Annotated in this window: 49 protein-coding genes, 1 tRNA gene and 1 rRNA gene (1 of these 51 running past the window's edge); 31 read left to right on the top strand and 20 right to left on the bottom strand. The window is 72.5% G+C overall.

From position 1 onward, the window contains the following. A protein-coding gene (locus QM595_RS00910; RefSeq protein ID WP_415169632.1) for an FAD-binding oxidoreductase crosses the window boundary here: on the bottom strand, positions 1 to 265 show its 5' portion. The gene continues 1,079 nt to the left of window position 1, outside the view; only the first 265 of its 1,344 coding nucleotides appear in the window; the start codon lies at positions 263 to 265; its stop codon lies beyond the left edge, outside the window. Then, on the bottom strand, positions 262 to 996 hold the full coding sequence (locus QM595_RS00905; RefSeq protein ID WP_415169631.1) for an alpha/beta hydrolase: 735 nt from the start codon (positions 994 to 996) through the stop codon (positions 262 to 264). Before QM595_RS00905 ends, QM595_RS00910 begins: the two co-directional genes overlap by 4 nt. Positions 997 to 1,109: 113 nt before the next feature. Here QM595_RS00905 and QM595_RS00900 point away from each other — a divergent pair, with 113 nt between their 5' ends. From QM595_RS00900 to QM595_RS00840, 13 genes are all read left to right on the top strand, one after another. Next, entirely contained in the window at positions 1,110 to 1,991 is an 882-nt protein-coding gene (locus tag QM595_RS00900; RefSeq protein WP_415169630.1) for a LysR family transcriptional regulator, read from the top strand. 11 nt (positions 1,992 to 2,002) lie between these two features. Next, positions 2,003 to 2,851 carry a sulfurtransferase gene (locus QM595_RS00895; RefSeq protein ID WP_415169629.1) on the top strand — a complete coding sequence of 283 codons (849 nt, stop codon included), beginning with the start codon at positions 2,003 to 2,005 and terminating at the stop codon, positions 2,849 to 2,851. 94 nt (positions 2,852 to 2,945) lie between these two features. Further along, positions 2,946 to 3,929, top strand: coding sequence for an ABC transporter permease (locus QM595_RS00890; RefSeq protein ID WP_415169628.1), 984 nt, complete (start codon positions 2,946 to 2,948; stop codon positions 3,927 to 3,929). Further along, the gene (locus QM595_RS00885; protein ID WP_415169627.1) at positions 3,926 to 4,804 is read left to right on the top strand and encodes an ABC transporter permease; all 879 of its coding nucleotides are present in this window, start codon (positions 3,926 to 3,928) and stop codon (positions 4,802 to 4,804) included. Before QM595_RS00890 ends, QM595_RS00885 begins: the two co-directional genes overlap by 4 nt. A 1-nt stretch (position 4,805) precedes the next feature. Then, positions 4,806 to 6,485: a dipeptide ABC transporter ATP-binding protein gene (locus QM595_RS00880; protein WP_415169626.1), complete on the top strand. Its 1,680-nt coding sequence runs from the start codon at positions 4,806 to 4,808 to the stop codon at positions 6,483 to 6,485. Continuing rightward, positions 6,482 to 8,029 (top strand): ABC transporter substrate-binding protein, encoded by a 1,548-nt coding sequence (locus QM595_RS00875; RefSeq protein WP_415169625.1) that lies wholly within the window; start codon positions 6,482 to 6,484, stop codon positions 8,027 to 8,029. The genes QM595_RS00880 and QM595_RS00875 overlap by 4 nt, the downstream gene beginning before the upstream one ends. A 10-nt stretch (positions 8,030 to 8,039) precedes the next feature. After that, positions 8,040 to 9,401: an LLM class flavin-dependent oxidoreductase gene (locus QM595_RS00870; RefSeq protein ID WP_415169624.1), complete on the top strand. Its 1,362-nt coding sequence runs from the start codon at positions 8,040 to 8,042 to the stop codon at positions 9,399 to 9,401. Positions 9,402 to 9,432: 31 nt separating this feature from the next. After that, the gene (locus tag QM595_RS00865) at positions 9,433 to 10,176 is read left to right on the top strand and encodes a class II aldolase/adducin family protein (RefSeq protein ID WP_415169623.1); all 744 of its coding nucleotides are present in this window, start codon (positions 9,433 to 9,435) and stop codon (positions 10,174 to 10,176) included. Continuing rightward, positions 10,173 to 11,186, top strand: coding sequence for a ketopantoate reductase family protein (locus QM595_RS00860; protein WP_415169622.1), 1,014 nt, complete (start codon positions 10,173 to 10,175; stop codon positions 11,184 to 11,186). The genes QM595_RS00865 and QM595_RS00860 overlap by 4 nt, the downstream gene beginning before the upstream one ends. Before the next feature lie 97 nt (positions 11,187 to 11,283). Beyond that, positions 11,284 to 12,504 (top strand): LLM class flavin-dependent oxidoreductase, encoded by a 1,221-nt coding sequence (locus QM595_RS00855; RefSeq protein WP_415169621.1) that lies wholly within the window; start codon positions 11,284 to 11,286, stop codon positions 12,502 to 12,504. Between the two features lies 1 nt (position 12,505). Next, complete coding sequence (locus QM595_RS00850; RefSeq protein WP_415169620.1) at positions 12,506 to 13,702, top strand: LLM class flavin-dependent oxidoreductase; 1,197 nt, start codon at positions 12,506 to 12,508, stop codon at positions 13,700 to 13,702. Positions 13,703 to 13,724: 22 nt separating this feature from the next. Further along, positions 13,725 to 14,954, top strand: a complete 1,230-nt coding sequence (locus QM595_RS00845) for an LLM class flavin-dependent oxidoreductase (RefSeq protein WP_415169619.1) — start codon at positions 13,725 to 13,727, stop codon at positions 14,952 to 14,954. After that, positions 14,951 to 16,138: an acyl-CoA dehydrogenase family protein gene (locus tag QM595_RS00840; protein ID WP_415169618.1), complete on the top strand. Its 1,188-nt coding sequence runs from the start codon at positions 14,951 to 14,953 to the stop codon at positions 16,136 to 16,138. The genes QM595_RS00845 and QM595_RS00840 overlap by 4 nt, the downstream gene beginning before the upstream one ends. Here the strand turns inward: QM595_RS00840 and QM595_RS00835 are convergent. Next, complete coding sequence (locus tag QM595_RS00835) at positions 16,135 to 18,441, bottom strand: molybdopterin-dependent oxidoreductase (protein ID WP_415169617.1); 2,307 nt, start codon at positions 18,439 to 18,441, stop codon at positions 16,135 to 16,137. The genes QM595_RS00840 and QM595_RS00835 overlap by 4 nt on opposite strands. Before the next feature lie 164 nt (positions 18,442 to 18,605). On the opposite strand from QM595_RS00835, the gene QM595_RS00830 reads away from it, so the two are divergent. The 8 genes from QM595_RS00830 (at position 18,606) to QM595_RS00795 (ending at position 29,339) form a co-directional block, all read left to right on the top strand. Then, a complete protein-coding gene (locus tag QM595_RS00830; protein ID WP_415169616.1) occupies positions 18,606 to 20,270 on the top strand; it encodes an ABC transporter substrate-binding protein in 1,665 nt (554 codons plus the stop codon). A 10-nt stretch (positions 20,271 to 20,280) separates the two neighbouring features. Then, entirely contained in the window at positions 20,281 to 21,306 is a 1,026-nt protein-coding gene (locus tag QM595_RS00825) for an ABC transporter permease (RefSeq protein WP_415169615.1), read from the top strand. Between the two features lies 1 nt (position 21,307). Next, complete coding sequence (locus QM595_RS00820; protein WP_415169614.1) at positions 21,308 to 22,156, top strand: ABC transporter permease; 849 nt, start codon at positions 21,308 to 21,310, stop codon at positions 22,154 to 22,156. Positions 22,157 to 22,187: 31 nt separating this feature from the next. Beyond that, entirely contained in the window at positions 22,188 to 23,849 is a 1,662-nt protein-coding gene (locus tag QM595_RS00815; RefSeq protein WP_415169613.1) for a dipeptide ABC transporter ATP-binding protein, read from the top strand. A gap of 150 nt (positions 23,850 to 23,999) precedes the next feature. Further along, a complete protein-coding gene (locus tag QM595_RS00810; protein ID WP_415169612.1) occupies positions 24,000 to 25,775 on the top strand; it encodes an ABC transporter ATP-binding protein in 1,776 nt (591 codons plus the stop codon). Next, a complete protein-coding gene (locus tag QM595_RS00805) occupies positions 25,759 to 27,594 on the top strand; it encodes an ABC transporter ATP-binding protein (RefSeq protein WP_415169611.1) in 1,836 nt (611 codons plus the stop codon). Before QM595_RS00810 ends, QM595_RS00805 begins: the two co-directional genes overlap by 17 nt. Continuing rightward, complete coding sequence (locus QM595_RS00800; protein ID WP_415169610.1) at positions 27,591 to 28,697, top strand: LLM class flavin-dependent oxidoreductase; 1,107 nt, start codon at positions 27,591 to 27,593, stop codon at positions 28,695 to 28,697. Before QM595_RS00805 ends, QM595_RS00800 begins: the two co-directional genes overlap by 4 nt. Before the next feature lie 126 nt (positions 28,698 to 28,823). After that, on the top strand, positions 28,824 to 29,339 hold the full coding sequence (locus QM595_RS00795; RefSeq protein WP_415169646.1) for a Uma2 family endonuclease: 516 nt from the start codon (positions 28,824 to 28,826) through the stop codon (positions 29,337 to 29,339). 4 nt (positions 29,340 to 29,343) lie between these two features. Here the strand turns inward: QM595_RS00795 and QM595_RS00790 are convergent, their stop codons facing one another. After that, on the bottom strand, positions 29,344 to 31,758 hold the full coding sequence (locus tag QM595_RS00790) for a copper resistance protein CopC (RefSeq protein ID WP_415169609.1): 2,415 nt from the start codon (positions 31,756 to 31,758) through the stop codon (positions 29,344 to 29,346). Between the two features lie 96 nt (positions 31,759 to 31,854). On the opposite strand from QM595_RS00790, the gene QM595_RS00785 reads away from it, so the two are divergent. Beyond that, positions 31,855 to 32,484 carry a YcnI family protein gene (locus QM595_RS00785; protein WP_415169608.1) on the top strand — a complete coding sequence of 210 codons (630 nt, stop codon included), beginning with the start codon at positions 31,855 to 31,857 and terminating at the stop codon, positions 32,482 to 32,484. 2 nt (positions 32,485 to 32,486) lie between these two features. On the opposite strand, the gene QM595_RS00780 is transcribed toward QM595_RS00785, so the two are convergent. Then, positions 32,487 to 33,032: a sigma-70 family RNA polymerase sigma factor gene (locus QM595_RS00780; RefSeq protein ID WP_415169607.1), complete on the bottom strand. Its 546-nt coding sequence runs from the start codon at positions 33,030 to 33,032 to the stop codon at positions 32,487 to 32,489. Positions 33,033 to 33,085: 53 nt separating this feature from the next. Then, the gene (locus tag QM595_RS00775) at positions 33,086 to 34,543 is read right to left on the bottom strand and encodes an RNB domain-containing ribonuclease (protein ID WP_415169606.1); all 1,458 of its coding nucleotides are present in this window, start codon (positions 34,541 to 34,543) and stop codon (positions 33,086 to 33,088) included. Positions 34,544 to 34,683: 140 nt separating this feature from the next. On the opposite strand from QM595_RS00775, the gene yaaA reads away from it, so the two are divergent. Further along, complete coding sequence (gene yaaA / locus QM595_RS00770) at positions 34,684 to 35,499, top strand: peroxide stress protein YaaA (protein ID WP_415169605.1); 816 nt, start codon at positions 34,684 to 34,686, stop codon at positions 35,497 to 35,499. Positions 35,500 to 35,567: 68 nt separating this feature from the next. Here the strand turns inward: yaaA and QM595_RS00765 are convergent, their stop codons facing one another. The 3 genes from QM595_RS00765 to QM595_RS00755 are packed head-to-tail and all read right to left on the bottom strand — an operon-like array spanning position 35,568 to position 38,224. Then, positions 35,568 to 36,350 carry a histidine phosphatase family protein gene (locus tag QM595_RS00765; protein WP_415169604.1) on the bottom strand — a complete coding sequence of 261 codons (783 nt, stop codon included), beginning with the start codon at positions 36,348 to 36,350 and terminating at the stop codon, positions 35,568 to 35,570. Continuing rightward, positions 36,347 to 37,090 (bottom strand): zinc ribbon domain-containing protein, encoded by a 744-nt coding sequence (locus QM595_RS00760; RefSeq protein ID WP_415169603.1) that lies wholly within the window; start codon positions 37,088 to 37,090, stop codon positions 36,347 to 36,349. The genes QM595_RS00765 and QM595_RS00760 overlap by 4 nt, the downstream gene beginning before the upstream one ends. Before the next feature lie 9 nt (positions 37,091 to 37,099). Further along, positions 37,100 to 38,224 (bottom strand): Nif3-like dinuclear metal center hexameric protein, encoded by a 1,125-nt coding sequence (locus QM595_RS00755; RefSeq protein WP_415169602.1) that lies wholly within the window; start codon positions 38,222 to 38,224, stop codon positions 37,100 to 37,102. A 207-nt stretch (positions 38,225 to 38,431) separates the two neighbouring features. On the opposite strand from QM595_RS00755, the gene QM595_RS00750 reads away from it, so the two are divergent. After that, a complete protein-coding gene (locus tag QM595_RS00750; RefSeq protein WP_415169601.1) occupies positions 38,432 to 39,031 on the top strand; it encodes a LysE/ArgO family amino acid transporter in 600 nt (199 codons plus the stop codon). Positions 39,032 to 39,139: 108 nt separating this feature from the next. On the opposite strand, the gene QM595_RS00745 is transcribed toward QM595_RS00750, so the two are convergent. The 7 genes from QM595_RS00745 to QM595_RS00715 form a co-directional block, all read right to left on the bottom strand. After that, entirely contained in the window at positions 39,140 to 40,672 is a 1,533-nt protein-coding gene (locus QM595_RS00745) for an AMP-binding protein (RefSeq protein ID WP_415169600.1), read from the bottom strand. A 177-nt stretch (positions 40,673 to 40,849) separates the two neighbouring features. After that, positions 40,850 to 42,214 (bottom strand): LLM class flavin-dependent oxidoreductase, encoded by a 1,365-nt coding sequence (locus tag QM595_RS00740; protein WP_415169599.1) that lies wholly within the window; start codon positions 42,212 to 42,214, stop codon positions 40,850 to 40,852. A gap of 237 nt (positions 42,215 to 42,451) precedes the next feature. Next, positions 42,452 to 43,339, bottom strand: a complete 888-nt coding sequence (locus QM595_RS00735) for a hypothetical protein (protein WP_415169598.1) — start codon at positions 43,337 to 43,339, stop codon at positions 42,452 to 42,454. A gap of 138 nt (positions 43,340 to 43,477) precedes the next feature. Continuing rightward, positions 43,478 to 43,549 (bottom strand) — tRNA-Val (locus QM595_RS00730). 69 nt (positions 43,550 to 43,618) lie between these two features. Continuing rightward, entirely contained in the window at positions 43,619 to 44,086 is a 468-nt protein-coding gene (locus QM595_RS00725; protein ID WP_415169597.1) for a peroxiredoxin, read from the bottom strand. Further along, entirely contained in the window at positions 44,083 to 45,684 is a 1,602-nt protein-coding gene (locus tag QM595_RS00720; protein ID WP_415169596.1) for an AMP-binding protein, read from the bottom strand. The genes QM595_RS00725 and QM595_RS00720 overlap by 4 nt, the downstream gene beginning before the upstream one ends. An 11-nt stretch (positions 45,685 to 45,695) precedes the next feature. Further along, the gene (locus QM595_RS00715; protein ID WP_415169645.1) at positions 45,696 to 46,106 is read right to left on the bottom strand and encodes a DUF3052 domain-containing protein; all 411 of its coding nucleotides are present in this window, start codon (positions 46,104 to 46,106) and stop codon (positions 45,696 to 45,698) included. A 244-nt stretch (positions 46,107 to 46,350) separates the two neighbouring features. On the opposite strand from QM595_RS00715, the gene aceE reads away from it, so the two are divergent. Beyond that, positions 46,351 to 49,128, top strand: coding sequence for a pyruvate dehydrogenase (acetyl-transferring), homodimeric type (gene aceE, locus QM595_RS00710; protein WP_415169595.1), 2,778 nt, complete (start codon positions 46,351 to 46,353; stop codon positions 49,126 to 49,128). Between the two features lie 238 nt (positions 49,129 to 49,366). Here aceE and QM595_RS00705 read toward each other — a convergent pair whose 3' ends face one another. Continuing rightward, complete coding sequence (locus QM595_RS00705) at positions 49,367 to 50,323, bottom strand: alpha/beta fold hydrolase (RefSeq protein ID WP_415169594.1); 957 nt, start codon at positions 50,321 to 50,323, stop codon at positions 49,367 to 49,369. A gap of 145 nt (positions 50,324 to 50,468) precedes the next feature. Here QM595_RS00705 and QM595_RS00700 point away from each other — a divergent pair, with 145 nt between their 5' ends. From QM595_RS00700 to QM595_RS00675, 6 genes are all read left to right on the top strand, one after another. After that, the gene (locus QM595_RS00700) at positions 50,469 to 51,626 is read left to right on the top strand and encodes a PucR family transcriptional regulator (RefSeq protein ID WP_415169593.1); all 1,158 of its coding nucleotides are present in this window, start codon (positions 50,469 to 50,471) and stop codon (positions 51,624 to 51,626) included. A gap of 78 nt (positions 51,627 to 51,704) precedes the next feature. Continuing rightward, complete coding sequence (locus tag QM595_RS00695; RefSeq protein ID WP_415169592.1) at positions 51,705 to 52,661, top strand: ACP S-malonyltransferase; 957 nt, start codon at positions 51,705 to 51,707, stop codon at positions 52,659 to 52,661. After that, the gene (locus QM595_RS00690) at positions 52,658 to 53,653 is read left to right on the top strand and encodes a beta-ketoacyl-ACP synthase III (protein WP_415169591.1); all 996 of its coding nucleotides are present in this window, start codon (positions 52,658 to 52,660) and stop codon (positions 53,651 to 53,653) included. Before QM595_RS00695 ends, QM595_RS00690 begins: the two co-directional genes overlap by 4 nt. 35 nt (positions 53,654 to 53,688) lie before the next feature. Further along, positions 53,689 to 53,940, top strand: a complete 252-nt coding sequence (locus QM595_RS00685) for an acyl carrier protein (protein ID WP_415169590.1) — start codon at positions 53,689 to 53,691, stop codon at positions 53,938 to 53,940. Positions 53,941 to 53,963: 23 nt separating this feature from the next. Beyond that, positions 53,964 to 55,226, top strand: coding sequence for a beta-ketoacyl-[acyl-carrier-protein] synthase family protein (locus tag QM595_RS00680; protein WP_415169589.1), 1,263 nt, complete (start codon positions 53,964 to 53,966; stop codon positions 55,224 to 55,226). A 108-nt stretch (positions 55,227 to 55,334) separates the two neighbouring features. Beyond that, positions 55,335 to 55,856: a hypothetical protein gene (locus tag QM595_RS00675; protein WP_415169588.1), complete on the top strand. Its 522-nt coding sequence runs from the start codon at positions 55,335 to 55,337 to the stop codon at positions 55,854 to 55,856. A gap of 6 nt (positions 55,857 to 55,862) precedes the next feature. Here the strand turns inward: QM595_RS00675 and QM595_RS00670 are convergent, their stop codons facing one another. From QM595_RS00670 to rrf, 3 genes are all read right to left on the bottom strand, one after another. Beyond that, entirely contained in the window at positions 55,863 to 56,390 is a 528-nt protein-coding gene (locus QM595_RS00670) for a DUF3145 domain-containing protein (protein WP_415169587.1), read from the bottom strand. 142 nt (positions 56,391 to 56,532) lie between these two features. Continuing rightward, complete coding sequence (locus tag QM595_RS00665) at positions 56,533 to 57,240, bottom strand: tetratricopeptide repeat protein (protein WP_415169586.1); 708 nt, start codon at positions 57,238 to 57,240, stop codon at positions 56,533 to 56,535. A gap of 308 nt (positions 57,241 to 57,548) precedes the next feature. Next, positions 57,549 to 57,666 (bottom strand): 5S ribosomal RNA (rrf, locus tag QM595_RS00660). Between the last annotated feature and the right edge of the window lie 5 nt (positions 57,667 to 57,671).

Raw genomic sequence — 57,671 nt, 5'->3', positions numbered from 1 at the left:
TCGCGCTGACGTCGAGCACCACCGCCCCGGTGCCGGCCAGCGCGCCGCCGGCCAGGCCGGTGCCGGCGCCGCGCGGGACGACCGGCACGTGATGAGCGTGCGCGAGCCGGAGGGTCTCGCGGACGCCGTCGATGTCCTCGGCCCGGACCACCGCCAGTGGCAGCCCGTCGGGGTCGGCGCCGGAGCGGTCGCGCGCCGCCGCAGCCAGGGCCGCCGGGTCGCTCGACGCGCCGGGGATGCCGAGGAGGTCGCGGAGGAACGTCACTGGACCTCGCCGACGATGACCGGCAGCTCCGGGCCGAGCTTGAGGCTCTCCAGGAAGAGCACCACGGTGGCGGCGACCGAGCGGTGGCTGAGGTCGTTGAGGACGTCGTGGCGACCGCCGACCACGAGCCGGAGCCGGGCGCCCTTGACGTCGCGGAAGGGCTCGAAGGCATCGGCCGAGGCGGTCACCGCGTCGGCGGAGCCGTGGAGCACCAGCACCGGCTTGCCGGGCGCTGTGACGTTCCAGTCCGCGGGGACCGGGGTGCTCAGCGCGCCCCGCTCGAAGGAGTCGTCCTCGGTGATGATCCGGCGGTGGGTCGGGCAGCCGGTGCGCGCCTCCAGCTCGTCGTCCCAGCCGGTGGCGGTCACGACGCTCTCGGGCAGCGCCAGCCCGGCGAGCACCGCGGCGTCGACCGCGGCCAGCTCGCCGGCCAGCCGGGCGGCGTAGGTGGCGCCGGTGTCGGAGCCGACCAGCACCTTCGGCGCCGGCAGCTCGGCGTCGTCGAGCAGCGCCTCGACCTGCTTGCGGGCCGTGTCGAGGTCGTCGAGGGAGACCTCGACGACCCGGACCCGGTAGGCGTCGGCCGAGAGCCGCCGACCGAGGCGGCCATAGGAGGCAGCCGTCTCACCGCGGCCGGTGAGCACGATCAGGGTGCCGCGCGCGGGCACGCCGGCGGGCTCGTCCCAGGCCCCGGTGGCCGGGGCGGCGGAGGGGATAACGGTGCTGGTCACGCTGCCACCTTCGGCCGGCAATGGTCGCTGCGTCCAAGTCCGTTTCTCGATCACTTCCGATAAGGACGTCTCACCTGACGGGCAGGGCTGGGCGAGTGTGGTTGAATCGAAACATGACTAACTCACTAGACCTTGAGCATTTGCGCACCCTGATCGCGATCGCCGAGTGCGGTGGGTTCAGCAAGGCGGCCGCCGTCCGCCACATCAGCCAGCCCGCGCTGAGCCAGCACGTCCGGCTGCTGGAGCGCGACCTGAAGCGCAAGCTCTTCGAGCGCGACGGCCGCAAGATGCGCTTCACCCCGGCCGGGGAGCAGGTGCTTGCCGAGGCTCGCCAGATCATCGAGGTCCACGACGCCTCGCTGCGCCGGCTGGCCGCCCAGCGCGGGCCCTCGATCGTGGTCGGCTCCACCGAGCACGCGGCCGAGCAGGTGCTGCCCGAGATGCTGCACGCGCTGCGCGACGCCTTCCCCGACTGCACCACCCGTTTCGAGATCGGCCGGTCGACCCAGCTCGCCGCCTCGGTCGACAAGGGCAGCGTCGACCTCGCCTTCGTGCTGGACCCGAGCGGCCAGGGTGCCGGCACGCTGGTCGCCGAGCTGCCGCTGGTGTGGTACTCCGCACCGGGGCTGCCCGCCGACGGGGACACCTGGCCGCTGGTCGCCTTCGAAGAGCCCTGCGGGCTGCGCGAGCGGGCGCTCTCCCTGCTGGCCGCCGAGGGCCACCGCGTCGAGGTGACCGCGCAGTCCACCACCCTCGACGGCGTGCTCGCCGGCGTCCGGGCCGGCCTGGGCACGGCACTGCTGCCCAGCACCGGCGGCCGGCCCGCCGGCATGGTCGTCCGCGACGATCTGCCGGCCGCCGGCACCACCGCGCTGCGGCTGCTCGCCCGGCGCGGCCTCGACGCCACCCTGGAGGAGACCGCCGTCCGCACCGGCGCGCAGTTCTTCCTCACCCGACCCCAGCTGCGCCTGGTGCGCGCGGCCTCGACCCACTAGGAACAGATGCCATGTCACACGTGCTGATCACCGCGGCCGAGCTCGCCGAGGCCCTCGCCTCCCCGTCCGACGCTCCGCCCAACTCTGGCAAGCCCCCTGTCGTGCTCGACGTGCGCTGGCGACTGGCCGGCCCGCCCGGGCACGGGGAGTACCTCACCGGCCACATCCCCGGCGCCGTCTATGTCGACCTCGACGACGAGCTCGCCCGGCACGGCGACCCGACCGACGGCCGCCACCCGCTGCCCGACCTCGACGCGCTGCAGGCCAGCGCCCGCCGCTGGGGCATCGACCCCGGCGACACCGTCGTCGTCTACGACGGCGAGGGCAACCTGGCCGCCGCGCGCGCCTGGTGGCTGCTGCGCTGGGCCGGGCTCTCCGACGTACGCCTCCTCGACGGCGCCCTCCCCGCCTGGACCGCGGCCGGGCTCGAGCTCGCCACCGACGACGTCGTGCCGGCACCCGGCTCGGTCACCCTCCTCGCGGGAGCGCTGCCGACGTTGAGCGTCGACGACGTCCAGCGGTACGACGGCGTGCTGCTCGACGCCCGCGCCCCCGAGCGCTACCGCGGCGAGACCGAGCCGATCGACCCGTTGGCCGGACACATCCCGGGCGCGGTCAACCTGCCCACCGGCGGCAACCTCGCCGCCGACGGCACCTTCCTGCCCGCCGAGACGCTGCGCGCCCGCTTCGCCGACGCCGGTGCCGACGGCAGCGCCCCGATCGCCGTCTACTGCGGCTCCGGCGTGACCGCCGCGCACCAGATCGCCGCGCTCGCCGTCGCCGGGCTCGACGCCGCCCTCTACCCCGGCTCGTGGTCCCAGTGGAGCAACCTCGGCCTGCCGGTGGCGACGGACGGATAACCGAGCCCTATCGGATTGGTTCCCGGATTCCTGTTGGACCGGCTGCCCTCAAATATGAGTAACTTGATCTAGTTAATTTACGAAGGAGGGTTTCGTGACCCTGGCAGCAACCGTGGCCACCACCGGCATCGACGCCCCCCGGCGCCGGATCCGCTGGCCGCTCTCCCGGCGCTACCTGCTCGGCCGGCTGCTCAACGCGGCGATCGCGGTCTGGGCCGTGCTCACCATCGTCTTCTTCGCGCTGCACCTGACCGGCAACCCGGCCGTGCTGCTGATCTCGCCCGACGCCTCGAAGGGCGAGATCGAGCGGATCACCGCGCAGCTGGGGCTCGACAAGCCACTGCTGCAGCAGTACGCCGTCTTCCTGCGCGAGATCGCCGGCGGGCACTTCCCCGAGTCGATCCGCTACGGCACCGACCCGGTCGGCCTGGTGCTCGGCCGGCTGCCCGCGACCCTCCGGCTCGGCGTCACCGGGCTGATCGGCGGGGTCGCGCTGGGCCTCGCCGCCGGTTGGTACGCCGCCGGCCGGGGCGGCCGGCTGCGGCGGGTCCCGGTCACCGTCCTCACCGCGTTCGAGGCGGTGCCCAGCTTCTTCCTCAGTGTCGTGCTGATCGCCGTCTTCGCGATCACCTGGCCGGTCCTGCCCATCGCCGGCGACCAGACCGCCTCCTCGCTGGTGCTGCCGGCCGCGGTGATCGCGCTGGCTCTCGCGGCACCGATCGCGCGGGTCTTCCGGACCTCGCTCCAGGACACGCTCGACGCCGACCATGTCCGGCTCGCCGAGGCCAAGGGACTCTCCCGCCGTGCCGTCACCCTGCGGCACGTGGTGGTCAACTCGCTGGCGCCGGTCGTCAACGTGATCGGCGTCCAGGCCGGCGTCGTGCTCGGCGGCGCCGTCGTGACCGAGTCGGTCTTCGGCTGGCCCGGTGTCGGCCAGCTCGCCACCTCCGCCATCTCCTCCCGGGACTACCCCGTCGTACTCGCCTCGGTGACGCTCATCGCGATCGGCTTCGTCCTGGTCAACCTGCTGGTCGACATCGTCGCCGCCCTGCTCGACCCGCGGGGAGGCCGACGATGAGCACGGTGACCGAGACCCTGGCGCCGGCCCCGGCCGACGCGCCGCGCCGGCGGCGGCTGCTGACGCCCGGCGCCGTCGTGGCCACGCTCCTCCTCGTCGGCATCGTCGGCGCGGTGGCGCTCGCGCCGGTGCTCGCCCCGGGCGGCTACGACGCGCAGGACGTGGCGTCGCGCTACACCGCGCCGACGTGGTTCGGCGCGCACCCGCTCGGCACCGACGAGCTCGGTCGCGACATCCTCGTCCGGGTCCTGTACGGCGGCCGGCCCGCGCTCGGCATCAGCGTGGTCGCGGCGCTGCTGTCCACCGCTCTCGGTCTCACCCTGGCGCTGCTCGCCGCGCTGGGCGGCGGGCTCTGGGACGGCCTGCTCGGCCGGGTCGCGGACATCCAGCTCGCCATCCCGTCGATCCTGCTCGCGCTGGTGGTGCTGGCCTTCGCCGGCACCGGGTTCGTGCCGCTGGTGACGGTGCTGAGCATCGGCGCCTGGGTGCTGACCTTCCGGATCCTGCGAGTCCACGCCGGCACCGTCGCGGCGCTGCCCTATATCGAGGCGGCGCGACTCGGCGGCGCGCGCACCTGGAGCGTGCTGTGGCGCCACGTGCTCCCGGCCTCGGCGCCGCTGCTCATCGTCGCGCTGACCCTCAACTTCTCCTCGGTGCTGATCCTCGAGTCGAGCCTGGGCTATCTCGGCCTCGGCGTGCAGCCGCCCCGGCCCGACTGGGGCCAGCTGGTCGCCTCCGGCCAGGCACAGCTGGCCGGCGCGTGGTGGATCTCGCTGATCCCGGGCGCGTTGATCGTCCTCACCGTGGTGAGCCTCCAGGTGATCGGCGACCGGCTCGCCGACCACTTCTCGCTGGCGACGCGCAAGGAGCACTGAGGTGACCGAGGTGACCGAGGTGACCGAGCTGACCCCGGCGAGCCCGGCCGCCCTGCTCGACGTGCGTGACCTGCGGGTCGGCACCACGGCCGGCGTCGAGCTGGTGCACGGCGTCGACCTGAGGCTGACCCCCGGTCGCTCGCTGGGCATCGTGGGCGAGTCGGGCTCCGGCAAGACCCTGACCGCGATGGCCGTGGCCGGCCTGCTGCCGCGCTCGGTGCGGGTCACCGGCGGCACCATCCGGATCGACGGCGAGGACCTCACCGACCGAACCGAGGCGCGCCGTCGCGACCACCTGCTGGGCACCTTCGGGGTGGTCTTCCAGAACCCCACCGTCTCGCTCAACCCGCGACTGACCATCGGCACCCAGCTGCGCGAGGCGCTGCCGCCACCGATCCGCCGTGACCGCGGCGCCGCCACCCGACGCACCCTCGAGCTGCTCGACCAGGTCGGCGTCTCCCGCCCACTGGACCGGGTCAACGCCTTCCCCCACGAGCTCTCCGGCGGGCTCAACCAGCGCGTCGTGATCGCGATGGCCATCGCCCGCTCCCCACGGGTCCTGATCGCCGACGAGGCCACCACCGCCCTCGACGTCAGCGTGCAGAAGCAGGTCCTCGACCTCATCGACCGGCTGCGTGCCGAGCTCGACCTCGGCGTGGTCATCGTCAGCCACGACATCGGCGTAGTCGCCGACCGGGCCGACGACGTCCTGGTCCTCAAGGACGGCCACGTGGTGGAGGCCGACGAGGCGCCGAGGCTGCTCGGCGCGCCCCGACATGCCTACACCCGGGAGCTGCTCGCCGCGGTCCCCCGGATCGACGGCCCCTCGCCGCGCCACGACGGCGAGGCGAGACCCGTCCTCGTCGAGGCGCGTGACCTGACGCGCACCTTCGCCGCCCACGGCCACGACCGGCACCGGATCCGCGCCGTCGACCATGTCGACCTGACGGTCCACGCCGGCCAGGCCGTCGGGGTGGTCGGCGAGTCGGGCTCCGGCAAGACCACGCTCGCCCGGATCCTGGTCGGGCTGGACCGTCCCGACACCGGCCGGCTCGCCGTGTTCGGCGACGAGGTGGCGGGCCGCACGATCGCCCGGCGACGCCAGCAGCTGCGCGACGTGCAGTATGTCTTCCAGGACCCCTACTCGGCCCTGGACCCGCGGCAGAGCATCGCCGACATCGTGGCCGAGCCGATCCTCCTCAGCGGCACCGCCGAGCAGCGCCGCCGGCGACGGCACACCGTCGCCGAACTGCTCGACGACGTCGGCCTGCCGGCGACGTACGCGCACCGCCGGCCGCACCAGCTCTCCGGCGGCCAGCGGCAGCGGGTCGTCATCGCCCGGGCGCTGGCACTCGGCCCGCGCGTCCTGGTGGCCGACGAGCCGGTCTCGGCGCTCGATCTCTCGGTCCAGGCACGGGTGCTCGGCCTGCTCGCCCGGCTGCGCGAGCAGCGCGACCTCAGCTATGTGGTCATCTCCCACGACCTCGCCGTGGTCAAGCAGCTGTGCACCGACGTCGTCGTCATGCGCGACGGCAAGGTCGTCGAGCAGGGCACCACCGAGCGGATCTTCGCCGACCCCCACGACCCGTACACCCGTCTCCTCCTCGACGCCATCCCCGGTGGCCACTGGCGGGGAGACCCAGCCAAGAGCCACCCCTCTCGAAAGCGAGCAATCCTGTGACACGCCCCTTCCTCACGCGCGCCCTGGCCGCCGGACTGACGATCGCCAGCCTGACGCCGCTCGCCGCGTGCGGCGGCTCCGACTCCGGCGGTGACGCCGGCGGGACGGCCGACGACACCCTGGTCATCGGCATCTCCCGCAAGCTCACCTCCCTCGACCCGGGCACCGGCGGCTCCATCGACGGCGACAGCAGTCTGCAGCGAGCCATCTACGAAGGCCTGACCTACTACGACGCCGAGCTCGAGCTGCGTCCGCAGCTGGCCGAGTCGTGGACCCAGGACGACGACACCACCTGGACCTTCAAGCTCCGCTCCGGCGTCACCTTCAGCGACGGCAGCCCGTTCACGGCCGCCGACGTCAAGTTCACCTTCGACCGCTACCTCGCCCCCGACTCCGAGCTCAGCTCGGCGGCGGCGGTCCAGGCGTTCGCCTCCTCGGTCGACGCACCCGACGACACCACCGTGGTCATCCACACCAACGGCCCCTATATCGACCTGCCCGACCGGCTGGCGACCTTCTTCATCCAGGACGAGGACTTCGTGGAGGCCCATCCCGGCGAGGTCGACGTCGCGCTCGGCACCGGCCCCTACGTCCTCGACAGCGTCGACCTCGAGAACGGCGCCACGCTCCACCGCAACGACGACTACTGGGGCGAACAGCCCGCCTGGAAGGACGTGGAGTACAAGGTGCTCGAGACCGAGGCGGCCCGAGTCCAGGCAGCACAGGCGGGCACCGTCGACGTCGCGATCCAGTACGAGCCGGCAAGCCTGGAGCTGTTCGAGAACAGCGACTACACCACCGGCACGCAGTGGTCGTCGTGGAACAACACGATCCGCTTCAACGAACACGTCGAGCCACTCGGCGACATCCGGGTGCGTCAGGCCCTCAACTACGCCATCGACAAGGAGAGCCTGATCAAGGACGTGCTGGGCGCCGACGTCGAGCCGCTGGCGGGCCAGACCATCTCGGCGCCGTACGACGAGGTCAACCCGGACCTCCAGGCCTATCCCTACGACCCGGACAAGGCCCGGCAGCTGCTGGCCGAGGCCGGCTATCCGGACGGCTTCGAGCTCGAGCTCGGGCTGACCACCGGCACCTACGTGGCCCAGGACCCGGTCTCCCAGGTGATCGCCAAGCAGCTCGCCGACGTGGGCGTCACCCTGAAGATCACCCAGCAGGCGTTCCCCAACTGGGTGCAGCGGACCTACTCCGACCAGGACGCGCCGGCGCTCTACTACATCGGCTACGCCTCGGGCTACAAGGCGATCGCCGAGCGGCTGCGGACCTATGCCGACTCCAACGTGCAGAGCCACTACGCCCAGCCCGACACGACCTACGACGACCTGGTCACCAAGGTGACGCAGGCCAAGGACGCCGCCGAGCAGGCGCAGTACGTCAACGAGGCGACCGCCTGGTTCCGCGAGCAGGCGCACCTGATCTTCCTGTGGCCGCAACCGCTCACCTACGTCGTGCGCAAGGACCTCCAGTGGACTCCCCGGCCGGAGCACTGGCTGGTGCCACAGGAGTTCTCCCCCCAAGCCTGAGAGGACCATCATGACCACCACCCCCGCACCACCCGGACGGCGCGTCGCCAGCGGCGAGCAGCTGGTGCTCGCCACCCTCATCGGTGGCGTCGGCAACCATGCCGGCGCCTGGCGCCGCGAGAACAGCCGCGTCGAGGAGAAGTACGGCCTGTCGCTGTTCAAGGACGTCGTCGGCTGGGCCGAGCGCGCCAAGCTGCACGCCGTCTTCCTGGCCGACGGGCTACGCCTCGACCTCGACTCGGTGCGCAGCCAGCCCTTCGCCGGCCTCGAGCCGGTGACGCTGCTCAGTGCGCTCGCCGCGGTGAGCGAGCACATCGGCCTCATCGGCAGCATCTCGACGACCTTCTCCGAGCCGTTCAACGTCGCCCGGCAGCTCGCCTCGCTCGACCACCTCTCCGGCGGTCGGGCGGGCTGGAACCTGGTCACCTCCGCCTACGGCGAGGAGAACTACGGCCGGCAGCTGCCCTCCCACGAGGAGCGCTACCAGCGGGGCGCGGAGTTCGCCGAGGTGCTCTTCGAGCTCTTCGACAGCTGGGAGTCCGACGCCATCGTGATCGACCGCGCCAGCGGCGTCTACGCCGATCCGTCGAAGGTGCACCCGATCGACCACCTCGGCAAGCACTTCGACGTGCGCGGCCCGCTCAACGTGGCCCGACCGCCCCAAGGCCGGCCGATCGTCGCCCAGGCGGGCTCCTCGGGCACCGGGCAGGACGTAGCCGCCCGCTACGCCGACCTGGTCTTCACCACCGGCCGCACCACCGACGAGGACAGCCTGGCGTTCTACCGCTCCCTCAAGGAGCGGGTGGTCCGCGAGGGGCGCGCCGCCGACTCGCTCAAGATCCTGCCGGGCGTCTCCCCGATCATCGGCCGGACCGAGACCGAGGCCCGGGCCGTCGAGAGGGAGCTCAACGGCTTCATCGACGTCGACTCCGGCCGCGCCAAGCTCGCCCGCCAGCTGGCCGGCACCTTCCTCGACGACCTCGACCTCGACGAGCCGATCCCGGTGGAGCGGCTGCCCGAGGAGAGCGCCGTCGAGGGCCGCCGCTCCCGCTACGGCGTCTACCTCGACCTGATCAGGGAGGGCTGGACGCTGCGGCGCCTCATCGAGTGGGAGGTGGCCTCGTCGGGCCACTTCGTGCCGGTGGGCGACCCCGAGCAGATCGCCGACCTGCTGCTGGAGCGCTTCGAGGCGGGCGCCGCCGACGGCTTCATCCTGCTGCCGTCGTACCTTCCCGAGGGCTTCGCGCTGCTCACCGACGCCGTCGTCCCGATCCTCCAGGAGCGCGGCGCCTTCCAGACCGAGTACGCCGGCGGCACGCTGCGGGAGAACCTCGGCCTAACCTCCTACCACTCCCCCCATCCGACCGCCTGAGACCGACCGTCCCGAGACCAACGGAGAGCCCATGACCCTCACCGCCGAGAAGCCCGCCACCAACCCCTTCCTCCCAGCCGGGCACCGCGTCCAGGACCGCGACGTCCGCTGGGAGCTCGCCGCCGCGCTGCGCCACTTCGGCCGGCTGGGCTACGAGTTCGGATTCAACGGCCACGTCTCCGCCCGAGCCCCGGAGGCGCCCGGTCACTACTGGGTGAACCCCTACGGCGTCTCGATCAGCGCCGTGACGCCCTCCGACTTCGTCCTCGTCGACGACCGGGGCGAGATCGTCGAGAGTCGCGGCAGCTACGCCATCAACGGCTTCGCCGGGAACCTGGCGCTGCACCAGTCGGTGCCCGAGGCGGCGGTCGCCGTCCACCTGCACACCCCGCGCGGCTTCATCTGGTCCGGCCTCGGCCGGCCGCTGGAGGCGGTGAACACCGACGCGGCCCTGGTCGTCGGCCTGCAGGGCCTGAGCACCGCGATCTGGGGCGAGGCCGGCGGCCCGACCAATGTCGAGCTCGCCCTGGCCGGCAAGCGGATCATCCTGCAGCAGGGGCACGGTTACGTCACCTGGGGCGGCACCGTCGGCGAGGCGGCGTTCTATCTCTGGGCCGCCGAGCGTGCCGCCGAGGCCAACCTCGCGCTGCTCGGCGTCGAGGGCCGTCCGGTGCTCAGCCCGGAGATCGTGGCACGCTGGACGCTCGCGCCCGAGGTCGCCCGGGTCCACTTCGAGCCCGCGTTCACCCTGGCCGAGGCGGAGGGACTGCGATGACGCGCCGCTATGTCGTGGTCGGCGCCGGTGGCGTCGGCGCCGGCCTGGCGGCCGGGTTCGACGAGGCCGGGATCCCGGTCGTGCTGGTCTCCCGGGGCCACACCTACGAGGCCATCCGCGAGCGTGGCCTGCGCTACCGGCAGGCGGGCGTGACCCGCACCCTCGACGTCGAGGTGGTCGGCTCGCCCGACGACGTCAAGCTGCGGCCGGACGACGTGCTCGTCTTCGCCACCAAGTCCCAGGACGTCCACGCCACCTTCGCGGACTGGGCCTGGCGGGCCGTCGAGGGCGGCGGCACCGCGGCGCAGTTGCCGGTGCTGCTCACCCAGAACGGCCTGGAGGCCGAGCGGGCCGCGCTGCGGTTCTTCGACACCGTCGTCGGCGGGGTCGCGCTGATCGCCGCCCGTCACGTCGTGCCCGGCGAGGTCGAGGTGCTCAACGCGCCGCGGATCGGCCAGCTCGTCCTCGGCGCCTTCCCCTCGGCGGCGCTCGCCCCGGGCGCGGCGGCGGTCGCCGACCGGATCGCCGCCGACCTGGTCGAGGCGAACTGGCTGGCGCAGGCCGTCCCGGAGATCGGCCGGTGGCTGGCCTGGAAGGTCACCGTCAACGCCACCTTCGCCCTCTCGGTGCTCGACGGCGACCGGGCCGAGCTGGCCGAGCTGCGCGGCCACCTGCTCAGCGAGGTCCAGGCGGTGCTCACCGCCGCCGGCTATGCGTTCGCCGACCCGGAGTCGGAGCGGACCTTCGACCCCGCGCAGGCGGCGGTGGTGGCCGACGGCGAGCGCACCGGTCACCAGCCCTCCACCTGGCAGAGCTTCGCCCGGGGCTCGGGCAGCGAGGTCGACTACCTCAACGGCGAGGTCGTCCTGCTCGCCCGGCTGCACGGCCTGCCGGCGCCGTACAACACCGCTCTCCAACGGGTGCTCGGCCGCTCGGCCGCGCTCGGCGAGGCGCCCGGCACCCATCACGTCCGCGAGGTGCTCGACCTCGCGGTCGCGGCCGACACATAACCCGGGTCTATCGGTTTGGTTCCCACTTTGCTGTTGGAATCAAATATGAGCGAGTTGATAGACTTTCTCTGACCGCGTATCGACCCCAGGAGCCCCGATGACCACCGCACCCAGCTTCGACGAGACGATCCCCGAGACGGCGGCACGCCGGGTCGAGTTCATCAGCCTCTCCCACCTCAACCCCTCCACCGAGCTGGAGCCGATCCCGAGCCGCGGCATCGACCTGGCCTACTTCCGCAGGTACGTCCGCGCCCTGGAGGACGGCGGCTACGACTACACCCTGCTGCCCTACGGCTCCAACAGCGCCGACTCCTTCGTGGTCGCCAGCGCCGTCGGCCAGCTGACCGAGCGGATCAAGCCGATCGTGGCGTTGCGACCCAACACCACCTTCCCGCTGGTCGCCGCGCAGAAGCTGGCCACCCTCGACCAGCTCACCGAGGGCCGCGCCGTGGTCCACCTCATCTCCGGCGGCAACGACGCCGAGCAGGCCCGGCAGGGCGACTACCTGCCCAAGGAGCGCCGCTACGCCCGCACCAGTGAGTACATCGACCTGCTGCGCCGGGCCTGGACCGAGCCGGCGCCGTTCAGCCACGACGGCGAGTTCTACAAGTTCGACGAGTTCGGGCCCGGCTTCGCGCCGTACCAGGCTCCGATCCCGATCTCCATCGGCGGCCAGTCCGACGAGGCCTTCGCGGTGGGCGGCGCCAAGGCCGACATCTTCAGCTTCTGGGGCGAGCCGCTCGACGACCTGCGCAGCGAGATCGAGCGGGTCCACGGCATCGCCCGGGCCGCCGGCCGCGGCACGCTGCCGCGGATCTGGGTCACCTTCCGGCCGATCATCGCCCAGACCGACGAGCTGGCCTGGCGCAAGGCCCGGGAGTACGTCGCGAAGGTCGCCGCGACCTTCAGCCAGGGCACCTACTTCCGCCGCCAGCTCGCGACCGGCCAGGCGCCGCAGAACGTCGGCTCCCAGCGCGCGCTGGAGTTCGCGGCGAGGTCGGAGCTCTACGACCGGGCGCTGTGGACCAAGACCGCCGCCGTCACCAACGCCGGCGGCGCCTCCACCGCACTGGTGGGCTCCCCCGAGACGGTGGCCGCGGCGATCCTCGACTACGTCGACCGGGGCGCCGACCTGGTCTCGATCCGGGGCTACGACACCCTCAACGACGCGGTCGACTACAGCCGCCACGTGCTGCCGCTGGTGCGCCAGGAGCTCGCCCACCGGGAGGCGACCGGCCGACGCGGCACCCTGCAGGCCGAGCACCTCGGCAACTACGGCAGCGAGTACGCCGGCTACGCCACCGCGGGCCAGGCGTGAGATGACCCTGCCCACCAAGGTCGAGTTCGTCAGCGCCACCAACTACAGCGGCGGCTCCGAGCTCGAGCCCGCCAGCACCGGGGTCGACGTGACCGCCTACCGGGAGTACGTCGCGGCGCTGGAGGAGGCCGGCTTCGACTACACGCTCAACGGCTACAGCTCGGCCTCTGCCGACTCCTTCATCGTCGCCACCGCCACCTCGCAGCTCACCGAGCGGGTCAAGCCGATCGTGGCGCTGCGGCCCAACACCGAGCACCCGCTGCTCGCCGCGCAGAAGCTGGCGACCCTGGACCAGCTCTCGCAGGGCCGCGCCGTGGTCCACCTCATCTCCGGCGGCAGCGACGCCGAGCAGGCCCGCACCGGCGACTACCTCCCCAAGCCGCGCCGCTACGCCCGCACCAGTGAGTACATCGACCTGCTGCGCCGGGCCTGGACCGAGCCGGCGCCGTTCAGCTTCGACGGCGAGTTCTACAAGTTCGACGACTTCGGCCCCGGCTTCCGCACCCACTCCGGCGAGGCCATCCCGATCTCCATCGGCGGCCAGTCCGAGGAGGCCTTCGAGGTCGGCGGCACCAAGGCCGACTGGTTCACCTTCTGGGGCGAGCCACTCGCCGAGGTGCGCCGGGAGATCGACCGGGTCCACGCCATCGCCGACGCCGCCGGCCGTCCTCGGCAGCGGATCTGGGTCACCTTCCGCCCGATCATCGCCGAGACCGACGAACTCGCCTGGGAGCGCGCCTACGACATCCTCGGCGCGCTGACCGAGCAGTTCGCGCGGGGCGCCGGCGCCACGCAGCGGTTCACCCGCCCGGTCCCCGGCGGCCCGCAGAACCGGGGCAGCCAGCGGGCGCTGGAGTTCGCCGGCGAGTCCGAGCGCTACGACCGCGCGCTGTGGACCCCCACCGCCGCGGCCTCCGGCGCCGGCGGCGCCTCGACCGCCCTGGTCGGCAGCTACGAGACGGTCGCCGCGGCGATCCTCGACTACATCGACGCCGGCGCCGACATCGTCTCCATCCGGGGGTACGACGGCATCGAGGACGTCCGGAAGTACGGCGAGCACATCCTGCCGCTGGTGCGTGCCGAGCTCGCCCACCGCGAGGCCACCGGCCAGCGCGGCAGCCTCCAGGCCGACCATCCCGGCTACGCCGACCCCGCCTTCGGCGCGCTGGCCGACCGCGCCGCGGCCGCCACCGCCTGACCCCGACAACGAGAGAGCATCCGTGACCGACTTCGACACCACCATCCCGCCGACCGCCTCCCCCGAGGTGGAGTTCGTCAGCCAGATCAACTGGAACACCGGCCGCGAGATCGACCCGGTCCCCCAGTCCGGCCTGCAGCGCTCCTACGTGCGCGACTACGCCCGCACCCTGGAGGACGGCGGCTTCGACTACACCCTGGTGCCCTACTTCTCCTCCAGCCCGGAGTCGTTCGTGCTGGCCGCCGCCGTGGGGGCGGTGACCGAGCGGCTCAAGCCGGTCGTGGCGTTGCGACCCAACCACACCCATCCCCTGGTCGCCGCCCAGAAGCTGGCCACCCTGGACCAGCTCACCGAGGGCCGCGCCGTGGTGCACCTCATCTCCGGGGGCAACGACGCCGAGCAGCGCAAGCAGGGCGACTACGAGCCCAAGGACCGCCGCTACGCCCGCACCAGTGAGTACATCGACCTGCTGCGCCGGGCCTGGACCGAGCCGGCGCCGTTCAGCCACGAGGGCGAGTTCTACAAGTTCGACGAATTCGGCCCCGGCTTCGCGCCGTACGACGCCCCGATCCCGATCTCCATCGGCGGCGAGTCGGACGCGGCCTACCAGGTCGGCAGCTCCCAGGCCGACTGGTTCGCCTACAACTCCGGCGCCTCCCTGGAGCAGACCCGCAAGGACTTCGACCGGGTCGCGGCCATCGCCGCGGCCGCCGGCCGGCCGACGCCGCGGTTCTGGGTCACCTTCCGCCCGGTCATCGCTCCCACCGCCGAGCAGGCCTGGGAGAAGGCCTACGACTACGCCGTGCGGCTCAAGACCGGCTCGGTGCACCTCGCCAAGGCCCTCGGCGTCGACCCGGCCTCGGTGAGATCCGAGGCCACCGGCCAGCGCAACGCCCGCAGCTACGCCGAGCAGGAGCGCTACGACCGGGCACTGTGGTTCGGCTTCACCCGCGCCACCGGCGGCCGCGGCGCCGCCTCGGCCGGCCTGGTCGGCACCCCGGAGACGGTTGCCGCCGCCATCCTCGACTACATCGACGCCGGCGCCAGCGTGGTCTCGATCAAGGGCTACGACACCCTCGCCGACGCCCAGGACCACGGTCGCCACCTGCTGCCGCTGGTGCGCCAGGAGCTCGCTCACCGCAAGGCGACCGGGCAGCGGGGCCCGCTACAGGCCCAGCACCTCGGCTATGCCGACGACCGCGTCGCCGCGGCCGCCGATCGCGCCGCCGAGCTGGCGGGAGCGGGCCTGTGACGACGACCGAGCAGCGCGTCGCACTGCCCGTCCCCGACCTGTCCCCCGCGGCCCTGGCCGCGGTCACCGCCGAGATCGCCGCCACCGCGCCGGAGTACGACCGCTCCGGGCAGGTGCCGGTCACGGGACTCCAGGTCGCCCACCGAGCCGGCCTGCTCACCGCCACCGTCGCCCGCCGGTACGGCGGCCCCGAGGTGGGCTCCCGCGAGGCCGTCCGCATCCTGACCGCGCTCGGCGAGGGCGACCCGTCGGTGGCGCTGATCGCCGCCAACAGCCTCCAGGCCCACGCGGCCCAGGCCGCCCACGAGCACTGGCCGACGGCCTACTACGACGACGTGCTGCGCCGCTCGCTCGAGGGCCCGGCGCCGGTCAACGCCATCCGGGCCGAGCCCGAGCTGGGCGCGCCCGCCCGCGGCGGGCTGCCCAAGACGACGGCCACCCGGACCGCGACCGGCTGGGTCCTCAACGGCCACAAGGCCTACGCCACCGGCGGCACCGGGCTGGCCTACCACGTGGTGTGGGCGGTCGCCGACGAGCCCGGCGCCGACCCGGCCGCGCCCCGGGTCGGGCACGTCATCGTGCCTGCCGACCTGCCGGGCATCACCTGGGTCGAGACCTGGGACCACCTCGGGCTGCGCGCCTCCAACACCCACGACGTGGTCTACGACGGCGTGGAGCTGCCCGAGGACGCCTTCGTGGAGATCCCGCGCGGCGCCGACGGCGTCTACCGCGACCCCGCCGCGATGGCCAGCGGTCCGGCGAGCTTCGGCCACCCGGCGCTCTACGTCGGCGTGGCCCGGGCAGCCCGCTCGGCGTTCGCCGAGTTCGCCCGCTCCCGGGTGCCGGCCGCCCTCGGCCGGCCGATCGCGACGACCGAGCGGATCCAGGCCGTCGCCGGCGAGATCGACCTGAGGATCGCCCAGGCCGAGACGCTGCTGCACGGCGCGATCCTGCGGCTCGAGGCCGGCGACCCCGAGGTGGCCGCGCAGCTCTCGATCCTCAAGGCCGCCATCGCGCGCTCGGTGGTCGAGGCGGTGCAGACCGCCGTCGCCGCCCTGGGCAACCCGGCGCTGTCACGCCACAACTCGCTGGAGCGGCACCTGCGCGACGTGCTCTGCATCCGGGTCCACCCACCCCAGGAGGACACCGCGCTGCTGGCCGCCGGCCGCCGGGTGCTCGGCTAGCCGGCGGAGGTGCCGGGCGGGGGGTCGTAGGCCTTCACCGGAGGCGGCGGGCCGTCGTACCTGGTGACCGCGACGAGGACGTGCGCGCCGCTGGTGGACTGGGTCAGCGTCGAGGTGGCCACGTCGCGGGTGAGCACGTTGACATTGCCGGCGACGCAGTCGGCGACCTCCGGGGCGCTGGGGTCGAACCAGGCGCCGGTGTGCATCTGCGCCACCCCCGGCAGCAGCGCGTCGCTGACGACCACGCCGGCCAGCAGCGAGCCCTGCCGGCTGCGCACCAGCACCACGTCGCCGTCGTGCAGGCCCCGCACGGCGGCGTCGTCGGGGTGCAGCCGGATCGGCTCGCGGCCGGCGACCTTGGTCGACTGGCTGGCGGCGCCCATGTCGAGCTGGCTGTGCAGCCGGTGCGAGGGCTGGTTGCAGAGCAGGTGCAGGTCGAACTCGGCCGCCAGCGGCGAGCCCCACCACTGCTCCGGCTCGCGCCACTCGGCGTGGCCGGCGACGTCGGGCAGGCCGAAGCCGTCGATCGTCTCCGACCACAGCTCGATCCGCCCGCTCGGCGTCGCCAGCGGGTACGACGACGGGTCGGCCCGGAACGCCGAGAACGCCGTGTCCCGGTAGGGCTGCTGGGGCAGCGGCACCCCGCCGTCGCGCCAGAAGGCGGCGAACGGCGGCGCCGGCGGCGAGTCCGGCGCGGCCCGCCACTCCTCGTAGATCCGCTCCAGCCAGCCGTGGGAGTCGAGGCCCTCGGCGAAGTCGGCGCCGAGCCGGCGGGCGAGGTCGGCGTAGATGGCGAACTCCTCGCGCGACTCGCCGAACGGCGCCACCGCCCGGTGGACGGCCCGCAGCCGGCTGTCGCCGGCACCGGCGGCCAGGTCGTCGCGCTCCAGCGTACTGGCGACCGGCAGCACCACGTCGGCGTGCTTGGCGGTCGGGGTCCAGTGCGTCTCGTGCACCACGAAGGTCTCCAGCCGGGCCAGCGCCGAGCGCAGTCGCCGCAGGTCCTGGTGGTGGTGGAACGGATTGCCGCCCGCCCAGTAGGCGAGCCGGATGTCGGGCAGCCGCAGCTGCTGGCCGTCGTACGGGATCTCGGTGCCGGGGTGGAGCAGCAGGTCGCTGATCCGGGCACAGGGGATGAAGTCGGGCACCGGGTTGCGGCCCTGCGGGAAGGTGGGCAGCCTGCCGCCGGCGACGCCGACGCCGTAGTCGCCCATCGAGCCGAAGCCGTGCGCGAAGCCGCCGCCGGGCAGCCCGATCTGGCCGAGGAAGGCCGCCAGCGTCAGCGCGGCGAAGACCGGCTGCTCGCCGCGCTCGCCGCGCTGCAGCGCGTAGACGACGTTGACCAGGGTCCGGCCGGCGGCCATCTCGTGGGCCAGCGAGCGGATCCGGTCCGCCGGCGTCCGGGAGATCCGCTCGGCCCAGGCCGGGGTCTTGGCGACGCCGTCGGTCTCGCCGAGCACGTAGGCCCGGACCCGGTCGGCCCCGACGGTGTGGCTGGCGAGGAACGCCTCGTCGGCCAGGCCGTCGGCGACCAGCACGTGGATCAGCGCGAGCATCACCGCGGTGTCGGTGCCGGGCATGACGCCGACCCACTCGGCGCCGAGGTCGGCGAAGGCGTCGTCGCGCTGCGCGGTCAGTGCCACGAAGCGCGTCGACGCACCGGCCTGGCGGGCCAGCCCGGTGCCGACATGACGGGCGTGGCCGCCGGGAACGACCCAGGTGTTGGAGCGCCGCACGCCGCCGAAGCTGACGACCAGGTCGGTGTGCTCGGCGATATCGGCCCAGGAGACCGGCTGGTGGCGCAGGTCGAGCATCCCCGGCAGCCCGATCAGATGCGGCAGCAGCGTCATGCTGGCGCCGCGGCTGTAGTCGCCGACCGAGCGGGTGTAGCCCCCGATCCGGTTGAGGAAGCGGTGCAGCTGGCTCTGCGCGTGGTGGAGCCGGCCGGCGCTGCCCCAGCCGTAGGAGCCGCCGTAGATCGCGGCGTTGCCGTGCGCGCTGCGGACCCGCTCCAGCTCGCCGGCGACCAGGCCGAGGGCGGTGTCCCAGTCGACCTCGACGTACTCCTCGTCCGGCTCGCCGCGACCAGGATCAGGTCCCGGGCCCCGGTCCAGCCAGCCGCGTCGTACGACGGGCCGGGCGACGCGGGAGCGATGCCGGTACAGCGCCGCGGCGTTGCCGATCGCGGGCGAGGCGTCGGGGTCGTCGGGATGGGGCCGGCCGCCGAGGACCTCGGTGCCGTCGCGGGAGAGCTCGACGAGATAGGTGCCCCAGTGGGAGCTGGTCTCGGTGAGCGGAGGCATGACGCTCGATGCTAGCCAGGCAACGCCCGCAGCCGGGCCGGCTGGTCGATCACACTCGTGGATCGGTTTCGATCCCGGACTACGACCGGACAGTTGTCAGGTCAGAGATCAAATACTAGTAAGATGGTCGAGTAACAATCTTTTTGATCAGGAGAGAGCTCTGCATGAAGACCATCCGCACGTCCCACCGAGCCCGGCCGTCCCGGCGCGGCTTCCGCACCTTGACCGCCCTGGCGGCCACCGTCGCGCTCCTCGCCGGCTGCGGCGGTGGTGACAGCGACGCCGGCAGCACCGGCAGCAGCAGCTCGGACGGCGGCAGCATCACCTTCCTGATCGACTCGCTGGGCAGCAGCTGGGTGCCCAACTCCTCCTCGATCTCCAGCTTCCAGGGCAATGTCTACAACCAGATCTACGACAAGCTCGTCTACGTCGACGACAACGGCGAGGCCAGCCCCTGGATCGCGGAGAGCTGGGAGAACAATGCCGACTACACCCAGTTCACGCTCCACCTGAAGTCGGGCGTGACCTTCTCCGACGGCGAGAAGCTGGACGCCGCGGCGGTGGTCGCCAACCTCGACTACTGGGCCAAGGGCCAGGCTGACAAGGGCATCCCGTCGATCGGCCTGTTCCCGAAGACGTACACCGGCGCCACCGCCGTCGACGACACCACCGTCACCGTCGCCTTCAGCGAGCCCACGCTCGGGTTCATCCCGACCCTGGGCTACGCCGGCAGCGTGCTGTTCGCGCCGAAGGCGCTCGAGGGCAGCGCCGAGGACCAGGCCGACCTGTCGAAGAACTTCGGCTCCGGCCCGTACGTCGTGCAGTCCTGGAAGGCCGACGACAGCGTCGTACTGGTAAAGCGCGACGACTACGCCTGGGGCCCGGCCGCCATCGGCAACACCGGCGCCGCCCACATCGAGCAGATCACCTTCAAGGTCAACGCCGACCCCGCAGTGCGCACCGCCGCCGTCCAGTCCGGCCAGGCCGATGTCGCCTACAACCCGACCCCGCAGCAGATCAACGACCTCAAGGGCGACGGCTTCACCGTCTACACCCCGGTCTACCTCGGCTTCACCAACGGCTTCGCCCTCAACACCCAGGTGGCGCCCTTCGACGACGTCAAGGTGCGCCAGGCGGTGCAGCACGGCATCGACCGCGACGAGATCCTCAGCACCGTCTACACCGAGGACTGGAAGGCGGCCCGGTCGTTCTTCAACGACACCGTGCCCGGTGTCGCCGACGAGAGCGCCGAGTTCGCCTACGACCCCGACCAGGCCGCCCAGCTGCTGGCCGAGGCCGGCTACACCGAGGGCGCCGACGGCACCCTGACCAAGGACGGCCAGCCGCTGGAGCTGACCCTCTACCCCAACCCCTACCTGGGCGCCTCCAAGCAGGTCGACCAGCTCATCGCCACCCAGCTGGGCAAGCTCGGCTTCAAGGTCAGCGTGCAGGCCTACGACGTCATCACCTACGGCGAGAAGATCAAGGTCGGTGCCGCCAATGTCGCCGCCTACGAGATCACCCGCTCCATCGGCGACGCCTCCACTGCGGCCAACGTCTTCACCGACGCCAACAGCGGCGAGAACTGGTTCGGCCTGGGCCAGAGCGACCAGACCATCGACGAGCTCGGCGCCAGCATCCGCTCCGCGACCGACCCCACCGCCCGCGACCAGGACCTGGAGGCGCTGCAGAAGCACGTCCTGGAGCAGGCCTACTTCATCCCGATCACCCAGATCGTGCAGCGGCCGCTGCTGACCTCGCCGAAGCTGACCGGCCTGGTCCACGACAGCACCGCGTTCGCGAAGTTCGCCGCGGCCACCCTGGACTGAGGACCGAGAGATGAGCGGCTCCTACCTCGCCTTCGCGCTGCGGCGGGCGGTCCAGGCCGTCGTGGTGATCCTGCTGGCCTATGTCGCCACCTTCCTGGTGATCAGCGTGCTGCCCGGCGACCCGGTCAGCAACATGCTGAACAACCCGGAGAACGGCTTCTCGGCGGACCAGGTGGACCAGATCGTCGCCTACTACAAGCTGGACCAGCCGGTGCTGGTCCAGCTGTGGGAGTCGCTCTCCCGGTTCCTGACCGGCAATCTCGGCCTCTCGCTGCGGACCAACCTGCCGGTCTCCGACATGATCGGCGACGTCGCGGTCTCGACGCTCACCCTCGCCGGGGAGGCGCTGCTGGTCGCCCTGGTGCTCGCCTTCGCCATCGGCTACGGCACCTACGCGCTGCCCCGCTGGGCGGGGCGCGACCTGCTGCGCTCGTTCCCGTCGCTCTTCCTCTCGGTGCCCAACTACGTGATCGGGCTGCTGATCCTGCTGTTCTTCTCCTTCCACCTCGGGCTCTTCACGGTCATCGACGCCGAGAGCGGCACCGCCACCTTCTTCGCCGCCCTCACCCTCGGCGTCCCGGTCTCCGCCCAGCTCGCCGAGGTGGTGATCGCCAACCTCGACCACGAGGCCGGCCTGGAGTACGCCTCGGTGGCCCGCTCCCGCGGCCTGGGCCAGGTGGGCCTGTTCGTCAGGCACCTGGTCAAGCCCTCCTCGCTCCCCGTCGTGACGGTGATCGCCCTGATCGTCGGCGAGCTGCTGGGCGGCGCGGTGATCACCGAGCAGATCTTCGGCCGCAACGGCCTGGGCAGCCTGGTCCAGCAGTCGGTGACCACCCAGGACACCCCGGTGCTGCAGGCGGTGGTCTCGCTGTCGGCGGCGATCTTCGTGATCGTCAACCTGATCGCCGACCTGGTCTACCCGCTGCTCGACCCGCGGGTCCGGGCCGGGAACGCGGCCAAGCCGCCGGTGCCCGCGCCCGGTCGCACGCCGGGACCGTTCGCCCCCTCCGCCCTCGACTCCCGAGAGGCCGCCTGAGATGACCGTCTCCACCATCGCCAACCCCGATGCCGGCACCCGCCGGCGCGGCCTCGCGCTCACGACCGTGCCGGCCACGGTGATCCTGTCCTTCCTGGTGCTCGCCGTCATCCTCGCCTGGTCGGTGGCGCCGGGGCTGTTCACCGGCCACGACCCCGCCAACGGCGTGCCCGCCGACAAGCTGCTCGGCCCCAGCGGCCAGCACTGGTTCGGCACCGACGACCTCGGCCGCGACCTGTTCTCGCGGGTGGTCCACGGCGCCGCCTCGTCGGTCACCAGCGCGTTGATCGCCGTCGCCATCGGCGTCCTCGCCGGCAGCCTGATCGGCCTGCTGGCGGGCTTCCTGGAGGGCTGGACCGACATCGTGCTGGCCCGCTTCGTCGACGTACTGCTCGCCATCCCGGGCTTCCTGCTCGCCGTGGTGATCGTCAGCGCGCTGGGGTTCAAGACCCTCAATGCGGCGGTCGCGACCGGAGTGACCGCCATCGCGGTCTTCGCCCGGGTGACCCGCTCGGAGGTGATCAAGGTCCGCAAGACCACCTTCGTCGAGGCCTCCTACCTCCAGGGCGGCTCCCGGTGGCAGATCCTGCTCACCCACGTGCTGCCCAACGCCTCCCGCTCCATCGTGCCGCTGGCCGTCCTCCAGTTCGGGCTGGCGATCCTGGTGATCGCCGGCCTGGCCTTCCTCGGGTACGGCGACCCGCCACCGGCCTCCGACTGGGGCCGGCTCGTCGCCGACGGGGAGAAGTTCCCGTTCGCGCCCTGGCTGATCTACGCCCCGGCGGCGGTGATCGTCGCGACCGTCCTCTCGCTCAACCGGATCAGCCGATGGCTGCGCAAGACGACCTGAGCCGCACCCCACCACCGCAGGAGCACTCCCCATGACGAACGTCCTTCCCGCCCCGGCCCAGACCCCGGCAGCGGCGCTCGGCCACCCGCTGCTGCGCGTCGAGGGCCTCGAGGTGTCCTATGGCGGCACCCAGGTCGTCTCCGACGTCGGCTTCTCCCTGGAGCGCGGCGCCAGCCTCGCCCTCATCGGCGAGTCCGGCTCGGGCAAGTCCACCATCGCCCGCTCGGTGCTGCGGCTGCTGCCCCGTGACCTCGGCCGCAGCAGTGGCCGGATCGAGTTCGAGGGCCGCGAGCTGCTCGGCCTGCGCGAGCGGCAGTTTCGCCGGCTGCGCGGCCGCGAACTCGGTTTCGTGCCCCAGGACCCCGCCAACTCCCTCAACCCGGTCCGCACCATCGGCGCCCAGGCCCACGAGGCCGCGGCGCTGTTGGGCAGGCACAGCAAGGCGGAGCGCACCGAGCTCATCCTGGAGACGCTCGCCCAGGTCGGCCTGGACGATCCTCGCCGGGTCTACCGGTCCTACCCCCACCAGCTCTCCGGCGGCATGTTGCAGCGGGTCCTGATCGGGCTGGCGGTGCTGCCCCGCCCCAAGCTGCTGGTGGCCGACGAGCCCACCTCGGCACTGGACGTGACGATCCAGAAGCGCATCCTGGACCTGCTCTCCCGGCTGCGCTCGGAGCTGGACATCAGCCTGCTGCTGATCACCCACGACCTCGCCATCGCCGCGGAGCGGGCCGAGAAGATCGTCGTCCTCAAGGACGGCACCGTGCAGGAGCAGGGCCCGACGGCCGCGGTGTTCTCCGCGCCCTCCTCCGCCTACGCCCAGAAGCTGCACGCCGACGTCCCGGCGCTCAACCCGGACCGCTACGCCGAGCCGCGCGCGGCCGGGCAGCGCCGCGCCGACGACCCGGCCACCGAGGCCAGGATCGAGGTCCGTGGCGTGACCAAGTCGTTCACCGTCGACGGCGCCACCCTGACCGCCGTCGACGACGTGTCCTTCACCGTCCCGGCCGGGACGACCCACGCGCTGGTGGGCGAGTCCGGCTCCGGCAAGACCACCACGATCCGGCTGCTGCTCGGGCTGGAGCAGCCCGACACCGGCGAGATCGTGGTGGCCGGCGAGCGCCTCGACGGCCGCTCCCACGACTCGCTGCGCGCGGCCCGCCGTCATCTGCAGCTGGTCTACCAGAACCCGTTCACGTCCCTGGACCCCACCTGGAAGGTCGAGCGGCTGGTCCGCGAGCCGCTGGACCGCTACCGGGTCGGCGACCAGGACGAGCGGGCGGGACGGGTCCGGGAGGCGCTGGCCTCGGTCGGGCTCGACGAGCGGTACCTGGGCCGCCGGCCCACCGCGCTCTCGGGCGGGCAGCGGCAGCGCGTCGCCATCGCCCGCGCCCTGGTGCTGCGCCCCGACGTCATCGTGCTCGACGAGCCGACCTCGGCCCTCGACGTGAGCGTGCAGGCCGACATCGTCGAGGTGCTGCTCTCGCTGCAAGCCGAGCTCGGGCTGACCTATGTGTTCGTCTCCCACGACCTGGCGCTGATCCGGCAGCTCGCGCACAGCGTGTCGGTCATGCACCGGGGCCGGATCGTCGAGCACGGGCCGACCGCGCAGATCTTCGAGAGCCCGCGAGAGGACTACACCCGCGCCCTGCTGGACTCGATCCCTGCCGGCATCTCGACGCCGCCGGCATGAGCGAGCGGAGCGAGCGAACCATTCAAGCCAGCGCGCGACGCTCATGCCCCCACCGAGCGAAGCGAGGTCGCGCATGAGCGAGCGGAGCGAGCGAATCATCCAAGCCAGCGCGCGACGCTCATGCCCCCACCGAGCGAAGCGAGGTCGCGCATGAGCGAGCCTGCGACCACCAGCAGCGGCCTGCTCACCGTCCTCGCCGGCGCCCGCGCCCATCCCCGGCCCGCGCTGGCGGCAGCCGGGTTCGGCATCCTCAACGGCGCCTCCATGGTGGTCGGCTCGATGGCCATGGCCTACGCCACCGACACCCTGGTCGTCCCGGCGGTGGCCGGCACCGAGGTCTCCGGCTGGGACTGGGCGAGCAGCGCGCTCGCGGTCGCGGCGGTCTCCGGGGCCCGGTGGGCCTCCATCGTGCTGCGCGGCATCATGACCGGCCAGGTGCAGTACCGCGCCGAGGCCGACACCCGCCGGGCCGTCGTACACCGCTATCTCGCGCTCGGCCTGGCCTGGCACCGGCGCCATCCGCCCGGCCGGCTGGTGGCCCACGCCGTCTCGGACGTCGAGGCGATGTGGTCGCCGATGCAGTGGACCTACTTCGCCATCGGCAATATCGCGATGCTGCTGCTCGCCATGGTCGACCTGTTCGGCCGCGATGTCACGCTCGGCCTGGTCGGCGCCGCCCTGGTGGTCACCGTGCTGGCCCTCAACCTGCTCTACCAGCAGCTGCTGCGGCCCCGTACCCGCGCGGTCCAGGCGGCCCGGGCCGAGGTCGCCGCCATCGCCCACGAGAGCGTCGACGGCGGCGAGGTGGTCCGCGCTCTCGGGCTGGCCGAGGAGGAGTCGGCCCGCTTCGGCGAGCCGGTCGAGCGGCTGCGGCTGGCCAACGGCGCGATGTCGGCGGTGAGCTCGCTGTTCGACCCGATCCTCGAACTGCTGCCCACCGTCGCGGTGCTGGCGGTGCTGGCCACCGCCCCGGCCCGGGTGGCCGCCGGCCAGCTCAGTGTCGGCGACGTCGTCGGGGTCGTCTACCTGATGCTCACCATCGCCATCCCGCTCAACGTCATCAGCCGGTTCCTCTCGCTGCTGCCGCTCTCGGTCGCCGGCCGTGGCCAGATCGACGCCGTGCTGGGCAGCCGGGACGTGCCACCGACCGGGGCGGCGAGCCTGCCCGGCGACGGCCCGCTGGCCGTGGAACTGGACGAGGTGGTCCTCGACCTGGGCGCCAACCGGGTCCTCGACGGGGTCTCCCTGAGCCTGGCCCCCGGCACCGTGACGGCGCTGGTCGGCGAAGTCGGAGCAGGCAAGACCAGTCTGCTCGAGGTCGCCGGCGGGCTGCTGACGCCCGCCGCCGGCCGGGTGCTGCTCGACGGGGTCGAGGTGCGCGAGCTGCGGCCGGGCGCGCTGCCGGCCGCGGTCGGCCTGGTTCCGCAGACGCCGTACCTGTTCGCGACCAGTATCCGGGACAACCTGGTCCTCGACACCGGCGAGTACGACGACGGCCAGCTGTGGCGGGCGCTGCGGGTCGCCGTCGCCGAGGAGTTCGTCCGGGCGCTCCCCCACGGCCTCGACACCGTAGTGGGCGAGCGCGGCGCGACCCTCTCGGGTGGACAGCGACAGCGGCTGTGCCTGGCCCGGGCGCTGCTGCGCCGGCCCCGGCTGCTGCTGCTCGACGACCCCACCTCGGCGCTCGACGCCCGGGTCGAGCACGAGCTGCTGGGCAACCTGGCCGCGCTGACCAGCCGGCGCGACCTCACCGTCCTGATGGTCGCCAACCGGCAGGGCGCCATCGCCCTGGCCGACCGGGTGGCGCTGCTCGCCGGCGGCCGGGTGATCGCCCAGGGGACACACGCACAGCTGCGGGACCGGGTCGACTACCGCCGCATCGTCGCCGCCTACGAGGGGGAGGACGTCGATGAGCGGGTCGGCTGAGCCGGCTGAGCCGGCGGGGCTGCCTGGGCTGCCCGATCGCGGCGTCCTCGCACTTGCACTCCGGGTCTCGCCGGTGCTGTGCCGGGGCCTGCCGGTGACCGTCGCGCTGGCGCTGGTCGCGGGTGCCGCCCGGGTGATCGCCCCGCTGGCGGTCCGGCACGCGGTCGACCACGGCCTCGCCGCCGACGCGGTGCGTGCGGCGGTGCTGGTGGCGGCCGTCGCCACGGTGGCCGCCGGGCTCTCGTCCTGGCGGCTGAGCCTGCGGATCCGGGGCCGGGTCGAGACCGCCATCGCCGGGCTGCGCCGCGAGGGCCTGCTCCGGGTCCACGACATGGCGCCGAGCACCGTCGACGGGCTGCGGCGCGCCGACCTGGTCGCCCGGCTCTCGACCGACCTCGACGCGATGACGACCTTCCTCAACGGCGGTGGCGTCCAGTTCGTCACCAATATGGCCCAGCTGCTGATCGCGGGTGCGGTGCTGGCGCTCTACAGCTGGCAGCTGGCGCTGCCGGTCTTCGCCATCGCCGTCGGGCTGCTGCTGGTGATGGCTCGCTTACAGCGCGTCATCCAGGGCCGGTTCGCCCGGGTGCGCGGTGACCTCTCCGCGCTGCAGAGCACCGTCGGCGAGGCGGTCACCGGTGCCACCGTCATCAGGGCGACCGGGGCCGCCGAGCGCAGCCGGCGTCAGCTCGACGAGGCCGTCGACCGAGCCCGGGACGGCTACCTGCGGGCACAGCCGCCGCTCCACCTCAGCACCTCGCTCGGCGAGGTGGGCATCACCGCGATGACGCTGACGGTACTGCTCGGCGGCGTGTGGTGGTCGATCGGCACGACCCCGCCCCGGCTGTCCTCGGGCGAGCTGGTCGGGATGATCCTGCTGATCACCTTCTTCGTACGACCGCTGCAGTTCCTGATGCAGAGCCTCGGCGAGGCACAGAACGCCCTGACCGGCTGGCGCCGCGCCCTGGAGCTGGTCGCGACGCCCAGCGCCCGGATCGAGCACGGCGCCGCGCTGCCGCCGGGGCCGGTGGCGGTCGGCTTCGACGGCGTCGACGCGGCGTACGGCGACGGGCCACCGGTGCTGCGCGACATCTCGGTCGGCATCGCCCCGGCCGAGCAGGTCGCCGTCGTCGGCCGCACCGGCTCGGGCAAGTCGACCTTCGCCAAACTGCTCACCCGGCGACTGGTGCCACGCGCCGGCGTGATCCGGCTCTCCGGAGTGCCCCTGGCCGACCTCGGCGACGACGCGCTGGCCGGCCGGGTGGTCGTCGTGCCCCAGGACCCGTTCCTCTTCGACCTCAGCGTCGCCGACAACATCGCGCTGGGTCGGCCCGGCGCCACCCGCGAGGACGTGCTGGCCGCGCTGGACCGGGTCGGCCTCGGCGACTGGGCGCTCGGGCTCGCCGCCGGCCTCGACACCCCGGCCGGGCCGCGCGGCGAGCGGCTCTCGGTCGGCGAGCGGCAGCTGGTCGCACTCGCCCGTACCGCCCTCGCCGACCCCGACCTGCTCGTCCTCGACGAGGCCACCAGCGGGGTCGACCCGGCCACCGACGTCGCGGTGCAGCGGGCCCTCGCCCGGCTCAGCCAGGGCCGCACCACCATCGCCATCGCCCACCGGCTCGGCACCGCCGCCAATGCGGACCGGGTGCTGGAGTTCGCCGACGGCCGGATCGTCCAGGACGGCAGCCATGCCGACCTGATCGCCGCCGGCGGCAGCTACACCGCCCTGTTCGCCCACTGGCGCGAGCACGTCACCCGGCTCGACGCCCGGCCCGCTCCCCTGCCCGCCATTCTGCCCGCCACGGAAGGACCCCGATGACCACCAGCACCAGCACCAGCACCGGCCGACCCGACACCCTCCCGCCGGGCTTCCGCGCCAAGCAACGGCTCGGCTTCAACACCCGGGTCTCGTTCAGCGACGACGGCGGCCCGGCCGCCGGACTGCGCGACGGCATCCAGCTCTTCCGCGCGGCCGAGGAGCTCGGCTACCAGTCCGGCTGGGCCTACCAGCGCCACTTCGACCACTACCTGTCCTCGCCGCTGCCGTTCTTCGCCGCCGCCGGCCAGCACACCGAGCGGATCACCCTCGGCTCGGCGGTCATCCCGATGCGCTACCAGGAGCCGATCCTGCTCGCCGAGGCCGCCGGCGTCACCGACCTGCTCATCGGCGGCCGGCTGGAGCTGGCGCTGGCGACCGGGTCCAACGCCGCCTTCGACGCGGTCTTCGGCGCCGTCGAGGCCGACGCCCGGACGGAGGCCCGCCGCCGGCTGCAGCGCTTCCTCGACGCGGTCGCCGGCCAGACGCTGCATGTCGTCGACGGCCCCGGCCAGGGCGCCCCGGTCGGCACCGAGCTGCGGGTGACGCCGCACAGCCCGACGCTGCGCGGCCGGCTGCGGCAGGGCTCGGCCAGCCTCGGCTCGGCCCGGCAGGCCGTGGAGCTGGGCATCGGCCTCATCGTCGGCACCGTGCTGCACGACATCGGCCCCGGCGAGACCTTCTCGGCCTACCAGGCACGCATCATCGAGGCCTACCGGACCGGCTGGCGAGAGCGGTGGGGCACCGAGCCGCCCTCGGTCGCCGTGGCCGCCTCGGTGCTGCCCGGCACCACGCCCGAGCTGCGAGATGCCTACGCGGGCTATGACCTGCAGCGTCGTACCGAGGGCATGGCCGCCTCCCGCCCGAAGGGCGCGCTGACCCCGGTGGTCTCCGCCGAGCTGCCGGAGGGGATGCAGGTCAGCCCGGTCTTCCACGGCGCCCCCGACGAGGTCGCCGAGCAGGTGCTCGCCGATCCCGGGCTCGCGCTCGCCGACGAGCTGGTGCTCTTCCTGCCGCCGGGCTTCGGCCTGGCCGAGAACGTCCGGCTGCTCGAGGACCTCGCCACCACCGTGGCCCCCGCCCTGGGCTGGACGCCGGCTACCTGACGCCACGCGAAACTGTCGGTGGCCGACGCCATCCTGGTCCTGCCCCGCTCTCGGGGCCAGAATGGAAGGAGATCCGATGTGTCTCACCTGGCGAGGGAAGTCGTGGAAACGATCGAGCGCGTGCCCATGTCCTACGAGGAGTGGCTCGCGCTGCCCGAGCAGCCCAAGACGGAGTGGGTCGACGGCTGGGCGGTGATCTACATGGCGCCGCCCGGCTTCGACCACAGCGACGCGCAGGCAGGGCTCCCCTACCTGTTCCGTCGCGATCTGCGCCGGCTCTACACCGGCACCGAGCCCGACATCAGGCTTCCGGGCAATCGGATCCGGCGCCCAGACTTCGCTGGCTGGGAGGCTCGGCCCGACGACTACCCGATCACCAGCGTGCCGTTGGTGGTGGCCGAGGTGCTCTCCCCGGGCACCAGGAGCGAGGATCTGCTGCGCAAGGGCCCGGAGTACGCCGCCGCAGGAGTAGCGCAGTACTGGGTAGTTGACCCGGAGAGCCGCACCCTCGAGGTGAGTCACCTTGTCGATGGCGCCTGGCAGCGACTGGCGCTCTTCGACGCGACCCGGCCATCGGGCGAGGTGGCGATCGGCGACCTCGGCGTCGTCCACGTCGACCTGGGCGACGTCTTCAGCGACTGACCGGCTACCTGACCGGCAGGTCGACGTAGCCGGTCTGCTCGTCGAAGTCGGAGGTGCGCACGGTGACCGAGAGCCGCCACTCCCCCGCGACCGGGACCGAGAGCAGCGCCTGCCGGTGGCCGGGACCGGCCACGTCGAGGTCGACCGGGAGCGGGCCGATGCCCTGGGACGGCATCACCATCGCGGCGGTGATCTCGGCCGGGTCGCTGGGCTGGCCGGAGGAGTCGAAGACGTAGACGTGCAGGTCGGACTGCCGGTCACCGGCGGGGACCGCCGAGACCTGCACCGCGTCGCCGGCGAGGGTGAGGTTCTCGGCGACGGTGGGCCGATACGCCGACTTGGCGGGCTCGGTGGCGACCAGCGCCGCCGTCACGCCGAGCACCGCGCCCACGAGCACCACCTCGATGCCCACCGACTGGCGCAGCGAGACCAGTCCCGATCCCGACGAGGCGGCGGAGCGGCGCAGCAGCGACCGGGAGCCGGCGGCGACGCCGACCGCCATGATCACCAGGCCGGTCTTCACCGCCACCTCGCGGCCGTACGTCGTGGCGGTGAGCGCGTCGATCGAGCCGACCTGTCGCCACACCTGGAAGGCGCCGGTGAGGACCAGCACCGCGACGGCACCCAGCGCTGCGGTGGAGAACCTGCCGAGCACGGCCCGCGCCTCCGGCAGCCGCCACACCGTCCCGGCGACCAGCAGCACCAGGCCGCCGAGCCAGACGCACATCGCGATCACGTGCGCGCTCTCGCTGACCATCGACGCCACCCGCAGGTCGGCCGCCACCGCGTGCCCGGCGAGCGCGAACGTCACCGCGATCGCCACCCCGAGCACGCCGGCGGCGATGCCCCGGTCGCGCACCGAGAGCGTGCGCCGGGCCAGCACCACGACCACGCCGAGCAGCGCCAGCACCGCCCGGGTGAGCGTCGCCCTGCCGTAGGTCGAGGCCAGCACCTCGCGCAGCAGCGGGCCGCTGAGCGGGCGGCCGCCGCCGGCGTCCAGCGGCCCCTTGATCAGCAGCGAGGCGACCGCACCGGCGAGCAGCAGCACGGCACCGGCCAGCACCAGGAGGCGCATCCGACGCACCTGCCAGCCGCCGGGCCAGCACCAGCACAGGAAGACCAGGCCGCCGACCAGCAGCGCGGCGCCGGCGTACCCCACCCAGCGAGCCACGCCCAGCCCGACCTGCAGGCCGGTGGTGTCGGCCCGCTCGGGCACCACCGGGGCGGCGCTGGGCGCGCCGACCGAGAACGAGAACGCGCCCGAGACCGGGTGGGAGTCGGCGGAGACGACCCGGAAGGACACCACATAGGTGCCCTGGGCGCCCTCGCCCGAGAGCGGGATGTCGATCTCGGTTCCGGACACGCTGGCGGTGCCGGCGTCGACCCGGTCGCCGTCGGGCCCGAACACCTGGGTGCCGCCCTCGGGCAGGGTGATCGACTCGTTGAACCGCAGCTCCACCTGCGCCGGGAGCGTCTGCACCACCTCGTCGGGTCCGGGGCTGCTGCTCTCCAGCACGGCGTGGGCCGAGGCCGGGCCGGCGATGAGCATCACCAGCGCGCCGGCCAGGGCGGCGGCCGCTCCGGCTCGGCGCCGTCGCGAGCGGCGGCCGGTGCGTGCGGCGGCAAGGCGGAGGAGGAAGGCAGCCTGGTGGGCTGTCGCCCGACGACAACGCAGCCGACGTGCGTGCCGGGCGTCGCGGAGTAGGCGACCGGGCTGGAGCGGCCACCGCAAGGTACCCAAGGCGACCTTGGCCGGACGCACGGCGACCCGACGGACCACCCGCAGCCCGCCGTACGCCGGTGGCCTGGGCCGCCGGGGCAGCCCGGCGCGGCGCGGCGTCGGCCCGCCGGTGTCCTCGCGGCCCAGCAGCCACAGCAGCACGAACCCGGCCAGCAGGTCCACGTGCGGCAGCTCGTCGGTCCAGCCGACCCGGCCGGAGGCGACGTCGAGGCCGGCAGTGAAGCCGAGCAGCGCGACGGCGGTGCCGAGCACGGGGACATAGGCCGCCGCCTGCCAGGGCCGGAGGGCGGCGAGGACGAGCCCGAGGCAGATGGCGATGGTGAAGGAGAGCGACTCGTGGGTGGCGTGCACCTCGGTAAGGCCGTGGGCGACCAGCTCGTAGACCGCGTTGAGCAACTCGGCGCCGCCCATCAGGCCGACGCCCCAGCGCAGCAGGAAGACCCGCGACTCCCGCTTGCGCCGCAGAGCGGAAGCTCTCAACCGCGCCAGGATCGCCGGCGCCAGGTCCGGCGCCTCCTCGCGGGGCGCGACGGTCACCGCCAGCGCCGCCAGGGCGTCGGCGAACGCCGCGCAGTCCGGGCAGCCCGCGACGTGTGCGCGCACCTCCGGCTCCCGATGAGGGCTGGTCTCGCCGTCGGCCCACGCCGACAGCGCCTCCCGTGCGTCAGAACACTCCACGGTGGAAGGGTCGGGCACCGAAGCGCATTAGTTCCCGCCGGGAACTTCCCGCCGCCGGAAGGGCACTGTTCCGTCGACTCCCCTGAAAGGAACCCGATGTCGCACCCCGTTCGCCGGCTGCTGGCCGCCTCCGGCCTCGCCCTCGCCTGCCTGTTCGTGCTGGCCGGCACCGCCTCCGCCCATGTGACGGTCAACCCGAGCAGCGCGCCCCAGGGCGGCTACGCCAAGCTCACCTTCCGCGTCCCGACCGAGTCCGACACCGCCTCGACCGTCACGCTGGAGATCGCGCTGCCCGCGGAGATCACCTCGGTCCGGGTCAAGCCGCACCCGGGCTGGAGCTACCAGATCCAGCGCTCCGGCGAGGACGCCACCGGGGTCACCTGGACCGCCGACGACGGCGTCGGCATCGGCCGGACCGAGTTCGACGAGTTCGACCTCTCGATCGGGCCGCTGCCGGACACCGACCAGGTGGTGTTCAAGGCGCTGCAGACCTACTCCGACGGCAGCGTGGTCCGCTGGATCGAGGAGGCCGCCGACGGTCAGGCCGAGCCCGAGCACCCCGCTCCGGTGCTCACCCTGACGCCGGCCAGCGAGACCACCGCGAGCACCACGGACGACGACAACGACGGCGACAGCGACTCCAAGGCGCCGCTGATCCTGTCGATCGTCGCGCTCGTGGTCGCGGTGGCCGGTGCGGGTGCGGGCCTCGTCCGGCGGCGCGGCTGAGGTCAGGCGGAATGCTTACGACCGCGCCGAGTCGCGGCGGGACCCACCATCGCGACCAGGTCCTCGCGAGCCCGGGCGACCCGGGAGCGGATGGTGCCGATCGGGCAGCCGGCCGCCTCGGCAGCCTCGGCATAGGAGTAGCCGAGCAGCTGGGTCAGCACGAAGGCCTGCCGGCGGTCCTCGTCGAGGCTGTCGAGCAGGCTGACCAGGGCGACCTCGCCCTGGTGGTCGGGCATGGGCTCGACGCTGGCCACCGGCTGGCGGCGGGCCCGCTGCCGGGCGGCGATGTCGTCGGCCACCACCCGGCGCACGATCGAGAACAGCCACGGCCGCACCGAGGACTCGCCCCGGAAGGACGGCAGCGCCTTGATGATGCGCAGGTAGGCGTCCTGGGCGAGGTCGTCGGCCCGGTCCCGGTCGCCGAGGTGGGCGCACAGTCGCCAGACGTCGCCCTGGGTGGCCCGGACGAACTCCTCGACGGCGGCGAGGTCGCGGCGGTCGCGGGCGGCCAGCGCCAGCAGCGTCCAGTCGTCGGCGGGCTCGGTCACAGCGGTGACCGTAGCAGGCGGCTGGCAGCCGCACCTGCGGCGCCGACGCAGCGTCAGAGCGTGAATGCGACCTTCCGCTTGGCGACATCGGCCTCGGTGAGCCGCACCGAGACGTCGGTGCCCAGCGGCAGCGGTGCCGGGCCGGAGACCGGCGCCTCCACCGCCGGCTCCGGCACCGTGACGGTGCCCCGGCCCTGGTCGCGGTCGTCGAGGTCGATGACGACGCCGTCGAAGCGCTCGCCGACGTGCGGCGCCAGCACCCCGGCCTCGACCAGGTCGAGGATGGCTCGCTCGTAGGAGCCGGCCAAGCTGGCAGTACGACGCATGGTGTCGGGGACCTCCGGCATCCGCTCGGTCACCCACGACGGCACCGGTTCGCCGGCACAGACCGCGACGCAGATCTCGCCGGCGTACCTGTCGACGAGACGGCGCAGCGGCGCCGTCACATGGGCGTAGGGCGAGGCCAGCGCGGCGTGCTCGGCGTGCTCCGGGGGCGCGCCGGTGAAGGCGAGGTAGCCACCGCCGCGCAGCAGCCGGGTGGAGGCGACCAGCACGGCGGCGTGCTTGGGCTCGGTGGGGTCGAGCGACCTGAGGAAGTCGGGATAGCTCATCCCCTCCGGCCAGGGCACCCCGAGGGCGAGGGTGGCGCGCTTGAATCGAGCGGTGTCGCGGGGGTCGGCCGGCGGCAGCGTGCGCAGCAGCCCGATGCCGGCGCCGAGCATCAGCTTGGCGGCGCCGTAGCCCGTCATCAGCGAGAGCTGGGCGTTCCACTCCTCGGCGGGCAGCAGGGTGCGATAGGCCAGCCGCCAGCGGTCGCCGGTGATCTCGACCTCCTGGTCGGGCAGCGGCAGACTGACGCCGCCGCGCTGGATCTCCTGCTGGATCCGCAGCTCGCCGATCGTCCTCAGCAGTCGGACCGAGTCGGCGTAGGGGCCGGTGAGGCTGTCCTCGTCGAGCTGCTGCTGCACGCCGGCGTAGTCGAGCTTGGCCACCGACCGGACCCTCGCCCGCTCGACGTGGGTGCTGGTCACGGCGCCGGCCGCGTCGAGGGTCATGGTCCACAGCAGCGCCGGCCGGACCTGGTCGGGCAGCAGCGAGGCCGAACCCTCGGAGAGCACCTTCGGGTGGAGCGGGATCTTGGAGTCGGCGCCGTAGAGCGACTGGCCACGCAGGTTGGCCTCGGTGTCGACCGGGCCGCCGGGCTCCAGGAAGGCGGCCACGTCGGCGATCGCATAGCGCACGGTGTAGCCGTCGCCGTCCCGGTCGAGGTGGAAGGCCTGGTCGAGGTCCATCGAGCCCGGCGGGTCCAGGGTGACGAAGGGGATGTCGGTCCGGTCGACGTCGGGCAGCCGCGGCGCGCCGGCTGCGGCGTCGGCGGCCCGCTGCACCTCCGGCGGGAACTCGGGGGTCACCTTCAGCTCGGCCTGGATCTGCCTGATCCCGTCGCGCAGCGTCTCGGCGGCGACTCCGTCGTCTTCTCGTCTGACCCGGATGACCTGTCCGCTCGGCATGTCATGCACCATAGGGCACCGTGCAGGAGACTCCGAGACGAGGCAGCGCCGTGGCGAGCGGCGTTCCGGTGCGTGGCCGGCAAGGCGGAAGAGGGAGCCAGCCTGGTGGGCTGGCGACCGACGACAACGAAGCCGGGCGCGTGCCGGGGCGTCGCGCAGTAGGTGCTGGCTCGTCTCGGAGTCCCCTCATCCTGCTGCCGCCGAGTGAGGGGAAGACGGCGCCGTCGCGTGGCGCCGCCCTGTCACTCCCGGGCCTGTCCTCGCCGTCGCTGAACCCTGCGCGTGAGGCGGTGCTCGACGCGCTGGTCTCGCTCTGCACCGACTCTCCCGACCTGGCGATGGACGTCCTCGGCATCCCCAAGACGCAGCCGGCGCTGGTCGCCGCCAATGCGGCGCTGCGGACCGCGGCCACCGCCCGGGCGGACCGGGTCTACACCGGCGTGCTGTACGACGCCCTCGGCTTCGAGACGCTCTCGCCGGCCGCTCGCCGCCGGGCCACCCGAGGAGTCATGGTGACCTCCTCGCTGTTCGGGCTGGTCTCGCCCGCCGACCGGATCCCGGCCTACCGCCTCTCCGGCGACGCGGTCCTGCCCGGCCTCGGCGGCGTCGCCGCGCACTGGCGCGGCCATCTCGGCCCGGCGCTGCTGGAGGCCGTCGGGAGCGGCCTGCTGGTCGACCTGCGCAGCGGCATGTACGGCGCCTTCTGGAGGCCGCCGGCCGACCTCCGCGTCGCCACCGTGCGGGTGCTGCACGAGGTCGCCGGCACCCGCAAGGTGGTCAGCCACTTCAACAAGGCCACCAAGGGCCGGATCGTGCGGGCGCTGCTGGAGTCCGGCGCCGCTCCCCGCACCCCGGCCAGGCTCGCCGAGGCGCTGGCCGACCTCGGCTGGACCGTCGAGGCGGGGCCGGCCTCCGGGGCCGGGAGCCAGCTCGACGTGGTGGTCGCCGAGCTTTGACCGCCCGCGACGTCATACGAACTGGCTGTCCCGGCGACCGGGCCGTATGACGTCCGGCTCGGGTCTCGTCAAGGCGGCGTGCCGAACCGGTCGCGGCCCGGCGGCAGGGCGTTGTAGAGCCGCATCGAGGACAGCTCGTCGGCGTAGTAGGAGACCATCGTGACCGAGGCGGGGCTCAGCTCCATCCGGTAGACCGCGTCCAGCGGCGCGCCAACGGCATGTGCCACCAGGATCTTGATCGGCGTCACGTGGCTGACCACGACCACGGTCCGGCCGGCGAACCGCTCCCGCAGCCGCGCCAGCGCCTCGAGCACCCGCCTCTCCACGACCCGGAAGGACTCGCCGCCGTCCGGCGCGGCGTCGAGCGACTCGCGCCAGCGGGCCAGCTCATCGGGGTGCCGCTCCATCACCTCCGCGAAGGTCAGCCCGTCCCAGTGGCCGAACTCCATCTCGGCGAGGCCGGGCTCCTGCTCGACGTCCATGCCGAGCACCCGGCCGACGATCTCCGCGGACTCCAGGGTGCGTCGTACCGGCGAGCTGACGAGGGCGGCCACCTGCCCGGTCAGCGGCGAGAGCCACTCGGCGGTCTGCCGGACCTGGTCGCGGCCCTCGTCGGAGAGCCCCGGGTTGGCGCCGCCGAGACCGCCGGAGAACCGCTTCTCGCGGGTGTGCGGGGTGACCCCGTGGCGCACCAGCACCAGTGTGGTGGGCTCGGCCGGCGGCGCCCAGCCGCGCGCCAGCGGCGGCGCCGGGTCCTGGATCTCCTCGACCACGAGCTTGGAGTCCATCCCGACCTCCACCTCGGCGCCGATCGCGGTGCCGTCCTCGACGATGACCTGCGCGTCGGTCACAGGCCCGATTCGGCGGTCCGGACCAGGATCCGCGAGCACTCCTCGCAGCGCGCCACCTCGGTGCTGGGCAGCGCCTTGATGCGCAGCAGCTCGGCGTTGTCGAGCTCGAGCTGGCAGCCGCCGCAGCGGCGCTGCCGCAACTCGGCGGCGCCGACGCCGCCCCGCTGCTCGCGGAGCCGGTCGTAGAGCGCCAGCAGGTCGGCGGGCAGTTCCTCGATGGTGCCCGGTCGCTCGGCGACCAGCGCCGCCAGCTCGGCGTCGAGCTCGGCAGTCCGCTGGTCGCGGCGGGAGAGCAGGGTGGCCAGCCGCTCGTCGAAGCCGGCGAGTGCGTCCTCGAGCGCGGTGAGCCGGCCCTGCTCCTCCTCCAGCCGCTCCATCACCTCGAGCTCCTCGTCCTCCAGCACGGTGATGCGGCGGTCGAGGTTGACGATCTCGTGCTGGATGCTCTCCAAGTCCTTGGGGCTGGTGACGGCGCCGGAGTCGAGGCGCTGCTGGTCGCGGTCGCGCCGGGTCCTGACCGCGGCCACGTCGGCCTCGGCCTTGCGCTGGGCGGTGGCGAGGTCGTCGACGACGATGCGGACGTCGCGGGCCTGGTCCTCGATGCCGCGCCGCTCGGTGTCGAGTGCAGCGATCTGGGCGAGCTCGGGCAGGTTCGCCTTCGCGTGGCGCAGCTGGTCGGCGCGGGAGTCGAGCTCCTGCACGTCGAGCAGCTTCAGTTGGGCGAACGGGTCGGCTTTCACGTCTGTCCTTCAGATCCTCAGGGTCCAGGGGTCGGTCACGATGGCGCTCACGCGGGTCTCCACCCTAGTGGCCCTCGGCAGCGCCTCGCCGAGCTTGCGGGCCAGCACCGGCAGCCAGGTCCACTCCGCCGCCCAGTGGGCCACGTCGATCAGCGCCGTGCCGTGACGCTCCAGGAACTCGCTCGCGACATGGTGGCGCAGGTCGCTGGTGACGTAGACGTCGGCGTCGGTGCCGGCCACGGCGTCGAGGAAGGCGTCGCCGGCGCCGCCGCACAGCGCCACGGTCCGCACCTCGCGGTCGGGGTCGCCCGCGACGCGTACGCCGGCCGCGGTCTGTGGCAGCGCCGCGGCCACGCTCGCCGCGAACCCGGCCAGCGTGGTCGGCGCGACGCGCCCGATCCGGCCGTGCCCGGTGGCGGCCGGGGTGCTGGCGGCGAGCTCGACGACGTCGTACGCCGGCTCCTCGTAGGGATGGGCGTCGAGCAGCGCCCCGACCACGGTGCCTCGCAGGCCGCGGCGCAGCACCACCTCGACGCGGACCTCGTCGACGACCTCGGGGGTGCCGATCTGCCCGATCGCCGGGCTGGCGCCGGGCAGCGGCCGGAACCGGCCCTCCCCGGGAGTGGAGAAGGATGCCTGGTCGTAGTCGCCGATCCGGCCGGCACCGGCGGCCGCGAGCGCCTGCCGCACCGCCTCGGCGCAGGCCGTCGGGACGTAGGTGGTGAGCTTGTCGAGGGCGTCGGGGTCGGCAGGCACCAGCGGCCGCTGGTCGGTGAGCCCGAACGCGTCCGCCATGGCCTGGGAGACGCCGTCGACGGCCTGGTCGGCGTTGGTGTGGGCGGTGAGCAGCGCGCAGCCGGCCCGGGTGAGCGTGGTGAGGGTGCGGCCCTTCGGCGTGGTCGCCGCGAACCCGTGGACGCCGCGCAGGAAGAGCGGGTGGTGGACGATCAGCAGGTCCGCACCCCAGGCGACCGCCTCCTCGGCCACCGGTCGCACCGGGTCGACGGCGAGCATCACCTTCGCGACCGGGTCCGCGGGGTCGCCACTGACCAGGCCGACCGCGTCCCAGGGCTCGGCGGTGCCGGGCGGATACCAGGAGTGGACCAGGTCCGTGATCTCGCGCAGAGTCGGCACCGGGCTAGTCTCGCAGGCCGCGACAGTCCACTAGTAGGCTGTCGCGGCTAAAGCGCGTGGTAGCGCGGCGTCCGGGTGCGTGCCTCGCAAGGCGCCGGCGCGAAGGCAGGCCGGTGGCCTGTCGAGCGTCGGCAACGCCGCGAGGTGCGTGGCCGGGCGCCGCGATAGCAGTGAATTAGCCGCGACAGGCTACTAGGTTCGGGGCTCGTGGACGCCTCGCTCGCCGGCCTGCTGACCGGTCTCTCGCTCATCGTCGCGATCGGCGCCCAGAACGCCTACGTGCTGCGGCAGGGCCTGCGCCGCTCCCACGTCGGCGCGGTGGTGCTCGTCTGCGCACTCTCCGACCTGGCGCTCATCGCGGCCGGGGTCGCGGGCATCGGCGGCATCGTCGACCACGCCGGCTGGGCGCTGGACGTGGTGCGCTGGCTCGGCGTCGCTTTCCTGGTCTGGTACGCCGCCTCCTCGCTGCGACGCGCGCTCGCGCCCGGCTCGCTGGCGGCCGCCGGCGGTGACGGGGAGCGGCGCGGGGCCGTCGTACGGCGGGCGGCGGCGCTGACCTGGCTCAACCCGCACGTCTACCTCGACACGGTGGTGCTGCTCGGCTCGGTCGCCAACACCCACGGCCCGGACGGGCGCTGGTGGTTCGCGGCCGGCGCGGGCCTCGCCTCGATCGGCTGGTTCGCGGCGATCGGCTTCGGCGCCCGCCTCGCCGCTCCACTGCTCGCCAGCGCCCGCGCCTGGCAGGTCATCGACGTGCTGGTCGCCGTCACGATGCTGCTCGTAGCCTGGAAGCTCGCCACCGGCTGATCGGTCAAGGGCCAGTTGCCGGCCCGATTCCGCGCGACACGCCGGGCACGCCCCGCGTGTCGCGGCGAGTCAGCCGCGCGTGATGGCCCCCAGGCCGCGATCGCGGGATCAGTTGACCTGCCGGTCCAGTCCCTCCCAGTAGGGCGCGCGGAGCTTGAACTTCTGCAGCTTGCCGGTCGCGGTGCGGGCCAGCTCGGCGCGGAACTCCACGGAGGTGGGCGCCTTGTAGCCGGCCGCCTTCTCCTTGCACCAAGCGATCAGCTCCGCCTCGGTGGCCTCCGCGCCGGGGGCCAGCACGACGAGGGCCTTGATCGTCTCGCCCCACTTCTCGCTCGGGACGCCGATGACCGCGACCTCGGCGACGGCCGGATGGGAGAACAGCACGTCCTCGACCTCGATCGAGGAGACGTTCTCGCCGCCGGTGATGATGACGTCCTTCTTGCGGTCGCTGATGGTGAGGTAGCCGTCGGAGCCGATCACCCCGCCGTCGCCGGTGTGGAACCAGCCGTCGGCCAGCGCCCGCTCGCTCTCCTCCGGCTGCTCCCAGTAGCCCTCCAGGATGACGTTGGAGCGGGCCAGCACCTCGCCCTCCGGGTCGATCTCGAGGGTGACGCCGATCGCCGGCGCACCGGCGCGGGTGAGCTTGGTGGCACGCTCCAGCGGGTCGAGGTCGTCCCATTCCGCCCGGGTGCGGTTGATGGTGAGCAGCGGCGAGGTCTCGGTGAGGCCGTAGATCTGGATGAACTCCCAGCCGAGCTCCTCCTGCACCCGCACCACCGTCTTCGTCGGCGGCGGCGCGCCGGCCATGATGATCCGGACCCGGTCTCGACCCGGGATCGGGCCGTCCCAGTCCTTGGCCGCGTCGAGTACGGCGGCGGCGACTGCCGGCGCCGCGCACAGGTAGGTGACTCCGTGCTCCTCGATGCGGCGCAGGATCTCGGCGCCGTCGACCTTGCGCAGCACGACGTGCTTGATGCCCATGCCGGTGGCCGCGAACGGCATCCCCCAGCCGTTGGCGTGGAACATCGGCAGGGTGTGGAGGTAGACGTCGCGGTCGCTCAGCCCGGCGTGCAGGCCGAAGGTGAGCGCATTGGTCCAGATGTTGCGATGGGTGATCTGCACGCCCTTGGGCCGGGCCGTGGTGCCGGAGGTGTAGTTGATGGTGGCGGTGGCGCTCTCGTCGTGCTCCCACGGCACCGGCTCCACCCCCGGTACGGCGAACAGGTCGTCGTCGTTGCCGAGCACGAACCGGTGCTCGGCGGTCACGTCCGCCAACTCCTCGTCGAGCTCCGGGTCGACGTAGAGCACCTTGGCGCCACAGTGGCCGACGATGTACTTCACCTCGTCGGGCCGCAGCCGGAAGTTGATCGGCACCAGCACCCGGCCGTAGCCGGCGACGCCGTAGAAGGCGGTCAGCAGCCGGGCGCTGTTGTGGCTGACCATCGCCACCCGCTCGCCCGGGCCGACGCCGAGCTCGTCCAGCTTGGCGGCCATCCGCCTGGCGAGCTCGCCCATCTCGCGGTAGGTCACCTCGCCCAGCGAGACGGCCGGCTGCGTCGGCTCGTCCACGATCCCGACCCGGTCGCCGTAGACCTGCACGGCTCGGTCGAGGAAGTCACTGACGCTGAACGGGACAAACACGACGTACCTCCTGGAAACCGGTCACTGGCCTCACAGTACGACGCCCGTACCGGCTGTCACAGGGGTGGTCGTCAAGCGGTCGAGGTCAGCGCAGCGGATGGCGGCGCGGGCACGGCACGAAGCCGCCCCAGGCGTACGCCGCCAAGCCGGCGAGACCCGCCACGTCTCGCGCGGGCGTTACGAGGTCACCGAGAATGCGGCCGCAACCCCGGCGGCACCGCGCCGCGGTGGTCCCGCGAACCGGTTCGGTGGGACGTCCAGCCCGAGCGTCTCACGCAGCGTGGTGCCTGGATACTCGGTGCGGAACAGGCCCCGTTCCTGCAGGATCGGCACCACCTCGGAGGTGAACAGGTCCTCGTCGACGTCGAGGTAGGGCGGCAGCACCACGAAGCCGTCACAGGCCCGGTTCTCATACCAGGTCTGGAGTTGGCCGGCCACGGTCGCCGGGCTCCCGGTCGGCGCGAAGAAGGACAGGCTGCGGGCATACCACTGGGCGACCTGTCCCACGGTCATCGATTCGGCCAGCGCCCGCTCGATGACGAACTTGAACCGGCCGACGCTACCGGTGATCTGGTCGGTGACGTCGGGGAAGGGTTCGTCCAGATCGAGGTGGGAGAGGCCCAGGTTCATCGCGGTGGACATCACCATCAGGCCCGCCTTGGGCAGGATCAGTCGATCCAGTTCCTCGCGCTTGGCGTGGGCCTCGGCATCCGTGGCGGCAATCACCGGGACGATGCCGGGAAGCACCTTGACCGCGTCGGCGGGGCGCCCGAACGCCTGGACCTTCTGCTTGAAGGAGTCGTAGAACCTGCGGGCCCGGTCCATCTCCTGGTGCACCACGAAGGCCACTTCAGCCCGCTGGGCCGCGATGTCGTGGAACCGCTCCGACACCCCGGCCTGGATCAGCACCGGGTTGCCCTGGGGTGGGCGCGGCATGTTGAGCGGACCGCGCACGTCGAAGAAGTCACCGTGGTGGTCCAAGTAGTGGACCTTCTCCGGATCGCCGACCACGCCCGACTCCTTGTCGAGCCGGACCACGTCGTCCTCCCAGGTGTCCCACAATCCGGTCACCACGTCGATGAACTCGACCGCGCGCCGGTAGCGCTCCTCATGGCCGTAGTGGACGGGTCGGCCGAAGTTGCGGGCCTCGCTGTTCGCCGAGGAGGTGACCACGTTCCACGCGGCTCGGCCACCGCTGATGTGGTCGACATTGGCGAACTGTCGGGCGACCGAGTAGGGGTTGCTGTACGACGACGAGATCGTGCCGCCCAGCCCGATCCGGTCCGTGGTCGCGGCCAGTGCGGCTAACACGGTCAGCGGTTCGGGATGGGCGAGCAGTCGGTGTCGCACCGCGTCCTCGAAGTTCCCGGAGAAGGTGTCGTCCAGGGAGAGCTTGTCGGCGACGAAGATCATGTCGATCTTCGCGGCCTCCGCTCTGCGCGCCACCTCGCGGTACGACGGCCAGTCGATGCCGCCGGTGGCATCGGATTCGGGGAGTCGCCAGCCACCCAGGTGCGAGCCCCCGTCGAGGAACAGTGCCAAGTGCATCAAGACTGTCGTGCCTTCCGTTCGGCGGGTCGCGGCACCAATAACATAGTGAACCCGTCAAATTACTGGACATTCGGGTCGCACGCTGCTGGGAGGGGAAGACGATCTCGGCCATCCCGCTCCCGGGCGACGGCGAGGCAAGCATCGGCGCCCTCGGGGCCGGCGATCACGTGGAGGACCGGCATCAGCCGGTGCGGCCACCGAGTCGTTCCTCGCTCGGGTCGGCGGTGCTCATCGACCCTTCCTCCCGGCCTTGCCGGGCGGGGCGGGGATCCACTCCGAGGGGGCGGGGTCCCGGACGAAGGCGACGAAGATCCGCTCCTCGTTGCCCGGGTCGGCCGGGTCGTAGAGCACCTCGGCCGGGGCGCCGGTGACCACCGTGGCGGCGTCCCTGGTACGACGCTCCACCCAGCGATCGACCCCGCCGCCGACGTACCGCACAGTGCCGATGGCACCCGAGACCGACCTATCGCCCTCGCTGCTGGTGGAGATCAGCACCCGGACGTCGACGACCATCCCCGTCGTACGGGCTCCGTGGACGAGCAGGGAGTCCCGCAACGCGACCGCGGCGGCGGCCCGCCGCTCCGCCGTCCGCCACGCCAGCAGGAAGATCACCGCGACCACCGCGAACAGCGCCGGCAGCCACCACGACGCGGTGTAGAGCAGCCAGGAGCCGAAGCCCCACTGCGCCGGGGCCGAGTCGCCGAAGGAGTCCGGGGTGCGGCCGACCACCGCCGGCCGGCTCCACCAGGCCAGCACCGCGATCACCACGCCCACGGTCACCGCGGCGAACCCGAGGAAGGCCGCCAGCCCGGAGCCGTGCATCCGGCCCCGGGACCGACGCTCCAGCTCCGAGGCGTGGACCAGCAGGACCGGGCCGACGAACCCGCCCATGATCGAGCCGGGCAGGGCGTACATGATGGACCGAGGGAAGTAGTCGACCGGCATGATGGTCACGCTGCGCACGGTGTCGAAGAGCAGCGCCATCCCGATCCCGAGCAGCACCGACGCCGCGGTGCCGAGGAGATAGCACCAGCGCGCGCGACGGGCCAGCCGCGCCCGCCCCGCACCGTCGCCGGCCCGCTGACGCCGGGCCTCCACAGGATCGACCGTGCTCATCGGCGCCTCCTCGTGGGCTATCGCGCGTCCGTGACCCGTGGCCGGGTCCCGAGAAGACCAGGATGATTGACGATCACCCCCGTCGCAAGCACGGCACCGGATCTTCTCCGGCAGCGAGTTTGAACCCCGTGCGTCTCGTGGGCGCGGAGGGGATCGAACCCCCGACCACTGCCTTGTAAGGGCAGCGCTCTACCGCTGAGCTACACGCCCGCTGAAAGCGCCGCACAGACTACGCGAATCGGCGACCCGATGCCGAACCAACATCGCCTGGCCAGCCGATCACTCGGCGGCGGCCCGGAGCTGGCGCAGGTGCTCATCGAGGTCGCGGCCGTCGGCGTTGGCGTTGTGGACCGACCAGCGCACCACGCCGGAGCGGTCGATGACGTACGACGACCGGCGGGCCTGGCCACGGGCCTCGTCGAAGACGTCGTAGGCGCGCGCCACCGCCCCATGCGGCCAGAAGTCGGACAGCAGCGGGAAGTTCAGGCCATCGGCGTCGGCGAAGGCCCGGATCGAGAAGACCGGGTCGCACGAGAGCGCCAGCACCTCGGTGTCGAAGGTCAGGAACTCGTCGAGCCGGTCGCGCACGCCGCTCATCTCCCCGGTGCACACCCCCGAGAAGGCGGCCGGGTAGAAGAGCAGCAGAACGGCCTTGGCGCCGACGTACGACGAGAGCGTGACCTCGGCGCCGAACTGGTCGCGCAGCGTGAAGTCCGGGGCGGGCCCCCCGAGGGCAAGGCCGGTCACAGGCTCCGCAGCTCCCTCTTCAGCACCTTGCCGGTCGCATTGCGCGGCAGCTCGTCGAGCAGCACGATCTCGCGGGGCACCTTGTAGCGGGCCAGGTTGCCGCGCACCCAGTCCTGCAGCTCCTCGGCGGGAACGGACCCGGAGACCACCACGAAGGCGCGCAGCCGCTGCCCGAAGTCGTCGTCCTCGACCCCGACGGCCGCCGCCTCGACCACCGCCGGGTGACGGACCAGGCAGTCCTCGACCTCCTTGGGGAAGACGTTCTCGCCACCGGAGACGATCATCTCGTCGTCGCGGCCCTCGACGTACAGCCGCCCGTCCGACCCGAACCGGCCCACGTCGCCGGTGGCCATCAAGCCGTCGACGACCTCCTTGCCGCCCCCTCCGGTGTAGCCCTCGAAGAGGAAGCCGTTGCCGACGAAGATGCGGCCCGCCTCCCCGTCGGGCACCGGCCGGCCCTGCTCGTCGAGGAGCCGCACCACCGTCCCCCAGGGCGGCTTACCGGCCGAGGTCGGCGCCGCGCGCAGGTCGGCCGGCGTGGCGATCGAGGCGTAGGCGACCTCGGTGGAGCCGTAGACGTTGTAGAGGCTGTCGCCGACGGCGTCCATCCACGCCAGCGCCAGGTCGCCGGGCAGCGCGGAGCCGGAGGAGGCGACCACCTGGAGCGAGGAGAGGTCGTAGGACGCCAGCACCTCCGGCGGCAGTGCCAGGATCCGCTGGAGCATGACCGGGATCACCGCGAACGTCTCACAGCGCTCGGCGGCGATCGTCCGCAGCGCCTCCTCGGGGTCGAAGCGGCAGCGCAGCACCATCGGGGTGCCGAGCAGCATCGCGAGCATGAAGTGCGCCAGGCCCCAGGTGTGGAACATCGGGGCGGCGATGTGGGCGCGCCAGCCGGCATGGATCGGCAGTCGCGACAGCAGCGCGATGGCGGCGTCGAAGCCGGCCTCGGTGCGCGGCGCGCCCTTGGGGGCACCGGTGGTGCCGGAGGTGAGGATGACGACGCGGCCGTGCCGCGCGGGCGCCTTGAGGTCGGTCGTGGCGTGGGAGTCGATCAGCCGGTCGACGGTGTCGACCTCCGGGGCGCCGTCGGTCCACGCGACGATCCGCTCGGCGGCGACGCCGGCGAGCAGGTCGGTGAACTCCTCGTCGTGGATGACGACCTTGGGCCGCTCCCGCGCGACGACGTCCTCGAGCTGCGGCCCGGCGAAGGCGGTGTTGAGCAGCAGCGTGTCGGCGCCCAGCTTGTTGCCCGCGACCACGGCGTCGACGAAGCCGCGGTGGTTGCGGCACATCACCGCGACGCCGTCGCCCTCGCCGACGCCGCGCTCGGCGAGGGCACGGGCCAGCGCGTTGGAGCGGGCGTGGAGCTCTCCCCAGGTCAGTGCGCCGAGGTCGTCGACCAGGCCGGTGTGCATGGGATAGCGGACTGCCAGCGTCGCGAAGCCGCCGGCGGGGCCGGTGCCCCAGTCGAGCAGCGTCTTGCCGAGCCGTGCGAGCGTGGTCGGCCCGAAGGGGCGTACGACGCCCGAGCCGGCTATCACCTTCAGAGCAGTCGCCGCTGAGGAGCCCCTGGCGACGAGGCCGTCGAGAATCACGTGCTCAGACGCTACAAGGTCTTGGGGGCGACCAGCCGAGTGGCCGCCCAGTCCTTGCTCACCGTCGCGGTGGTGGTCTGCGAGAGCCCGGCCAAGGGCGCCGCCTCGGCGATGTCGGCCGGGTCGACGGCACCGGGCCGGCCGACCTTGGGGGTCAGCAGCCAGATCGCGCCGCCACCGACGAGGTCGGTCAACGCGTCGACCAGGCCGTCGACCAGGTCGCCGTCCTCCTCGCGCCACCAGAGCAACACCGCGTCGACGTCATTGCCGTAGTCACCGTCGACCAAGTCCGCGTCGACGGCGTCCTCGACCGCCGCGCGCAGCTCGTCGTCGGTGTCGTTGTCCCAGCCCAACTCCTGGATGACCATGCCGGGCTTGAAGCCCAGCCGCTCAGCCGGCCCCGTGGGCACGGTCGACGCCACGTTCGTCACTCCGTTCGCTCCAAGAATCTGTCTGTCGAGTCGCCTCCTGACGCGTGGTCGCGCCGTGAGGTGGGGATAGTCCAGCGGTTTTGCCCGGACAGCGCAACACTCGGGGCGGTATGTCGGTCATCCATCCCGGTGCGACGGGCCGGCACGTCCGCATCATGGAACGTTCCAATGCCGTACCGATCGGTAACCCAAGGGTGACTGTGGCTCGCGCGCGAACGCGTGACACGATGCGTAGGTGACCGAAGCAAACACCCCTGCTTACGCCTCTTCTGATCGGACGCAGCCCACCGTTATCCACGAGGGCCTCCCGACACAGCTCCCGGACATCGATCCCGAGGAGACCAAGGACTGGATCGCGTCCTTCGACGCGATGGTCGACGAGCGTGGCCGGGAGCGGGCACGCTATGTGATGCTCCGGCTGCTGGAGCGCGCCCGCGAGATGCAGGTGGGCGTGCCGGCGCTGCGCAGCACCGACTACATCAACACCATCCCGCCCGAGCGGGAGCCGTGGTTCCCCGGCGACGAGGAGGTGGAGCGCCGGATCCGGGCCTTCGTCCGCTGGAACGCCGCGGTGCTGGTCTCCAGCGCCAACCGCAAGGGCCTGGAGGTGGGCGGCCACATCGCCACCTACCAGTCCAGCGCGAGCCTCTACGAGGTCGGCTTCAACCACTTCTTCCGGGGCAAGGAGCACCCCGGTGGCGGCGACCAGGTCTACATCCAGGGTCACGCCTCCCCCGGCATCTACGCCCGCGCCTTCCTCGAGGGCCGGCTGAGCGAGGACCAGCTCTACCGGTTCCGGCAGGAGGTGCAGCACGGCCCGCACGCCGGCCTGTCGTCGTACCCCCACCCTCGGCTGATGCCGGACTTCTGGGAGTTCCCCACGGTCTCGATGGGGCTGACCGGCATCAACTCGATCTACCAGGCCCGGTTCAACCGCTACCTCGCCAACCGCGGCATCAAGGACACCAGTCAGCAGCACGTGTGGGCATTCCTCGGCGACGGCGAGATGGCCGAGCCGGAGTCACTCGGCGCGATCCGGATCGCCGCCCGCGAGGAGCTGGACAACCTCACCTGGGTGATCAACTGCAACCTGCAGCAGCTCGACGGCCCGGTCACCGGCAACGGCAAGATCATCCAGGAGCTGGAGGCCTACTTCCGCGGCGCCGGCTGGAACGTCATCAAGGTCGTCTGGGGCCGGGAGTGGGACCAGCTGCTCGCCCGTGACGTCGACGGCGTCCTGGTCAACAAGATGAACACCACCCCCGACGGCGCCTTCCAGACCTACTCCGTGGAGTCGGGCGGCTATGTCCGGGAGAGCTTCTTCGGCGGCGACCCGCGGCTGCGCGCCATGGTCGAGCACATGACCGACGAGCAGATCCGCAAGCTGCCGCGCGGCGGCCACGACTACCGCAAGGTGTACGCCGCCTTCGACGCCGCCACCAAGCACGTCGGCCAGCCGACGGTGATCCTGGCCCACACCATCAAGGGCTGGACCATCGAGGCGCTGGAGGGCCGCAATGCCACCCACCAGATGAAGAAGCTGACGATGGCGGACCTGAAGAAGTTCCGCGACCGGCTCTACCTGCCGATCTCCGACCGCGACCTGGAGGAGACCTACGAGCGCACCGGCGCCGCGCCGCTGTTCCACCCCGGCACGGAGGCGCCCGAGGTGCAGTACATGATGGAGCGCCGCCAGCAGCTCGGCGGCTCGCTGCCCAAGCGCTCCGTCACCACCAAGCCGCTCACGCTGCCCGGCGACGACGCCTACGGCGAGCTCAAGGCGGGCTCGGGCCACAACAAGATCGCCACCACGATGGCGACGGTCCGCCAGCTGCGCGAGTGGATGAAGGACCCGGAGATCGGGCCGCGCATCGTGCCGATCGCCCCGGACGAGTACCGCACCTTCGGCATGGACTCGATGTTCGCGACCGCCAAGGTCTACAACCCGGCCGGCCAGCAGTACGAGTCGGTCGATCGGAAGTTGTTGCTCTCCTACAAGGAGTCGCCGCAGGGCCAGATGCTGCACGAGGGCATCTCGGAGGCCGGCGCGATGGCCTCGGCGATCGCCGCCGGGTCGTCGTACTCCACCCACGGCGAGCCGATGATCCCGTTCTACATCTTCTACTCGATGTTCGGCTTCCAGCGCACCGGCGACTCGATCTGGGCGATGGCCGACCAACTCGCCCGCGGCTTCCTGGTCGGCGCCACCGCCGGCCGCACCACGCTGACCGGCGAGGGCCTGCAGCACGCCGACGGCCACTCGCCGCTGATCGCGGCGACCAACCCGGCGGTGGTCCACTACGACCCGGCGTTCGCCTACGAGATCGCGCACATCATGAAGTCCGGCCTGGAGCGGATGTACGGGCCCGACTCGGAGGACGTGATCTTCTACCTCACCGTCTACAACGAGCCGGTCAGCCAGCCGACGGAGCCGGCCGACGTGGACGTCGAGGGCATCCTCAAGGGCATCCACCAGGTCGCCACCGCCACCGGGGACGGTCCCAAGGTGCAGTTGCTCGCCTCCGGCGTCGGCTTCCCGTGGGTCGAGGAGGCCGCTCGGCTGCTGCGCGAGGAGTGGGGCGTCCAGGCCGACACCTGGTCGGTCACCTCGTGGAACGAGCTGGCCCGCGACGCGATCGAGGCCGAGCGGTGGAGCCTGAACCACCCCGGCGAGACCCAGCGCACGCCGTACGTCACCACGAAGCTGGCCGGCGCGACCGGCCCGGTCGTCGCGGTCAGCGACTACATGCGCGCGGTGCCGCTGCAGATCGCCCGCTGGGTGCCTCAGGACTACCACGTGCTCGGCGCCGACGGCTTCGGCTTCGCCGACACCCGGCCGGCCGCACGACGGTTCTTCCAGATCGACGCCCAGTCGGTGGTGGTGCAGGCGCTGCAGGCGCTCGCCAAGGCGGGCCAGATCGACCCGGCGGTGGTCGAGAAGGCGTTCCAGGCCTACCGGATCGACGACCCCACTGCCGTCGCGGGCGTGCTGCAGGAGGGCGGCGACGCCTGACCCCGGTGAGCAGCCCCAAACTGACACCCCTGGAGCGGTGAACAGCCCCAAACTGACACACGCAAGACGGTGAGCGGACGCAAACTGACCTCCCCCGCTTCGCTCCTCCGGTCAGTTTGCGTCCGCTCACCTGGAGACACCAGGCTTTGGCGAGCGGCCAGCTTTCGGCTTGGGGCGGGCTCTACGCCAGTTCACCCCTACCCAGCCAGCTCACGCCAGCTCACCCCACTCAGCCAGCTCACGCCAGCTCTGAGACTGTTCCTGTCTCCACTGGCGTGAGGGGCGTCGGCTGCCCGCTCTTGAGCAGCCGGCGCCACCGGGCACGGGAGTACGTCGCCGGCACAGTGCTCGCGACGAAGTCGTCGACCAGCGCCACGAACTCGTCGGGATGGTCCTTGTGCGGGAAGTGGCCGGCGTCGGGCATGACCACCACCCGGGCACGCGGCGCGATCTCCTCCGCGAGGGCGGCGTGGCTGGCCGGGATCACCCGGTCCTCGACGCCCCAGACGAAGCAGATCGGCATCGCCTCGGTGAGATAGGCCCGGTCGCGCATGGTGACAATCTGGCCGCGCCAGTCGATGACGCCGGTGACGAGCTGATGGATCGCGTGCCGCTTGCCCGGGTCCTTGAAGGAGTCCAGGATGTCGGCCACCTCCCCCAGGTCGCGAGTCTCCGGACCAGGCACCAGCTGGTGCAGCGCCCGCAGCGCACCGGTGTTGAGCTGGCGCAGCCCAGGCAGCGTCAGCAGCCGGAGGATCAGGTCGTAGCCCGGCAGCGCCAGGGCGCGGATCAACGGCGTCACCTCCGAGCCGAGGCCGCCCGGATCGACGAGCACCAACCGCTCGGTGCGCTCGGGGAACTGGTAGGCGAACTGCATCGCCACGCCACCGCCGAAGCTGTGGCCCACGACGGTGACCCTGTCGATGCCGAGCACCGTGCACAGGTCGCGCATCCCGTTGGCGTAGCCGCCCAGGCTGTAGTCGCCACGCGGCTTGTCGGACTCGCCGTGGCCGAGCAGGTCCGGCGCGAGCAGCGTGTACTTCTCGGCGAGCCGGTCCCATACCGGGTCCCAGGTGTGCCGGTCGCAGGCGAGGCCGTGCAGCAGGAGCAGCACCGGCGCGGTCCCGATCTCGCGGCCGCCGAACGCGAAGGCGCGCCTGTGACCGTGGATGGTGAGGAACTGCGTCTCGGGCATGAGACCTCCGTCGTACACGTCGGGGTCTCGGCGGACCCCACAGGTCAAGGATTCAACCACGCCTGTGCGGCGCGCGCCCGCGGCACCGGGGAATCAATCCCTCAACGAGTGCTCGACTCCCCCGCACAGTGCGAGAATCGCGACTGTGACCCCCGCATCACGGACCCGCGCGGCAACGGCGCTCCAGCGCGCCACCGGACGCCTCGCGACGGCTGCCACCGCGCGCATGGACAGCGACGTGCCGTGGTTCCGGGAACTCTCGGCCCAGGAGCGCTCCTGGGTAGGCGGCATCCTCCAGGCCGGCATCCGCTCCTTCACGCACTGGTACGCCGCCGGCCCGGACACCCGCGTCGAAGGACCCGACCTGGCGGCGGCCGTCTTCGGCGCCGCGCCACGTGCGCTGGCCGGAGTGATCACGCTGCGGCAGACCGTCGACCTGGTCAGGCTCGCCATCGAGGTCGTCGAGGCCAATGTCGACCAGCTGCTCGGGCCCGAGGACGCTCATGACGTCCGCGCCGCTGTCTCCCGCTATGCCCGGGAGATGGCGTTCGCGACCGCCGAGGTCTATGCCCGCGCCGCGGAGCTGCGGGGCGCGTGGGATGCCCGGTTGGAGGCGCTGGTGGTCGATGCGGTGCTGCGTGGCGAGACCGAGTCGGTGCTGTCGCGGACCAGCGCGCTGGGCTGGGGCTCGGTGGGCGCGGTGGCGGTGGTCCTCGGCACGGCGCCGGCCACCCCCGACAGTTCGACCGCCTTCGACGAGGTCCGCCACCGGGCCCACAGTGCCGGTCTCGACGCGCTCTGCGCCGTCCAGGGCGACCGGCTCGTGGTGCTGCTCGGCGGCGTCACCGATCCGGCCAAGGCGGGAGCCGTGGTCGCCTCGGCCTTCGACCCTGGCCCGGTCGTGGTCGGCCCGGTCGTCGCCGACCTGGCCGAGGCGCACGTCTCTGCCCAGGCCGCGTCTGCGGGGCAGCGAGCCGCCGCAGGCTGGCCCGACGCGCCGCGCCCGGTGCTGGCCGAGGAGCTGCTCCCGGAGCGATCGCTGGCAGGCGACGAGCACGCGCGAGCGCAGCTGGTCGAGGAGGTCTACCTGCCGCTGCTGCACGCCCGCGCCACCCTGATCGAGACTCTCGACGCCTACTTCGCCTCGGGTGGCTCCCTGGAGGCCACCGGGCGGGCCCTGTTCGTGCATCCCAACACGGTGCGCTACCGGCTGCGCCAGGTGAGCGACCTCACCGGCTACGCCGCCACCCGGCCCCGTGACGCATTCGCGCTCCGGATCGCGCTTGCCCTGGGTCGTTTGTAGAAGTCCTACAAAGACCGTGGCCTCATATTCGTGCGCGCCCGCACCGGCGACCGGTCGGTAGCCAGGCAGGGTGGAACCGTGCTCGTCATCGTCGCCCCGGGCCAGGGGGCTCAGACTGCCGGCTTCCTCGTCCCGTGGCTGGAGGACCCCGTCTTCGCCGCCCGCTTCGACTGGCTGGCGACGGTCGCCGGCATCGACCTGGTCCACTACGGCACCGAGGCCGACGACGAGACCATCCGCGACACCCAGATCGCCCAGCCGCTGCTGGTCGCCACCGGCCTGGTGGCCGCGTTGGGCGTGTTCCCTCGCCCTGCCGACGCCTTCGCGGGAGTGGGCGCGGTCGCCGGGCACAGCGTCGGCGAGCTGACCGCCGCCGCCGGCGCGGGCGCGATCACCGCCGAGCAGGCCATGGTGCTGGTGCGCGAGCGCGGCCGCGCGATGGCGGCCGCGTCCGCGGCCGTCCCGACCGGCATGACGGCGGTGCTCGGCGGCGTCCGCGAGGAGGTCCTCGCGACCATCGCCCGGCACGGCCTCACCGCCGCCAACGACAACGGCCCGGGCCAGGTGGTCGCGGCCGGCACGCTGGAGCAGCTCGCCGCGCTCAAGGAGGACCCGCCTGCCAAGGCCCGGCTCGCGCCGCTCTCCGTGGCGGGCGCCTTCCACACCGAGCACATGGCCCCGGCCGTGGGCCGGCTGGCCGCGCTGGCGCGGTCGGTGTCGGTCCACGATCCCCGGTTGCGCGTCATCTCCAACAAGGACGGCCAGGTGGTCCGCTCGGGGGCGGAGGTGCTCCAGCGGATCGTCGGTCAGATCGCCAGCCCGGTGCGCTGGGATCTCTGCCTGGAGACGATGACCCACCTCGGCGTCACCGGCATCCTCGAGATGCCCCCGGCCGGCACCCTGACCGGCATCGCGAAGCGATACTTCGGCAAGAGCGTCGAGACCTTCGCGCTCAAGACCCCCGACCAGCTGGACGCCGCACGCGAGTTCTGTCTCGCCCACGCGGCAGCGCAGACCGAGGAGGTGGCCTCGTGAGAGCCTCGGCCGGAAGCCCGTACGCCGCCATCCTCGGCGTCGGCTCCTACCGACCCTCCCGGGTGGTGCCCAACAGCGAGCTCGTCGACGCGATCGACTCCAGCGACGAGTGGATCCGGACGCGCTCCGGCATCATCGAGCGCCGCTGGGCGACGCCGGAGGAGACCGTGCAGGCGATGTCGGTGGCGGCCTCCCGCAAGGCGCTGGAGCACGCCGGCATCGACGTGAAGCAGATCGACTGCATCATCGTCGCCACCGTGAGCCACTTCTCGCAGACACCGGCCGTCGCCGCGCTCATCGCCGACGAACTCGGCACCGACCACCCCGCCGCCTTCGACATCTCGGCCGCCTGCGCGGGCTTCTGCCACGGCATCGCGATGGCCTCCGACATGATCCGGGCCGGCAGCGCGGGACATGTGCTGGTCATCGGCGTCGAGCGGCTCTCCGACCTGCTCAACGCCAACGACCGCGGCACCGCCTTCATCTTCGCCGACGGCGCCGGTGCCGCCGTGGTGGGACCCAGCGAGGAGCCGGCCATCGGCCCGGTCGTCTGGGGCTCGGCCGGCGAGCAGGCCCACCTGATCCGGCAGAACGTCGACTGGCTGACCTGGGGCACCGCCGGCGACGGCGACCGCACGCCCTGGCTCGCGATGGAGGGCAACCCGGTGTTCCGCTGGGCCTCCTTCGCGATGGCCAAGGTCGCCCACGAGGCGCTCGATCGGGCCGGTATCACCGCCGACGAGCTCGACTGCTTCGTGCCCCACCAGGCCAATATGCGCATCATCGACGCCATGGCCCGCGCCATGAAGCTGCCCGAGTCGGTCAAGATCGCCCGCGACATCGCCCATGCCGGCAACACCTCGGCCGCCTCGATCCCACTGGCGCTCGACAAGATGATCGCCGACGGCGAGGCGAAGTCGGGCGACACCGCTCTGCTGATCGCCTTCGGCGCCGGTCTGGTCTACGCCGCCCAGGTCGTTCGCGTCCCCTGAGTTCCCAACAACAGCAACCGGAAGGAAGCCCCACCATGAGCAACACCGAGGAGATCCGCGCAGCCCTCGCCGAGATCGTCAACGAGGTCGCCGGGATCGACGTCGACGACGTCCAGCTCGAGAAGTCGTTCGTCGACGACCTCGACGTGGACTCGCTGTCGATGGTCGAGGTCGTCGTCGCCGCCGAGGAGCGCTTCGGCGTCTCCATCCCCGACGACGAGGTGAAGAACCTCAAGACCGTCGGTGACGCGGTGTCGTTCATCGAGCGCGCCGGCGCCAGCGCCTGATCTCACTTCCCGAAGGGACATCCATGAGCCGCACCCGAGTCGTCGTCACCGGTCTGGGCACCACCAGCCCGGTGGGCGGAGACGTGTCCACCACCTGGGAGGCGCTGGTCGCCGGCCGCTCCGGCGTCCGCCGCCTCACCGAGGAGTGGGCCGAGCAGCTGCCGGTCAAGATCGCCGCCCGGGTCGCGGTCGAGCCCACCGAGGTGCTCGAGCGCGTCAAGGCCCGGCGGCTGGATCGCTCCGCCCAGTTCGCCATGGTCGCCGCGATGGAGGCTTGGGCCGATGCCGGGTTCTCCGGTCCGGCCGCCGAGGCGGGCGTGGACGGCGACCGGCTCGGGGTGGCCGTGGCATCGGGCATCGGCGGGGTCACCACGCTGCTCGACAACTACGACGTGCTGTTGGCGAAGGGACCTCGGCGGGTCTCCCCCCTCGCCGTACCGATGCTGATGCCCAACGCCCCGGCGGCCAATATCAGCCTGTACGTCGGCGCGCGGGCCGCGGTCAACGCGCCGGTCTCGGCGTGTGCCTCGGGCAACGAAGCGATCGCGCTGGCCGTCGACCAGATCCGGCTCGGCCGCGCCGACGTGGTGCTGGCCGGCGGCACCGAGTCGGCGATCCACCCGCTGCCGATCGCCGCCTTCGCCAACATGATGGCGCTCTCCAAGACCGGCACGGCCGACGACACCGACCCCACGGCGGTGAGCCGACCGTGGGACACCGCTCGTGACGGCTTCGTGCTGGGCGAGGGCGCCGGTGTGCTGGTGCTGGAGCGGCTCGAGCACGCCCAGGCTCGCGGCGCTCGGATCTACGCCGAGGTGCTGGGCGCCGGCATCACCGCCGACTCCCACGACATCGCGCAGCCCGACCCGGCCGGCCGGGGCGGCTCCCGGGCGATCCTGCGGGCACTGGCCGAGGCCGAGATCGACCCGGCCGACATCGCCCATGTCAACGCCCACGCCACCTCGACGCCGCAGGGCGACATCGCCGAGGGCCTGATGCTGCACGCCACCCTGGGCGACCACGTCTCCTCGGTGGTGGTGACGAGCACCAAGTCGATGACCGGCCACCTGCTCGGTGGCGCCGGTGCGCTGGAGTCGATCGCCACCGTACTGGCGCTCCACCATCGGGTGGTGCCGCCGACGATCAACCTCGACGACCTCGACCCGGCCGTCGAGCTCGACATCGCCACCAAGCGGCGCGACCTGCCGATGGGTGACATCGCCGCGCTCAACAACTCCTTCGGCTTCGGTGGCGCCAATGTCGCCATCGCCTTCGGCTCCGTCTAGCGACGGCGACGGCACGTCCTCCCCGGGGCGTGCCGTCGGGTGTGACCGTAACCACATCGCCTCGGCCGCGTTGGCCAGGATGTGAGACGTGGTCGACTGCTGCTCGGGATGACACTCACCGCCGGTCTGCTCGGGCTGACACCGGCGGCTCGGGCCGGCGCGCCCACAGCCGAGCAGTTCGCCGCCATGGGCAGCTTCTCCGCGCCCGACATCGCCTTGGTCCAGGGGTGCGCCACCTATTCCTACGGCTACTCGCTCGCGCCGTCGTCGCCGGACTGGACCGTCGAGGTCACCGTGGTCGGTCCGGGCGGCCTCGGCATCGCCTCGGAGATCATCATCTCCGGCGCGGATCCGACCGTGGGGAGCAAGCCGCTGACGCTGTGCTCGACCAGCACGCCGGCGGGCGTCTACACGATACGTGGCCGGATCACCGTCAGCGACTACCCGGATCAGTACTCCGGGTGGCTCACGCCCACGACGTTCGTGGTCAACGCACCCGCCACCGCCCCGACCACTCAGCCGGCCGGCGCCTCGGCCAGATGCGTGAAGGCGCGCCAGAAGGCCAAGCGTCTGCACACCAAGAAGGCGCGCCAGAAGGCCAAGCGGATCTGTCGCCGAGCGCGACGCTGAGTCCGCTCAGACCACCTGGTGGAGCCAACGGACCGGCGCGCCCTCGCCGGCGTGCCGGAAGGTCTCCAACTCGTCGTCCCACGGCTTGCCGAGCAGCTTGTCGATCTCGCCCATCAGCGAGGTCTCCCCCAGCGCAGCCTTCACCACCGCCGCCTTGAGCCGGTCCTCCGGGATCATGATGTCGCCGTGCAGGCCGGTGACGGCGTGGAAGACGCCCAGCTCGGGGGTGTAGGAGAACCGGGCCCCCTCCGAGCCGGCCGTCGGCTCCTCGGTGATCTCGAAGCGAAGGTGGTTCCAGCCCTTCAGTGCCGAGGCGACAGCAGCAGCCGAGCCGACGGCTCCCGTCCACGAGAGCTCGGCCCGGTAGGTCCCTGCCTGTGCGGGCTGCGGCGTCCAGTCGAGGCTGACGGCGACACCGAGCACCCCACCGACGGCCCACTCCACGTGCGGGCACAGCGCGGAGGGCGCTGAGTGCACGTAGAGCACGCCCCTCGTGGCAGGAAGCGAGGCGGCAAGGTTCTGATATGCGGTCACCGTGGTTCTCCTTCGTTGCGGCCTGAGCGACGCCTTCCCCAGCGGTCTCGTTGCCAACGAGTGAGAATCACAGGTGTGTAGTTGTGTCCCTATTGTGACGTATGAGGAGCGTGAGCACCAGTGGGCGCCACGACTCCCGGCGCTATGAATCCCGCCGGGCCTCGAGCGAGGCCGCGCGCTCCGCGGCGTCGGTGATCTCCTCGCCGTCGATCGCGTAGGTGCGGTGGAACCAGGCCAACGCCTCGTCGAGTCGGCCCGCCGCCTCGAGGGTGTCGGCATAGGCATAGCGCAGTCGGACGACCCACGACGCCCGGCTCTTGCTCGTCAGCGGAGCCAGCTCCAGGGTGCGCAGCGCGGCGTCGATCTGCCCCATGTCCCGGCGCGCGCCGGCCTCGACGATCGTCATCTCCGCCTTCGCCTCGGGGACGAAGTTGCGCACGGACGGGCTCTGCGCGAGCTTGATCGCCTGCTCGGGCTGGCCCAGGGCGCGGTGGCAGTCCGCCATGATCGGGAGGTACGCCGTCGCGCCATTCATCCGCTTGGCCGCACGCAGTTCGGCGAGCGCCTCCGCGTAGTGTCCGGCAGCGTACGCCGCCTCGCCCAGCGCCTCCCGGACCACGGCCAGCCGCTGAGCCCGGCTCTTGGCCGCCTTGGCGTGCTGGTAGGCCAGCTCGGGGTCGTCGTCGATGTAGACGCCGGCTGCCGCCAGGTGGCGCGCCACTCGGGCGGCCAGCTTCTCCGGCAGCCCCTTCAGCTGTGCCGCCACCGACCGGTCCAGCTCCTTGCCGGTGATGAAGTCGGGCAGGTCCGGGCCGTCGTACGCCTTCTGGTCGGCGGTCCGCTCGGCCACCACCGGCCGCTCGCGCCGCTCACCACGAACCGGGCGCGCAGCGCGTCCCTTGAAACCCTCGCCAGCACGGTCGGGACGACCGGAGCCCCCGGCACGCCGGCCGGAGCCACTACGACCTGCTTCTCCGCCGCCGGCGGACGAGCCACGCGGGCCGCCTCTACCGGCGCCCTTGCCCTGCGACGGACGACCGCCGCGACGATCCTCAGCCATGACACGAAACCTCTCTCGTCGGCTCAGCCGACGAACTCACACACGTCCAAATGCATCGTAGGGGCCACCGCCTGGTGGCCCCTACGATTGAAATTTTTGTCCGGCGGCGTCCTACTCTCCCACAACCTCGCGGTTGCAGTACCATCGGCGCTGACAGGCTTAACTTCCGGGTTCGGGATGGGACCGGGTGTTTCCCATATCGCTATGGCCGCCGTAACTCT

Source organism: Nocardioides sp., from assembly GCF_047607185.1.
Lineage (GTDB): Bacteria > Actinomycetota > Actinomycetes > Propionibacteriales > Nocardioidaceae > Nocardioides.
Note: the sequence above shows the minus strand (reverse complement) of the source record. Positions and strands in the feature narration are given on the sequence as shown.

Bases quoted from the DNA above. Each gene is read 5' to 3' on its own strand.
- QM595_RS00705 (WP_415169594.1), bottom strand. From the start codon at position 50,323: ATGCCCGAGACGCAGTTCCTCACCATCCACGGTCACAGGCGCGCCTTC.
- QM595_RS00860 (WP_415169622.1), top strand. From the start codon at position 10,173: ATGACGCGCCGCTATGTCGTGGTCGGCGCCGGTGGCGTCGGCGCCGGC.
- QM595_RS00885 (WP_415169627.1), top strand. From the start codon at position 3,926: ATGAGCACGGTGACCGAGACCCTGGCGCCGGCCCCGGCCGACGCGCCG.
- QM595_RS00680 (WP_415169589.1), top strand. From the start codon at position 53,964: ATGAGCCGCACCCGAGTCGTCGTCACCGGTCTGGGCACCACCAGCCCG.
- QM595_RS00805 (WP_415169611.1), top strand. From the start codon at position 25,759: ATGAGCGGGTCGGCTGAGCCGGCTGAGCCGGCGGGGCTGCCTGGGCTG.
- QM595_RS00785 (WP_415169608.1), top strand. From the start codon at position 31,855: ATGTCGCACCCCGTTCGCCGGCTGCTGGCCGCCTCCGGCCTCGCCCTC.
- QM595_RS00900 (WP_415169630.1), top strand. From the start codon at position 1,110: ATGACTAACTCACTAGACCTTGAGCATTTGCGCACCCTGATCGCGATC.
- QM595_RS00820 (WP_415169614.1), top strand. From the start codon at position 21,308: ATGACCGTCTCCACCATCGCCAACCCCGATGCCGGCACCCGCCGGCGC.
- QM595_RS00830 (WP_415169616.1), top strand. From the start codon at position 18,606: ATGAAGACCATCCGCACGTCCCACCGAGCCCGGCCGTCCCGGCGCGGC.
- QM595_RS00825 (WP_415169615.1), top strand. From the start codon at position 20,281: ATGAGCGGCTCCTACCTCGCCTTCGCGCTGCGGCGGGCGGTCCAGGCC.
- QM595_RS00800 (WP_415169610.1), top strand. From the start codon at position 27,591: ATGACCACCAGCACCAGCACCAGCACCGGCCGACCCGACACCCTCCCG.
- QM595_RS00775 (WP_415169606.1), bottom strand. From the start codon at position 34,543: ATGCCGAGCGGACAGGTCATCCGGGTCAGACGAGAAGACGACGGAGTC.
- QM595_RS00795 (WP_415169646.1), top strand. From the start codon at position 28,824: ATGTCCTACGAGGAGTGGCTCGCGCTGCCCGAGCAGCCCAAGACGGAG.
- QM595_RS00850 (WP_415169620.1), top strand. From the start codon at position 12,506: ATGACCCTGCCCACCAAGGTCGAGTTCGTCAGCGCCACCAACTACAGC.
- QM595_RS00855 (WP_415169621.1), top strand. From the start codon at position 11,284: ATGACCACCGCACCCAGCTTCGACGAGACGATCCCCGAGACGGCGGCA.
- QM595_RS00735 (WP_415169598.1), bottom strand. From the start codon at position 43,339: ATGAGCACGGTCGATCCTGTGGAGGCCCGGCGTCAGCGGGCCGGCGAC.
- QM595_RS00895 (WP_415169629.1), top strand. From the start codon at position 2,003: ATGTCACACGTGCTGATCACCGCGGCCGAGCTCGCCGAGGCCCTCGCC.
- QM595_RS00675 (WP_415169588.1), top strand. From the start codon at position 55,335: ATGACACTCACCGCCGGTCTGCTCGGGCTGACACCGGCGGCTCGGGCC.
- QM595_RS00865 (WP_415169623.1), top strand. From the start codon at position 9,433: ATGACCCTCACCGCCGAGAAGCCCGCCACCAACCCCTTCCTCCCAGCC.
- QM595_RS00815 (WP_415169613.1), top strand. From the start codon at position 22,188: ATGACGAACGTCCTTCCCGCCCCGGCCCAGACCCCGGCAGCGGCGCTC.
- QM595_RS00870 (WP_415169624.1), top strand. From the start codon at position 8,040: ATGACCACCACCCCCGCACCACCCGGACGGCGCGTCGCCAGCGGCGAG.
- QM595_RS00835 (WP_415169617.1), bottom strand. From the start codon at position 18,441: ATGCCTCCGCTCACCGAGACCAGCTCCCACTGGGGCACCTATCTCGTC.
- QM595_RS00685 (WP_415169590.1), top strand. From the start codon at position 53,689: ATGAGCAACACCGAGGAGATCCGCGCAGCCCTCGCCGAGATCGTCAAC.
- QM595_RS00810 (WP_415169612.1), top strand. From the start codon at position 24,000: ATGAGCGAGCCTGCGACCACCAGCAGCGGCCTGCTCACCGTCCTCGCC.